The organism is Streptomyces sp. NPDC006430 (genome assembly GCF_040612395.1).
GTDB lineage: Bacteria > Actinomycetota > Actinomycetes > Streptomycetales > Streptomycetaceae > Streptomyces.
The window spans coordinates 1-48,142 of the sequence record NZ_JBEXQA010000039.1 but is presented as its reverse complement, the minus strand read 5'-3'; the positions used below and the strand labels follow the sequence as shown (position 1 = coordinate 48,142).

General features: G+C 71.6%; 39 protein-coding genes and 1 tRNA gene. 14 read left to right on the top strand and 26 right to left on the bottom strand.

All coding sequences use genetic code 11. The annotated features are described in order from the left end of the window. Window positions 1–151: 151 nt before the first annotated feature. Window positions 152–1,177 carry a glycosyltransferase family 2 protein gene (locus ABZZ20_RS32815; protein WP_356875965.1) on the bottom strand — a complete coding sequence of 342 codons (1,026 nt, stop codon included), beginning with the start codon at window positions 1,175–1,177 and terminating at the stop codon, window positions 152–154. A gap of 311 nt (window positions 1,178–1,488) precedes the next feature. Between ABZZ20_RS32815 and ABZZ20_RS32810 the strand changes: the two genes are divergently transcribed. After that, window positions 1,489–2,844: an LCP family protein gene (locus tag ABZZ20_RS32810; protein WP_356875963.1), complete on the top strand. Its 1,356-nt coding sequence runs from the start codon at window positions 1,489–1,491 to the stop codon at window positions 2,842–2,844. Window positions 2,845–2,916: 72 nt separating this feature from the next. Here ABZZ20_RS32810 and ABZZ20_RS32805 read toward each other — a convergent pair whose 3' ends face one another. After that, entirely contained in the window at window positions 2,917–3,468 is a 552-nt protein-coding gene (locus ABZZ20_RS32805; protein ID WP_356875961.1) for an acyl-CoA thioesterase, read from the bottom strand. Between the two features lie 106 nt (window positions 3,469–3,574). Between ABZZ20_RS32805 and ABZZ20_RS32800 the strand changes: the two genes are divergently transcribed. After that, entirely contained in the window at window positions 3,575–4,918 is a 1,344-nt protein-coding gene (locus tag ABZZ20_RS32800; RefSeq protein ID WP_356875959.1) for an LCP family protein, read from the top strand. Window positions 4,919–4,982: 64 nt separating this feature from the next. Here the strand turns inward: ABZZ20_RS32800 and ABZZ20_RS32795 are convergent, their stop codons facing one another. Further along, window positions 4,983–6,065 carry an NDP-sugar synthase gene (locus tag ABZZ20_RS32795; protein WP_356875977.1) on the bottom strand — a complete coding sequence of 361 codons (1,083 nt, stop codon included), beginning with the start codon at window positions 6,063–6,065 and terminating at the stop codon, window positions 4,983–4,985. A gap of 112 nt (window positions 6,066–6,177) precedes the next feature. Beyond that, window positions 6,178–7,335, bottom strand: a complete 1,158-nt coding sequence (locus tag ABZZ20_RS32790; protein ID WP_356875957.1) for an acyl-CoA dehydrogenase — start codon at window positions 7,333–7,335, stop codon at window positions 6,178–6,180. Window positions 7,336–7,576: 241 nt separating this feature from the next. Here ABZZ20_RS32790 and ABZZ20_RS32785 point away from each other — a divergent pair, with 241 nt between their 5' ends. Next, window positions 7,577–8,920 carry a UDP-glucose/GDP-mannose dehydrogenase family protein gene (locus ABZZ20_RS32785; protein WP_356875955.1) on the top strand — a complete coding sequence of 448 codons (1,344 nt, stop codon included), beginning with the start codon at window positions 7,577–7,579 and terminating at the stop codon, window positions 8,918–8,920. A gap of 229 nt (window positions 8,921–9,149) precedes the next feature. On the opposite strand, the gene ABZZ20_RS32780 is transcribed toward ABZZ20_RS32785, so the two are convergent. The 4 genes from ABZZ20_RS32780 to ABZZ20_RS32765 all read right to left on the bottom strand — a co-directional run bounded on the left by ABZZ20_RS32780 (window position 9,150) and on the right by ABZZ20_RS32765 (window position 13,550). Beyond that, on the bottom strand, window positions 9,150–10,262 hold the full coding sequence (locus ABZZ20_RS32780) for a dipeptidase (protein ID WP_356875953.1): 1,113 nt from the start codon (window positions 10,260–10,262) through the stop codon (window positions 9,150–9,152). Window positions 10,263–10,440: 178 nt separating this feature from the next. Then, a complete protein-coding gene (locus tag ABZZ20_RS32775; protein ID WP_356875975.1) occupies window positions 10,441–11,583 on the bottom strand; it encodes a dipeptidase in 1,143 nt (380 codons plus the stop codon). Window positions 11,584–11,642: 59 nt separating this feature from the next. Beyond that, a complete protein-coding gene (gene purE, locus ABZZ20_RS32770) occupies window positions 11,643–12,179 on the bottom strand; it encodes a 5-(carboxyamino)imidazole ribonucleotide mutase (RefSeq protein WP_356875951.1) in 537 nt (178 codons plus the stop codon). A gap of 231 nt (window positions 12,180–12,410) precedes the next feature. Further along, window positions 12,411–13,550: a 5-(carboxyamino)imidazole ribonucleotide synthase gene (locus ABZZ20_RS32765; protein WP_356875949.1), complete on the bottom strand. Its 1,140-nt coding sequence runs from the start codon at window positions 13,548–13,550 to the stop codon at window positions 12,411–12,413. Window positions 13,551–13,772: 222 nt separating this feature from the next. Between ABZZ20_RS32765 and ABZZ20_RS32760 the strand changes: the two genes are divergently transcribed. Beyond that, window positions 13,773–14,321: a GtrA family protein gene (locus ABZZ20_RS32760; RefSeq protein ID WP_356875947.1), complete on the top strand. Its 549-nt coding sequence runs from the start codon at window positions 13,773–13,775 to the stop codon at window positions 14,319–14,321. Window positions 14,322–14,329: 8 nt separating this feature from the next. Here the strand turns inward: ABZZ20_RS32760 and ABZZ20_RS32755 are convergent, their stop codons facing one another. Next, window positions 14,330–15,595, bottom strand: a complete 1,266-nt coding sequence (locus tag ABZZ20_RS32755; protein WP_356875945.1) for an ATP-binding protein — start codon at window positions 15,593–15,595, stop codon at window positions 14,330–14,332. 15 nt (window positions 15,596–15,610) lie between these two features. Beyond that, window positions 15,611–16,288: a response regulator transcription factor gene (locus tag ABZZ20_RS32750; RefSeq protein WP_099891841.1), complete on the bottom strand. Its 678-nt coding sequence runs from the start codon at window positions 16,286–16,288 to the stop codon at window positions 15,611–15,613. A gap of 497 nt (window positions 16,289–16,785) precedes the next feature. Here ABZZ20_RS32750 and ABZZ20_RS32745 point away from each other — a divergent pair, with 497 nt between their 5' ends. Continuing rightward, entirely contained in the window at window positions 16,786–18,279 is a 1,494-nt protein-coding gene (locus ABZZ20_RS32745; RefSeq protein WP_356875943.1) for an oligopeptide:H+ symporter, read from the top strand. Window positions 18,280–18,346: 67 nt separating this feature from the next. Here the strand turns inward: ABZZ20_RS32745 and ABZZ20_RS32740 are convergent, their stop codons facing one another. The 8 genes from ABZZ20_RS32740 to hutU all read right to left on the bottom strand — a co-directional run bounded on the left by ABZZ20_RS32740 (window position 18,347) and on the right by hutU (window position 28,259). Then, a complete protein-coding gene (locus tag ABZZ20_RS32740; protein ID WP_356875941.1) occupies window positions 18,347–19,672 on the bottom strand; it encodes a hypothetical protein in 1,326 nt (441 codons plus the stop codon). Continuing rightward, the gene (locus ABZZ20_RS32735; protein WP_356875973.1) at window positions 19,669–20,757 is read right to left on the bottom strand and encodes a neocarzinostatin apoprotein domain-containing protein; all 1,089 of its coding nucleotides are present in this window, start codon (window positions 20,755–20,757) and stop codon (window positions 19,669–19,671) included. The genes ABZZ20_RS32740 and ABZZ20_RS32735 overlap by 4 nt, the downstream gene beginning before the upstream one ends. Before the next feature lie 56 nt (window positions 20,758–20,813). Continuing rightward, window positions 20,814–21,860 (bottom strand): hypothetical protein, encoded by a 1,047-nt coding sequence (locus ABZZ20_RS32730; protein ID WP_356875939.1) that lies wholly within the window; start codon window positions 21,858–21,860, stop codon window positions 20,814–20,816. A 17-nt stretch (window positions 21,861–21,877) separates the two neighbouring features. Beyond that, complete coding sequence (locus ABZZ20_RS32725) at window positions 21,878–22,561, bottom strand: LPXTG cell wall anchor domain-containing protein (protein ID WP_356875937.1); 684 nt, start codon at window positions 22,559–22,561, stop codon at window positions 21,878–21,880. Between the two features lie 101 nt (window positions 22,562–22,662). Continuing rightward, a complete protein-coding gene (hutI, locus tag ABZZ20_RS32720) occupies window positions 22,663–23,838 on the bottom strand; it encodes an imidazolonepropionase (RefSeq protein WP_356875935.1) in 1,176 nt (391 codons plus the stop codon). Between the two features lie 115 nt (window positions 23,839–23,953). Further along, the gene (locus tag ABZZ20_RS32715) at window positions 23,954–25,309 is read right to left on the bottom strand and encodes a formimidoylglutamate deiminase (RefSeq protein WP_356875933.1); all 1,356 of its coding nucleotides are present in this window, start codon (window positions 25,307–25,309) and stop codon (window positions 23,954–23,956) included. Continuing rightward, on the bottom strand, window positions 25,300–26,490 hold the full coding sequence (locus ABZZ20_RS32710; RefSeq protein ID WP_356875971.1) for an allantoate amidohydrolase: 1,191 nt from the start codon (window positions 26,488–26,490) through the stop codon (window positions 25,300–25,302). Before ABZZ20_RS32710 ends, ABZZ20_RS32715 begins: the two co-directional genes overlap by 10 nt. Window positions 26,491–26,597: 107 nt before the next feature. Beyond that, the gene (gene hutU / locus ABZZ20_RS32705; RefSeq protein WP_356875931.1) at window positions 26,598–28,259 is read right to left on the bottom strand and encodes a urocanate hydratase; all 1,662 of its coding nucleotides are present in this window, start codon (window positions 28,257–28,259) and stop codon (window positions 26,598–26,600) included. Window positions 28,260–28,363: 104 nt separating this feature from the next. Here hutU and ABZZ20_RS32700 point away from each other — a divergent pair, with 104 nt between their 5' ends. Then, on the top strand, window positions 28,364–29,740 hold the full coding sequence (locus ABZZ20_RS32700; protein WP_356875929.1) for a diaminopimelate decarboxylase: 1,377 nt from the start codon (window positions 28,364–28,366) through the stop codon (window positions 29,738–29,740). 151 nt (window positions 29,741–29,891) lie between these two features. Here ABZZ20_RS32700 and ABZZ20_RS32695 read toward each other — a convergent pair whose 3' ends face one another. Then, a complete protein-coding gene (locus ABZZ20_RS32695) occupies window positions 29,892–30,458 on the bottom strand; it encodes a TetR family transcriptional regulator (RefSeq protein WP_356875927.1) in 567 nt (188 codons plus the stop codon). A 105-nt stretch (window positions 30,459–30,563) separates the two neighbouring features. Between ABZZ20_RS32695 and ABZZ20_RS32690 the strand changes: the two genes are divergently transcribed. Beyond that, entirely contained in the window at window positions 30,564–31,772 is a 1,209-nt protein-coding gene (locus ABZZ20_RS32690) for an FAD-dependent monooxygenase (protein WP_356875925.1), read from the top strand. A 35-nt stretch (window positions 31,773–31,807) separates the two neighbouring features. Here the strand turns inward: ABZZ20_RS32690 and ABZZ20_RS32685 are convergent, their stop codons facing one another. Next, entirely contained in the window at window positions 31,808–32,650 is an 843-nt protein-coding gene (locus ABZZ20_RS32685) for a MurR/RpiR family transcriptional regulator (RefSeq protein WP_356875923.1), read from the bottom strand. Between the two features lie 195 nt (window positions 32,651–32,845). On the opposite strand from ABZZ20_RS32685, the gene ABZZ20_RS32680 reads away from it, so the two are divergent. Continuing rightward, entirely contained in the window at window positions 32,846–33,232 is a 387-nt protein-coding gene (locus ABZZ20_RS32680) for a hypothetical protein (RefSeq protein WP_356875921.1), read from the top strand. A gap of 289 nt (window positions 33,233–33,521) precedes the next feature. Here ABZZ20_RS32680 and ABZZ20_RS32675 read toward each other — a convergent pair whose 3' ends face one another. Further along, window positions 33,522–34,907, bottom strand: coding sequence for a cystathionine beta-synthase (locus ABZZ20_RS32675; protein ID WP_356875969.1), 1,386 nt, complete (start codon window positions 34,905–34,907; stop codon window positions 33,522–33,524). Between the two features lie 122 nt (window positions 34,908–35,029). Between ABZZ20_RS32675 and ABZZ20_RS32670 the strand changes: the two genes are divergently transcribed. The 3 genes from ABZZ20_RS32670 (at window position 35,030) to ABZZ20_RS32660 (ending at window position 38,725) form a co-directional block, all read left to right on the top strand. Continuing rightward, window positions 35,030–36,082: an SGNH/GDSL hydrolase family protein gene (locus ABZZ20_RS32670; RefSeq protein ID WP_356875919.1), complete on the top strand. Its 1,053-nt coding sequence runs from the start codon at window positions 35,030–35,032 to the stop codon at window positions 36,080–36,082. Window positions 36,083–36,252: 170 nt separating this feature from the next. Then, window positions 36,253–37,473, top strand: a complete 1,221-nt coding sequence (locus tag ABZZ20_RS32665) for an acetyl-CoA C-acetyltransferase (protein ID WP_356875917.1) — start codon at window positions 36,253–36,255, stop codon at window positions 37,471–37,473. Between the two features lie 442 nt (window positions 37,474–37,915). Further along, entirely contained in the window at window positions 37,916–38,725 is an 810-nt protein-coding gene (locus tag ABZZ20_RS32660; RefSeq protein WP_356875967.1) for a hypothetical protein, read from the top strand. On the opposite strand, the gene ABZZ20_RS32655 is transcribed toward ABZZ20_RS32660, so the two are convergent. Beyond that, a complete protein-coding gene (locus ABZZ20_RS32655) occupies window positions 38,709–39,071 on the bottom strand; it encodes a hypothetical protein (RefSeq protein WP_356875915.1) in 363 nt (120 codons plus the stop codon). The genes ABZZ20_RS32660 and ABZZ20_RS32655 overlap by 17 nt on opposite strands. Before the next feature lie 106 nt (window positions 39,072–39,177). Between ABZZ20_RS32655 and ABZZ20_RS32650 the strand changes: the two genes are divergently transcribed. After that, complete coding sequence (locus ABZZ20_RS32650; RefSeq protein WP_214958001.1) at window positions 39,178–39,408, top strand: DUF4287 domain-containing protein; 231 nt, start codon at window positions 39,178–39,180, stop codon at window positions 39,406–39,408. Window positions 39,409–39,560: 152 nt separating this feature from the next. Here ABZZ20_RS32650 and ABZZ20_RS32645 read toward each other — a convergent pair whose 3' ends face one another. Further along, on the bottom strand, window positions 39,561–40,409 hold the full coding sequence (locus ABZZ20_RS32645; RefSeq protein ID WP_356875913.1) for a Bax inhibitor-1/YccA family protein: 849 nt from the start codon (window positions 40,407–40,409) through the stop codon (window positions 39,561–39,563). Between the two features lie 136 nt (window positions 40,410–40,545). Beyond that, window positions 40,546–40,627, bottom strand: a tRNA-Leu gene (locus ABZZ20_RS32640). 475 nt (window positions 40,628–41,102) lie between these two features. On the opposite strand from ABZZ20_RS32640, the gene ABZZ20_RS32635 reads away from it, so the two are divergent. Further along, window positions 41,103–41,876, top strand: coding sequence for an ABC transporter ATP-binding protein (locus tag ABZZ20_RS32635; RefSeq protein ID WP_356875911.1), 774 nt, complete (start codon window positions 41,103–41,105; stop codon window positions 41,874–41,876). Between the two features lie 155 nt (window positions 41,877–42,031). After that, complete coding sequence (locus ABZZ20_RS32630; protein WP_356875909.1) at window positions 42,032–44,584, top strand: FtsX-like permease family protein; 2,553 nt, start codon at window positions 42,032–42,034, stop codon at window positions 44,582–44,584. A 67-nt stretch (window positions 44,585–44,651) separates the two neighbouring features. Here the strand turns inward: ABZZ20_RS32630 and ABZZ20_RS32625 are convergent, their stop codons facing one another. Continuing rightward, window positions 44,652–46,034: a cyclopropane-fatty-acyl-phospholipid synthase family protein gene (locus ABZZ20_RS32625; protein WP_356875907.1), complete on the bottom strand. Its 1,383-nt coding sequence runs from the start codon at window positions 46,032–46,034 to the stop codon at window positions 44,652–44,654. 149 nt (window positions 46,035–46,183) lie between these two features. Continuing rightward, the gene (locus ABZZ20_RS32620) at window positions 46,184–47,572 is read right to left on the bottom strand and encodes an NAD(P)/FAD-dependent oxidoreductase (protein WP_356875905.1); all 1,389 of its coding nucleotides are present in this window, start codon (window positions 47,570–47,572) and stop codon (window positions 46,184–46,186) included. Window positions 47,573–48,142 lie beyond the last annotated feature (570 nt).

Here is a 48,142-nt window from a genome sequence, read left to right as displayed (position 1 = left end):
CGGCCCGCGCGCTCACCGTCGCGAACGACTTGGAGTGCTGGGCGATCCTGGAGGGCTGCACCTGGTAGCCGCTCCACCTGATCGTGCTAAGGGGCCCGGCGGCGCCGTCGATCGACGGCGCCGCCGGGCCCCTTTCGCGTACCCGGCCGGTTTAGACCTCCGTGGTGTCGCGGTGCACCGCCGGGCGGCGGCTCGCGATCACCTTGTCCGCGAGGGAGCGCGGGCTGGTCAGGAACCCGAAGCCCCAGGACATGTGCATGGTGGCCATGGCGAGCGGGATCTGCGCCCGCGCCGCGAGGGAGAGGCCCTTGCCGGCCGGTATCGAGCCGACCGTGATCGCCGCGAGGTAGCCGGCCGGGAGCGCGAAGGCCCACGGGGTGACCGTCGCCCCCGCCACCACGCCCACCGCGATCGCGCACAGGGCGGTCGGCGAGGCGAGGTAGCGCAGGTTGATGGAGCCCGAGTGGTAGCGGGCCACCACGTGCCGCCAGCGGCCGTAGTCCTTGTACTGCTTGGCGAGCGCCCGTACGGAGGGCCGCGGACGGTACTGGACCTTCAGCTCGGGCGAGAACCAGATGAGCCCGCCGGCCTCACGGATGCGGAAGTTCAGCTCCCAGTCCTGGGCACGGATGAACTCCTCGTTGTAGCCGCCGGCCCGCTCCAGCGCCTCCCGGCGGAAGACGCCGAGGTAGACGGTGTCCGCCGGGCCGGCCTTGCCTCCGGTGTGGAAGGCCGCGTTGCCGACGCCGAGCTTCGAGGTCATCGCGGCGGCGACGGCGTCTTCCCAGGCGTTCTCGCCCTCGGCGTGCATGATGCCGCCGACGTTCTGCGCACCGGTCTCCTCCAGGAGGCGGACCGCGGTGGCGATGTAGTTGGCCGAGAGCATGCCGTGGCCGTCTACGCGTACCACGATCGGGTGACGCGAGGCCTTGATGGCGGCGTTGAGGGCGGCCGGGGTGCGGCCGGAAGGGTTCGGAACGGTGACGACGCGGGGGTCCTCGCGTACGAGCTCGGCGGCGATCTCGTCGGTGCGGTCCTTGGACGGCCCCAGCGCGATCACCACCTCCATCTCACCTGCGTACTCCTGTCCGAGGATGTGACGGACCGAGTCACGCAGGTGGCGCTCCTCGTTGAGCACCGGCATGATCACCGAGACTGCGGGCTGCTGGGCGGGCATGTGGTCCTTCAAGGTCGGGTATCGGTGTCACGTTACCGCGTACGGGGGAAACGGGTGCGCGCCGCATGATCGATGGGGACTGAGGCTGATCGTATGGGCCTACTGTTCTGACTATCTGACCGATATTTCCGGTTCACCCCTTTTAGCCCCTGCTGCCCGCGGAGGTGTCCCCCGTGCCCCAGCCACACCGTCCCACCCGACCCGGCAGGTCCCCGCGGCCACAGCGTGCGCGGCACGGCGGTACTCCGGCCCGGCGCCGGGGCGACCGACCGAGGTGGGGGTTACGGCTGGCTGCCGGACTGACGGTGGTCGTGCTGGGCTCAGGGGCCGTCGGGCACGCGGTGATGACCGGCCTCGACACCGGAATCGAGCGGGTGGACCCGTTCAAGGACATGAAGAACCGGCCGCAGGCCGGGCACGGCCTGAACTTCCTGCTCGTCGGCACCGACGGCCGGGACAAGATCACCCCGGAGGACAAGCGCGCCTACCGCCTCGGCGGCTCCCCCTGCCACTGCACCGACACCGTCATGCTGGTGCACCTCTCGGCCGACCGGGAACGGGCCAGCGTGGTCAGCCTGCCCCGCGACAGCTACGCCGAGCTGCCCGAACACCGGGACGAGTCCAGCGGCGAACAGCACGGACCACATCCGGTGAAGCTGAACGCTGCGTACGCGGAGGGCGGGCCCCAGTTGACCGTACGCACCGTCGAGAACATGACCAAGGTGAAGATCGACCACTACCTGGAAGTCGACTTCACCAGCTTCATGAAGACGGTCGACGCGATGGGCGGCGTGGAGATCTGCACCGCCAAGGCCCTGCGCGACCGGAACACCGGCCTCGACCTGCCGCCGGGCACCCACCGGCTCACCGGCGGACAGGCACTCCAGTACGTGCGCTCGCGCCATGTGGACAAGGCCTCCGACCTCGGACGGATGCAGCGCCAGCAGCGCTTCGTCGCAGCCCTGATCAAACAGGCGACCGGCGGCGGGGTGCTCCTGAACCCGGTCAAGTTCAAGGAGGTGAGCTCCACCCTGCTGGGTTCGGTACGGGCCGACCGCGGCTTCGGGTCGGAACAGATGCTGGCCCTGGGCCAGGCCCTGCGCGATTTCACCCCGTCCTCCTCGGAGTTCGCCTCGGTCCCGATCGGGAACCCCTCGTTCCTCGTCAGGGGCATCGGCTCGACGGTGAAGTGGGACGAGCCGAAGGCCGCGAAGCTCTTCGAGTCGCTGCGCCAGGACCGCCCGCTGACCCCCGCCGCGCCGGGGTCAGCGCGACTCCGGTCGCAGCAGCCGGCGGTGCCGGTGGACGTGCCCCCGCAGCAGATCCGGGTGCAGGTGGAGAACGGAACCCGGATCGACGGGCTGGGTGGGCGGGTGGACTCGGCACTGCGCGCCACCGGCTTCGACACCACCCGGACCCCGGGCAACGGCGCGAGCCGCGACGTCAAGCGCACGGTGATCGCGTACGACCCGCGCTGGGACCGCTCGGCCCGTACGGTCTCGACGGCGCTGCCCGGCAGCGAACTGCGGGCGGTGGCGGGCCAGGGACGTACGGTCCTGGTGATCGCCGGCACCGACTACAAGAGGGTGGTGCCGGTCCGGCCGGAAGACCCGTACCGGGGCCAGTTCGGGGTGGTCACCGGCGACCAGGTCGTCTGCGGGACATAGCCCCGACGCCACCCGTACCCGCTCAGTCCCCAGCCCCGACCCTGACCCCGGCCCCCGGCCCCGGCCCCCGGCTCAGTCGTCGTCGAAGCCCTGGGCCGCCCGCTCCTCGCGCAGCGCCATGATCGCCCGGCGCCGGGCGAGCCGGTGCGTGCGGCGGATCTGGGCCTCCTGGTTGCGGCGGCGGTCCTGGTCGGTCTCCGGAAGGACCGGCGGGACCGTACGGGGCTTGCCGTCGGCGTCCACGGCCGTGAAGACGAGGTAGGCGCTGCCGACCTGGGTGGCGGGGGTGGACTCGTTCCAGCGCTCGGCAAGGACCCGTACGCCGATCTCCATGGAGGAGCGGCCGGTCCAGTTGCACTGGGCCTTCACGTGGACCAGATCACCCACCCGGACCGGTGCCAGGAAGGCCATCTCGTCCATGGACGCGGTGACCGCGGGGCCGCCCGAGTGGCGCCCGGCGACGGCGCCCGCCGCGTCGTCCACCAGTTTCATGATCACACCGCCGTGCACCGTTCCGAGGAGGTTGGTGTCGTTGGCCGTCATGATGTGGCTGAGGGTGGTCCGCGAGGCCGAGATCGGCTTGCCCCGCAGGTCACCCGCCGTCGCGCCCGGTATCTCTGTCATACGGCCACCTTAAAGCCGACGCGCAGGCATCAGCTGTGCAACAGCAGCGGAACGAAGCCCGGCCGGGACTGTCGGGCACCGCATCCGGCCAGGCATCCTAGGCGGCATGAGTGAGTGGCCCGAGGGGCGCAACGACGGCGGGGACGACCGGTACGGACGCGGCAGCGCGCAGGCGCAGCCGGAGGGTGCCCGGCGGATGCCGCACGTCCAGCGCCAGCAGCAGCGGCCGGTGCCGCAGCAGCAGCAACCGCAGCGACCGGTCCGGCCGCCGGCACGGCCGGGACAGCCGCCCGCCTACGGGGTACCGCCGCAGTCCCAGGGCCACGACGCGTACGACGGCTACAACACCGGCCAGGTCTACGGTCGGCCGCAGGTCAGCCCGAACGGACCCGGCGGACCCGGCGGACCCGGCGGACCCGGCGGGCCGGGGCAGCCGCCGTCGGCGCGGCCGGGCCGCCCGGCCGGACCCGCCCCGGACTGGCGCAAGCGGATCAAGATCGGCTCCATCGTGCTGGTCACGGCACTCCTGGCGACCGGCATCGGCACGTACGCCTGGGCCGACTCCAACGTGCGCCGCGAGGTCGACCTCGGCAAGGTCATCGAGCGCCCGAAGGAGGGCGACTGCACGACGTACCTGATCGTGGGCTCCGACAGCCGCGAGGGCATGTCCGACGAGGAGAAGAAGAAGCTCCACACGGGCTCGGCCGAGGGCAAGCGCACCGACTCGATGATGATCCTCGCGGCCTGTTCCAGCGGCAACACGATGATCTCGCTGCCGCGCGACTCGGACGTGGAGATCCCGTCCTTCGTCGGCTCCGAGTCCGGGAAGAAGTTCCCGGCCAAGGGCAAGCGCACCAAGCTCAACGCGGCGTACGCGGAGGACGGGCCGGAGCTGCTGGTGCGCACCGTGGAGTTCAACACGGGCCTGCGCATCGACCACTACGCGGAGATCGGCTTCGCCGGCTTCGCCAACATCGTGGACGCCCTCGGCGGCGTCGACATGAACATCGAGAAGGGCTTCAAGGACGAGAAGTCGGGCGCCGACTTCAAGGCCGGCGAGCAGACCCTCAACGGCGAACAGGCGCTGGCCTTCGTGCGGACCCGGTACGCGTTCGCCGAGTCGGACCTGGCGCGGACGAAGAACCAGCAGAAGTTCCTGGCGACGCTGGCGAACCAGGCGGCCACGCCGGGGACCGTCCTCAACCCGTTCAAGCTCTACCCGGTGCTGGGCGCCGGACTGGACACGCTGATCGTGGACAAGGACATGTCCCTGTGGGACATGGGCGACATGTTCTTCGCGATGAAGGGCATCAGCGGCGGCGAGGGCGTGTCAATGAACATGCCGATCGCGGGCGAGCGGGGCGGCAACCTGCTCTGGGACAAGCCGAAGGTGCAGCAGCTCGTCAAGCAGATCCAGAACGACGAGAAGGTGACCGTCACCGGCAACTAGGCCCGACGCGCGGCGTCGTGACCGTGGAGGTCACGTCGCCGCGCGGTGCGCGGGGCGTGCGCCGTCAGCGGTCCGAGGAGAAGCGGAGGGCTGCGGAGGGGAGTTCCGCCCCGCACCACACCCGAGCGCCCGCACGCAGTTCGTTGTCCGCGCCGACGACGGCCCCGTCACCGACGACCGCGCCGTCCAGTACGGTGCGCGGCCCGACCGAGGCGCCGACGCCGATCAGGCTGGCGCGGACCTGGGTGTCCGGGCCGATGACCGCGCCGTCGAGCACGATGGAACCCCGGACGACCGCGCCCGCCTCGACGCGCGCTCCCGCGCCCACGACGGTGCCTCCGGACAGCTTGGCCCCGGCCGCGACTTCGGCACCCGGGAGCACCAGGGATTCGCCGCGCGGGCCGGGAACGGCCGGGGAGGAGACGACTCCGCGTACGAGGTCGGCGGAGGCCTGGACGAAGGACTCGGGCTTGCCGAGGTCCAGCCAGTACGTGTTCTCGGTGACCCCGTGCAGGACGGCCCCGGCGGCGAGCAGCCCGGGGAAGGTCTCGCGTTCGACGGAGACGGGCCGGTCGGCCGGAATGGAGTCGATCACGCTGCGCCGGAAGACGTAGCAGCCGGCGTTGATCTGGTCGGTGATGATCTCCTCGGGGGTCTGCGGCTTCTCGGTGAAGGCCAGCACCCGCCCCTCGGAGTCGGTGGGGACCAGGCCGAAGGCGCGCGGGTCCTCGACCCGCACCAGGTGCAGGGAGACGTCCGCGGCGGCCTTGCGGTGCGAGTCGACGAGGCCGGCGATGTCCAGGCCGGTGAGGATGTCGCCGTTGAAGACGAGGACGGAGGAGTCCGGGCCGCCGGTCAGGCGGCGGGCGGCGTTGCGGATGGCTCCGCCGGTGCCGAGCGGCTCGTCCTCGACGACGTATTCGAGGGAGACGCCGAAGGCGGAACCGTCGCCGAAGTACGGCTCGAAGACCTCGGCCAGGTAGCAGGTGGCCATCACGATGTGCGTGACACCGGCGGCAGCGGCCCTGGCTATCTGATGGGCGAGGAACGGGACGCCCGCCGCACGCACCATGGGCTTGGGGGTGTTCACCGTGACAGGACGCAGACGCGTCCCCTGCCCCCCGACCAGCAGGATCGCTTCCAAAATTGTTTCTCCCCACCCGGTTCGGGAGTCCGAAGGTCCAAAGTTAGCCCATTCGGGAGACCCCGAAGGCCGGAGGCGGACGAATGCAGCTGCCGCCTCCGACCGATGGTGGTGCTTAAGGCAGGTTCCTCGCCATGACGATCCGCTGGACCTGGTTCGTGCCTTCATAAATCTGAGTGATCTTGGCGTCGCGCATCATGCGCTCGACCGGGTAGTCACGCGTGTAGCCGTAGCCGCCGAGCAGCTGGACGGCGTCCGTGGTGACCTCCATGGCCACGTCGGAGGCGAAGCACTTGGCCGCGGCGCCGAAGAAGGTCAGGTCGCCGTCGACGCGCTCCGACTTCGCGGCCGCCGAGTACGTCAGCTGGCGGGCGGCCTCGATCTTCATGGCCATGTCCGCGAGCATGAACTGCACGCCCTGGAAGTCACCGATCGGCTTGCCGAACTGCTTGCGCTCCTGGACGTAGCCCTTGGCGTAGTCCAGGGCGCCCTGGGCGATGCCCAGCGCCTGGGCGGCGATGGTGATGCGGGTGTGGTCGAGGGTCTTCATCGCGGTGGCGAATCCGGTGCCCTCGGCGCCGATCATGCGGTCGGCGGGGATCCGTACGTTGTCGAGGTAGACCTCGCGGGTCGGGGAGCCCTTGATGCCGAGCTTCTTCTCCGGGGCGCCGAAGGAGACGCCCTCGTCGCCCTTCTCCACGACGAAGGCGGAAATGCCCTTGGAGCGCTTCTCCGGGTCGGTGACGGCCATGACCGTGTAGAACTCGGAGACGCCCGCGTTGGTGATCCAGCGCTTGACGCCGTTGAGGACCCAGAAGTCCCCGTCGCGCACGGCGCGGGTCTTCATGCCGGCGGCGTCGGAGCCCGCATCGGGCTCGGAGAGCGCGTACGAGAACATCGCGTCGCCCTTGGCCAGCGGGCCGAGGTACTTGGCCTTGAGCTCCTCGGAGCCGGAGAGGATCACCGGGAGCGAGCCGAGCTTGTTCACGGCCGGGATGAGGGAGGAGGAGGCGCACACACGGGCCACCTCTTCGATCACGATCACGGTGGCGAGGGCGTCGGCGCCGGCGCCGCCGTAGGTCTCGGGGACGTGGACGGCGTGCAGGTCGTTGGCGACGAGCGCGTCGAGGGCCTCCTGCGGGAAGCGGGACTCCTCGTCGACCGCGGCCGCGAACGGCTGGATCTTCGCCTCGGCGAGCGAGCGGACGGACTCGCGGAGCATGTCGTGCTCCTCGGCCGGGCGGTACAGGTCGAAGTCGGCAGAACCCGCCAAGATCTCTCACTCCCCAAGATGATGCGTGATGCTAACTACCGTTAAGTAACCGAAATCTTAGTGCCGGTGTGCTGAGAGCGATATGTGCGGTGCACGTGAGCTTCCTGACAACCGTGGCGCCTGTGGCGTTCATCCGGTGCGCCTGTGGTGCTGCCGTGTTGCCTGCTCCTGGGGAACGTCCCCCGGGGCCGGCCCGACTATGCTCAGTGGCCGCAAACGGCCCCGCACCTCTGGAGCATCCATGGCCCCCCTCAAGATCACTGTGATCGGCACCGGATACCTCGGCGCCACGCATGCCGCGGCGATGGCGGAGCTGGGCTTCGAGGTGCTCGGACTGGACGTCGTTCCGGAGAAAATCGAGATGCTGGCCGCGGGCCGGGTACCGATGTACGAGCCCGGGCTGGAAGAACTCCTCGCCGCACACGTCGCGGGCCTACCGGGGTCCACGGGGCGGCTGCGCTTCACCCAGTCCTGGGAAGAGGTCGGCGCCTTCGGTGACGTCCACTTCGTCTGCGTGAACACCCCGCAGAAGCACGGCGAGTACGCCTGCGACATGTCGTACGTCGACTCCGCGATGGAATCGCTGGCCCCGCACCTGACGCGGCCGGTGCTGGTGGTCGGCAAGTCCACCGTGCCGGTGGGCTCGGCGGAGCGGCTCGCCGCGAAGCTCGCCGAGCTCTCCCCGGCGGGCACGGACGTCGAACTGGCCTGGAACCCGGAGTTCCTGCGGGAGGGCTTCGCCGTCCAGGACACCCTGCACCCGGACCGGATCGTGATCGGCGTCCAGGGCGACCGCGGCGAGAAGCTGCTGCGCGAGGTGTACGAGACCCCGATGTCGGAGGGCACCCCGCTCGTGGTGACCGACTTCCCGACGGCCGAGCTCGTCAAGACCGCGGCCAACTCCTTCCTCGCCACGAAGATCTCCTTCATCAACGCGATGGCGGAGGTCTGCGAGGCGGCCGGCGGCGACGTGGTCAAGCTGGCCGAGGCCATCGGCTACGACGAGCGGATCGGCGCGAAGTTCCTGCGCGCCGGGATCGGCTTCGGCGGCGGCTGCCTGCCCAAGGACATCCGGGCCTTCATGGCGCGCGCCGGCGAGCTCGGCGCGGACCAGGCCCTGACCTTCCTGCGCGAGGTCGACTCCATCAACATGCGGCGCCGCGGACACATGGTCGAGCTGGCGCGCGAGGCAGTCGGCGGGGCCTTCCTGGGCAAGCGGGTCGCCGTGCTCGGTGCCACCTTCAAGCCGGACTCGGACGACGTCCGCGACTCCCCCGCGCTGAACGTGGCCGGGCAGATCCACCTCCAGGGCGGCCAGGTCACCGTCTACGACCCGAAGGGCATGGACAACGCCCGCCGCGTCTTCCCGACCCTCGGGTACGCGGACTCGGCGCTGGAGGCGGCCCGGGGTGCGGACGTGGTCCTGCACCTCACCGAGTGGCGCGAGTTCCGCGACCTCGACCCGGTGGAGCTGGGCGCGGTCGTCACCGACCGCCTCGTCCTCGACGGCCGCAACGCCCTCAATCCGGCCTGCTGGCGCGCGGCCGGCTGGACGTACCGCGCCATGGGCCGCCCCCGCGCCTGAACCACGCACCGTGCGGCTGGTGCTGTGACCGGAAGGGTTCACCGGCAAACCTTTCCGGCCACAGCACTAAGCGGTCTCAGGGAAGTGGGGTGCGTTTCCGCGTCGTTCGGTGCGTGCTCTCGGCGTGCCGGCTGAAGGCCCTTGTACTGGACGTACTCGGGTCTTCAGCCGGTGCGGCGAGAGTGCATGCCGGGCGGCGTGGGAGCGTGCCTCACTTCCCCGAGCCCGCTTAGGCCGGTCTGCGGTGTTGGGCGGCGCGGGCCGTGAATTCCGCGTCGCGCAGCACCCGTTGGGCGTTGCCCCAGGTCAGCAGGGCCAAGTCGGTTTCGGACCAGCCCCTCTCCAGTAGTTCCGCGATCAGCTGCGGATACCCGGAGGGGTCGGTCAGGCCGGTCGGCCGGGGAGCATCCGGTCCCGCGCCGAAGGTGGCACCGAGACCGACTCCCTGCGGGCCCGCAATGGCCCGTACGTGCTCGACGTGGTCCGCGACCGCGTGCAGGGAGTCGCCCGTCTGGGCGGCGTCGAAGGTGACCATCGCCAGGCCGCTCGCCGCCCGCAGCGCGAGCAGCACCTCGTCGGTGAGGTTCCCCGGATGCGGGTTCAGCGCCGCCGCTGCGGTGTGCGAGACGACCACCGGGGCTTTGGAGGCCCCCGCCAGCCGGCAGGCAATGTCCGGCGTGCAGCCGGTCAGGTCGAGCAGGATCGCCAGCCGGTTCGCCTCCCTGACCACCTCATGGCCGAACGGGGTCAGGTCGTGCTGGGCCCACGGGGCTCCCGCAGGCGCGAGCATCCGTACGCCCAGGGCGTGGAACGCGCGCAGCACCCCCAGCGAATCGACCAGCGTCCGGCCCGGCACGGGTCCCAGGAACGAGGCGATCCTGCCGCGGTTGCGGGCGTCGACCATGTCGTCAGCGGTCAGCGCCAGGCACAGGCCGTCGGGGTAGCGGCGCATCAGGGCGAGCGCCACGTCGATCTGCTCCAGGGTGTCGGAGACGACCTGGTCGGCGGCGACGCCCTCGCACGGCACCATCAGCGACCAGAACTGGGCGCCGACCCCGCCGGCGCGCAGCCGCGGGATGTCGGTGTCGACACCGGTGTCCGGGGTGTCGATGTCGTGGTACGGACTTTGGCGCAGGGTCCACAGAAGGGTGTTGTGCCCGTCCGCGACGGGATGGACGGACAGCAGCGCGACGGCCCGTTCCAGGGCGCCGACCTCTACTGCGACGGGGAGGTCCTCGGCTCCGGTGGACCCGGGGCCCGCGGGGGCCGTCTCCACCGTGTCCGTCGCGTGCGCGGGGTTGCCGGTGTTCAGGGCGGTCTGTTCATCCTGCAGGTCGGCCATGGCGTTCGCTCCGGTCTCGGCGGCAGCAGGGCGGGATGCTGCCACCGTGACACGCCGGACGACCGGATCGCCCGGCGGATGTGGCGTTCGGGTGTAACCCGCAGGTCACCCCCCTCGCCGCATCCGCCGGAGAGCGGACCGGGCGGCCCGTGGTGGGCCAGCAGCGGCCCCGCAGCGGCTACAGCACCGCGTTGGAGGGGCCGCGGGAGGCCGAGAGCTCGCGCGCCACCGCTTCCGCGTCGCGCAGCGCCCGTACGGCGTTGGACCAGGTCAGCTTGGCCAAGTCGGGCCGCGACCAGCCGCGCGTGAGCAGCTCCGCGATCAGGTTCGGGTAGCCGGCGACGTCGTCCAGCCCGGCCGGGGTGAAGGCCGTGCCGTCGTAGTCCCCGCCGATGCCGATGTGGTCGATGCCGGCGACCTCGCGCATGTGGTCGAGGTGGTCGGCCACCGTGGCGGCCGTGGCCACCGGGCGCGGGCGCTGTGCTTCGAAGGCCCGGTGCAGGGCCATGGCCTCGGGCGTGGTGTCCAGGTGGTGGAAGCCGTGCGCCCGGAGGTTCTCGTCCGCGGCCAGGGTCCATTCGACCGCCGCAGGCAGGATGAACTTCGGTACGAAGGTCGCCATCGCGACCCCGCCGTTGGCCGGCAGCTGCGCCAGCACGTCGTCGGGGACGTTGCGCGGATGGTCGCAGACGGCCCGTGCGGAGGAGTGCGAGAAGATCACCGGCGCGGCCGAGACGGCGAGCGCGTCCCGCATAGTCGTCTCGGCGACGTGCGAGAGGTCGACGAGCATGCCGATGCGGTTCATCTCGGCGACGACCTCGCGGCCGAAGTCGTTCAGGCCGCCGTGGCGCGCCTCGTCGGTCGCCGAGTCCGCCCAGTCGATCGTGTCGTTGTGTGTCAGCGTCATGTACCGCACGCCCAGCTGGTGCAGGGCGCGCAGCGTGGCGAGGGAGTTGTTGATGGAGTGACCGCCCTCGGCGCCCATCAGCGAGGCGATCCGGCCGTCCGCGCGGGCCGCCTCCATGTCGTCCGCCGTCAGTGCCCGCACCAGGTCCGTCGGGTAACGGTCGATCAACTGGGTGACGACGTCGATCTGCTCCAGGGTGGCGCTGACCGCCTCGTCTCCCGCGTAGTCGGAGCGCACGTAGACCGACCAGAATTGGGCGCCGACCCCGCCTGCGCGCAGCCGCGGGATGTCGGTGTGCAGGTGGACGGACTGGTCGGCGGCGATGTCGCGCTGCGCGAGGTCGTAGCGCACCTGTTCGCGCAGCGCCCACGGCAGGTCGTTGTGCCCGTCGACCACCGGGTGTTCGGCGAGCAGTTCACGGGCCTCGGCGAGCCGGTTGGCCGCGGACGTCGCCGCGGGCGGGGTCGCCGTGCTCACTGGGCGAACCCGAAGGAATCCGCGCCCGCGACCTTCGTCCGCAGCCGCCTGCCCTTCTCGGTGGCCTGGTCGTTCAGCTCCTGCTGGAAGTCCCGCATCCGGGCCAGCAGCTCCGGGTCGTGGGCGGCCAGCATCCGTACGGCGAGCAGGCCCGCGTTGCGCGCCCCTGCGACGGAGACCGTGGCGACGGGAACCCCGGCGGGCATCTGGACGATCGACATCAGCGAGTCCATGCCGTCGAGGTACTTCAGCGGCACCGGTACGCCGATGACCGGCAGCGGGGTGACCGAGGCGAGCATGCCGGGCAGGTGGGCGGCCCCGCCCGCACCGGCGATGATCGCCTTCAGGCCCCGTTCGGCGGCCTGCTCCCCGTACGCGATCATCTCGCGCGGCATCCGGTGCGCCGAGACCACGTCGACCTCGTAGGGGATCTCGAACTCGTCCAGGGCCTGGGCTGCGGCCTCCATGACGGGCCAGTCCGAGTCCGAACCCATGACGATGCCGACGACGGGGCCTGCGGGGGACGTGCTCATCCCGATCTCCTTGCGTGGGAATCCCCGGCGTCCGCCGGGGGAGGGAACGCATCGACGGCCCGGCGCCGCGCCGCAGCGATGTGCCGCTCCGTGATGCTGTGACCTGTGCTTGTGTGCGGATGATGACCGCCCGTAGCGCCCGTGGCGGCCGGGGTGGCCGTGGCGGTTCGTGCTGGATCAGGTTCCCCCACCCGCGGGGGTGGGCCCCCTCCCGCCGGGGAGGGGAGGCCGTCAGGCGGTGATCGTTCCTCTGAGGTAGCCGGCTGCGTGACGTGCGCGCTCCAGCACATCGTCCAGGTCGTCGCCGTAGGTGTTGACGTGGCCGACCTTGCGGCCGGGTTTCACGTCCTTGCCGTACATGTGGATCTTCAGCTGGGGATCGTGGGCCATGCAGTGCAGGTACGCCGCGTACATGTCCGGATAGTCACCGCCGAGCACGTTCGCCATGACCGTCCAGCGGGCCCGGGGACGCGGGTCGCCCAGGGGAAGGTCCAGGACCGCGCGGACGTGGTTGGCGAACTGGGAGGTGACGGCGCCGTCCTGGGTCCAGTGGCCACTGTTGTGCGGGCGCATCGCCAGCTCGTTGACCAGGATGCGGCCGTCGGTGGTCTCGAACAGCTCCACGGCCAGGTGGCCGGTCACGCCGAGCTCCTTGGCGATGCGCAGGGCGAGGGCCTGGGCCTCGCCCGCCAGGGCCTCGGAGAGGTTCGGGGCGGGGGCGATCACCGTGTCGCACACGCCGTCGACCTGGACGGACTCCACGACCGGGTACGCCACGGCCTGGCCGTGCGGGGAGCGGACGATGTTGGCCGCGAGCTCGCGGACGTAATCGACCTTCTCCTCCGCCAGGACCGGGACGCCCGCCTTGAAGGGGGCCTCGGCGTCCTCGACGGTCCGGACGAACCAGACGCCCTTGCCGTCGTAGCCGCCGCGCACGGTCTTGAGGATGACCGGGAAGCCGCCCACCTCCTGTGCGAAGGCCGCCGCGTCCGCCGGATCGGTCACGATCCGGTGGCGGGGGCTCGGCGCGCCGATCTCGTCGAGCTTGGCGCGCATCACCCCCTTGTCCGCGGCGTGCATCAACGCATCGGGCCCCGGGCGGACGGGGATGCCGTCCGCTTCCAGGGCCCGCAGGTGCGCGATGGGCACGTGCTCGTGGTCGAAAGTGATCACGTCGCAGCCGCGCGCGAAGGCGCGCAACGTCTCCAGGTCGCGATAGTCGCCGATGACGACATCGCTCACGACCTGGGCCGCCGAGTCCTGTGGGGTGTCACTGAGGAGCTTGAATTTGATGCCGAGGGGGATGCCCGCCTCGTGGGTCATGCGGGCGAGCTGTCCGCCGCCGACCATGCCGACTACCGGGAACGTCACCCCTCCAGAGTATCCGCCGGTATTCGGCCATCAGGACCCGCATGGGCACGGGCCCTGGCGAGCACTCGTCGTAACGTCCCGGTGTGCTGTGCGTCGCACGGTGTGCGAAGGCACGGACGGGCCCGTGGGGCGACACTTAGCATGGGAGGGCTGACCACAAGGCACCAGACGCCTCCACGGACGCCCCGCGCGGGGCGGCGACGGACAGGACCGATCCATCACATGAGCACGCCGCAGCAGGGATCCGCCCTCGAACGCGTACGCGGGCTCGCTCGGGAAGTCGCGAAGTTCGGGGCCGTCGGCGGCTTGGGCGTGCTCGTCAACCTCGGTGTGTTCAACCTCATCCGGCACGCGACGGACCTCCAGGTCGTCCGGGCGAGCGTGATAGCCACCGTTGTGGCCATCATCACCAACTACATCGGCTTCCGGTACTTCACCTACCGGGACCGCGCCCACTCCCGCAACGCGCGCGAGCTGCCGCTGTTCGTGGCCTTCAGCGTGATCGGCCTGGTGATCGAGAACGGCGTGCTGTACACGGCCACCTACGGCTTCGACTGGGACGGCCAGCTCGCCACCAACGTGTTCAAGTTCATCGGCATCGGCACGGCCACCGTCTTCCGCTTCTGGTCGTACCGGACCTGGGTGTTCAGGGCCCTGCCGGTCCACGCCCCCGCCCCGGCCGCGGCCGGGGTGGTCACCCTGCCGCGCGGCGGGGCGGAGAGCGGCCCGAGCGCCGCACTCACCCCCGCCCCCGAGCCCGCCGGCAAGTAGCCGCCGGCTCAGCGGACCGTCTGCTCCCGCTCCGGCCGCTCCGGCGCCGTCCGGCTCAGGAACAGCGCGAACACCGGAGGCTGCGCCTGGAGCAGCTCCAGCCGTCCGCCGTCGGCTTCCGCGAGGTCCCGGGCCACCGCCAGGCCGATCCCGGTGGAATTGCGGCCGCTGATGGCCCGCTCGAAGATCCGGTTGCCGAGGTCCGGGGGAACGCCCGGCCCCTCGTCGGTGACCTCCAGTACCGCCTGGTTCCCGATCACCCGGGTACGCAGCGCGACCGTGCCGCCCCCGTGCATCAGCGCGTTCTCCACGAGGGTCGCCAGTACCTGCGAGACGGCCCCCGGGGTGCCGACGGCCCGCACGCCCGTCTTGCCGGAGCGCACGATGGCCCGGCCCGCGCTGCGGTAGGCGGGCCGCCACTCCTCGACCTGCTGCTTGACGACCTCGTCCAGGTCGAAGGGGACCGCCGAGCCCGTGCGCGGGTCCCGCGAGTTCGTCAGCAGCCGCTCGACCACGTCCGTGAGCCGCTCCACCTGGGTGAGGGCGATGCTCGCCTCCTCCCGTACGGTCTCCAGGTCCTCGGTGACCGTGATCTCCTCCAGCCGCATCGACAGGGCCGTGAGGGGGGTGCGCAACTGGTGCGAGGCGTCCGCGGCCAGCCGCCGCTCGGCGGTGAGCATCCGGCCGATCCGCTCGGCACTGGAGTCCAGTACGTCCGCGACCCGGTCCAGCTCGGGGACCCCGTACCGCTTGTGCCGCGGCCGGGGGTCGCCGGAGCCCAGCCGCTCGGCCGTCTCGGCGAGGTCGGTGAGCGGGGAGGCGAGCCGGTTGGCCTGTCGTACGGCGAGCAGGACGGCCGCCACGACGGCGAGCAGCGCCACCGCGCCGACCACGGCCAGGGTCCGTCCGACCTCCCTGGTCACCGTGGAGCGGGACTCCTCGACGACCACGACCTCACCCTGTTCGCCCTTCGCGGTGCCGCGGATGACGCTGTCGGGGATGCGTTCGCCTACCTCCACGGGCGGCTGCCCGGGAACGGTGATCCGGGCGTACCGGCCGGCGTCCAGCTGTTCGGCGAGGGCTCGGGCGTTGACGGGCTTGCGCTCCAGGACGCTCGCCTCGACGGAGCCCACCAGGCGCAGCGCCTCGGACTCGATGCGGTCCTGGGCGCTACTGGTGATCGTCCGGGTCTCCACGATCACCAGGGAGACCCCGAAGACGGCGATCACGACGAGCACCACGGCGAGCGTGGAGTTGATTAGGCGGCGGCGCATGGCTCCGGAGGCCGCTCAGCTCTTCTCGAAGCGGAAGCCGACGCCGCGGACGGTGGCGATGTAGCGGGGGTTCGCGGCGTCGTCACCGAGCTTCTTGCGCAGCCAGGAGATGTGCATGTCGAGGGTCTTGGTGGAGGACCACCAGGTGGTGTCCCACACCTCGCGCATCAGCTGGTCGCGGGTGACGACCCGGCCGGCGTCACGGACGAGGACCCGCAGCAGGTCGAACTCCTTGGCCGTGAGCTGGAGCTCCTCCTCGCCCATCCAGGCGCGGTGCGACTCGACGTCGATCCGCACCCCGTGCGTGGCGGGGGCCTGGGTGGCCTCGTTCGCACCGCGCCGCAGCAGGGCCCGGACCCGGGCCAGCAGCTCGGCGAGGCGGAAGGGCTTGGTCACGTAGTCGTCGGCGCCCGCGTCCAGACCGACGACGGTGTCGACCTCGTCCGCACGGGCGGTGAGCACCAGGATCGGGAAGCCGTGGCCCTCGGCGCGCAGCCGGCGGGCGACTTCGAGGCCGTCCATGCCCGGCAGGCCCAGATCCAGGACGACGAGGTCGACGCCGCCCTGAAGTCCCGCGTCCAGGGCGGTGGGGCCGTCCTCCCGGACCTCGACCTCGTACCCCTCCCGGCGCAGGGCGCGGGCCAGGGGTTCCGAGATGGATGCGTCGTCCTCGGCGAGCAGTACACGCGTCATGTGGGTGATGGTAGTCCGCGGCGGCGATGCGCAGGGGCGTGCCGGCACACCCTTGCCGATCTGGTCTTATGTCTAGGGGGCGCCATGGAATGTGACCAAACGGTTCCCAACTCGCCTGTGATCCATGTCTCAAGTCCGTTCATATGCCGCAGTGTCGTGTCGTATGGTGGCGAGACGCCTTATGCATTACCTCTAAGACCTTTGTGCCGAAAAGCGTGCCAAAGGTCTCTCCTTCTGTCCCGGCCGGTCCAGGCAGTCTTGACGGACTGACCTGTTCGGACGTGAGGACAGTGAATGACCTGTGGGCCGGGCCCCGCGCGCGAAGGATGCGTGACGGGGCGTGGATCCCGGTTGCGGACGTTCCCCCGCCCCTTCCTCACCGGACGGGGCAGACCCCTGGGCGTGGGGTGGGACGTACGCCTCCGGTGCCGGCCACCCCCCACCCGGGCGCTGTTCCGCTCACGAAGCGAAGCGTCCCGAGCAAGCAAGGATCGACGATGGCTCCCAGCCTGACGAAGGACTCCGCCGATACCGGCGAAAAGACCTTCCTCGGCCACCCCACCGGCCTGGCCTTCCTCTTCATGACCGAGATGTGGGAGCGCTACAGCTTCTACGGCATGCGCGCGCTGCTCGTGCTCTACCTGGCCACGAACGTGGCCGACGGTGGTCTCGGGATGAACGACGCGACTGCGGTCGCGATCTACTCCGTCTACAACGCGATGGTCTACCTGCTCGCCCTCCCGGGCGGCTGGCTGGGCGACCGCGTATGGGGTGCCCGCAAGGCCGTGGCCGTCGCGGGTGTTGTCATCATGACGGGCCACTTCCTGCTGGCGGTGCCGGCAACCGTCTCGTTCTTCATCGGCCTGGCGCTCATTGCGGCCGGTTCCGGTGTGCTGAAGGCCAACATCTCCACGATGGTCGGCCAGCTGTACCGGGACGAGAACGACCCGCGCCGCGACGGTGGCTTCACGATCTTCTACATGGGCATCAACCTCGGTGCCTTCGTCGCCCCGCTGACCATCGGCTGGGTCGGCCAGGAGGTCAACTGGCACATCGGCTTCGCCATGGCCGGTGTCGGCATGGCCCTGGGTCTGCTGTTCTACTTCATCGGTTTCCGCCACCTGAACCCGGTCTCGAACCAGGTCCCGAGCCCGCTGAGCGCCGAGGAGAAGTCCTCGGTCGTGAAGAAGGGCCTGATCTGGCTGGGTGTCGCCGCCGGCGCCTACGCGATCATCGGCCTGGCCGGCATCTTCACGATCAACTACGCCCTGTGGCCGCTGACCATCGCCGGTCTCATCCTCCCGGCCTGGGCGATCCTGCGGATCAAGCGCGACAAGGACCTCTCGGTGGTCGAGCGGTCCCGTATGTCGGCGTACGTCTGGTTCTTCGCCGCCGCCGCGATCTTCTGGGCGATCTACGACCAGACCGGCTCCACGCTGGCCCTGTTCGCGAAGGACAGCACGGACAGCACGCTGTTCGGCTTCGCGTTCCCGGAGAGCTGGTTCCAGTCGCTGAACCCGCTGTTCGTGATGGCGCTCGCGCCGGTCTTCGCCTGGCTGTGGGTGGCCCTCGCCCGCCGCTCCAAGGAGCCGACCACCCTCGCGAAGTTCTCCTTCGCACTCGTCATGATCGGCGCCTCCTTCGGCGTCATGATGGTCGCCCAGGGCCTGGCCGGCGGTGACACGAAGGTCAGCCCGATGTGGCTGGTCGGCGTCTACTTCATCCAGACCGTCGGCGAGCTCACCCTCTCCCCCGTCGGCCTGTCGCTGACCACCAAGCTGGCGCCGCAGAAGTACGCCTCCCAGATGATGGGTGTCTTCTTCCTCGCGGTCACCGCCGGTGACTCGACCATCGCGCTGCTCCAGCTGCTCGGCGCCCCGACGGACACCCAGGGCTGGTTCGCCACCCAGGGTGTGCTCGCCGTCCTCGCCGGCATCGCGATCTACATGTACCGCAAGAAGGTCCAGCCCCTCATGGGTGGCGTGCACTGACGCACCCCTCGCTCGCGCGGCGGCCCGGTACACCTCGGAGGTGTACCGGGCCGCCGCGTCGTACGGGTTACCGGGTGCCGCGCAGGCGGCGCCACGGCGTGAAGGTGAAGACCGCGCCGCCGAGCAGGACCACCGTGCCCGCGACCAGGGCGAGGGCCTTGATGCCGCCCCCGTCCTCGGCGCCCGTCTCGGCGAGGTTGCCCGAGCTGGTGGAGGAGCCGGTGGTGGAGCCGGTGGTGCCCGGGGAGCCCGAGCCCCCGGCCTGGGCGGTGGTGTCCAGCTCCAGCGAGACGCCGCTGCTGGTCGCCTTGCACGGCACGTTGATGGGCGTGGACCCGGGGGCCATCGTGACGTCGATCGTCAGCTGGTCCGGGCTGAGCGTGACCTTGCCGGTCTTGCCGGGCTTGTAGGTGCCGGTCATGTCGTTGAGGCTGACCGGCGCCTTGTCCGGGATCGGCTCCGCGTTCGCCGGGCCGGAGACCTTGACCGTGCCGCTGTCGGCGCCGCCGAGCTTGACGTCCATCGAGGGCTTGAGGGCCCCCGCCGGCAGGGCCATCGGGCTGGCCATCGCGCCCTTGGCGGTCTTGACGGTCAGGTCGTAGCTGCCGCCGTTCTTCTTGGCGCTGATCGTGACCGGGGTCTTGATGCCCCCGGGGACGACCGGGCCGCAGTCGAAGGCGACCTCGACGGGCTTGCCCGGGAAGTCGGTCTGGCCGCCACCGCCCCCGGTGGTGGAACCACCGCTCGCCGAACCACCACTCGTCGAACCACCGCTGGTGGAACCGCCGCTCGCCGAACCACCGGTGGTGGTACCGCCGGTCGTGGTACCGCCGGTGGTCGCGCCGCCGCTCGCACCCCCGCCCTCGGTGACCTTGATGGTGGCCCCGACCCCGACCGTCTCCTTCGGCGAGCAGTGCGTGACGAAGCCGCTGAAGTCCACGTCGTACTTGCCCGGCGTGATCGTGACGTCCCCGGCCTTGGTCAGCTTGATCTTGCCCTTCATGTCGGACATGACCATGGGGGCCTTCTTCGGGATGGGCGGGTTCTTGCGCTCGCCCTCCAACTTCACCTCCGCACCGAGCGCTCCACCGAGCTTCACGAAGCCGGTGGGCTTGACGGTGTCCTTGCCCAGGTCCATGAGGTCGGTGTTGTTCGAGGCCGGTTTGACGGTCTTCCAGACCACCTCGACCTCGTCGCCGACCTTGGCGGTGGCGGGCGCGGTGATCGAGACGGTGGTCGTGCCCTGGACCGGCCCGCCACCGCCCGCCGGCGGGATGCACTCCACCTTGTACGAGACGTCGGCCGCCTGGGCGGGGCTCGCCGCCAGCAGGATGCCCGCGCCGCCGAACAGCAGTGCGACCGTGGCCGCACTCACCCTCCGTTGGGTCTTCACGAATGTCCCTTCGTCGTCGGACTGTTCTCAGACGGTGCGGACGCCTGTGGTACGTGTGGTGCTCTCGGCCCCGGCGCAATGTCCGGGGTGGACCGCGGCAGGACCGCCGTGGTGGTCTGGGGGGACGCCGGCGCCCCCTGCGATCCCGCCGCCGACTCGGCCCCGTCGGCTGCCGGGCCCGGCGCGGCCCCCGCCGGCTCCGGGGCCCGCGCTCCCCGGTGCCGGCCGCCGGCCGGCGCGGGGTGCGGCCGGACCTTGTCGACGACGGCCATGCCGATGCGGAACACCGCGGCCGGGATCACCAGCAGGAGCAGGCCCCAGAACAGCAGGACCCCGTACGGACGGTCCACGCCCCAGGGCTGCGTCGCCACGACGGTGTCGCCGTACTTGAGGGAGACCGTGTAGTCCCCGTGGGCCCCCGCCGAGAGGCTGACGTCGAGGCGGACCTCGGCCTTGCCGCCCGGCGGGATGGTGCCCTTCCACCGGGCCTCGTCCCACTGCGGTGCGAACACCCCGTGGGCCGTGCCCAGTTGGAAGACCGGGTCCTTGACGGGGGCGGAGCCGAGGTTGCCGACGGTGACCGTGAAGGTCCGGGTGGGTGGGGCTCCGAACCAGGTCAGCACCCCGTCCTCACCCACCAACCGGACCCCGGTGAGCACGGCCAGGCGGGCCGCCCCGGACTCTGCCGGCAGCTCGGCCACCGGGTGATCGGTGATCTTCAGGGGAACGGCGACCGTGGCCTGGTCCCCGTTGACGGAGGTGACGTTCACGACGCAGGGGCACGGCTTGGGCGGTGCCACCACGGCCAGTTGGGCGGCGAAGCGCCCGTCGTCACCGGCCGAGACCGCGGCTCCGTCGGCGTTGGCGCAGCTGTTGGTGCCACCGATCATGTTCTGCCCGCAGACCAGCAGCATCACCAGGGTCTTGGCGCGCCAGCCGGTGCCGGTGACGGTGATCTCGGTGCCCTTCGCGGCCTCTTGGAGTGAGAGGGCCACGGCGGGCCCGGCCTCGGCGGCGCCGGCCGGGGAGCCTGCCGCGAGCGCCGGGAACAGGGCCAGGAGCAGGACCAGCGCGCCCCCGGCCAGCCGTGCCGCGACACGGGACCAGGCCTTGCCGCCGACCGTGGTGCCGACCTCGCCGCTCACCTGGGTGCTCCCGTCAACTCGTGATCCGGTGCCCGGCTGCCTGCGGGTACGGGCTCCTCGCACGCGGGCGCCTCGTGCCGGGTCCGCCGGCTGCGTACGAGGAACAGCCCGGCCAGGGTGACCAGGCCGAGGCCGAGCAGCCCGACGCCCGCCCGGGCGGCGGTCCCCCCGGGCACCAGCAGGGCCGAAGCGGTGGCGGTGGCCGGAGGCGCGCCGGGTGCCTTGACCGTGAGGGTGAGCTCGACCTGGTCGAGGACGGGGGCGCCGGGCCAGGGTTCGGCCAGCCGGACCCGCTGGCCGGGCAGGAGTTCCACCGGCAGGGCGCGGGGGGCCCGTCCCGGAACCTCGCCGAAGAGGCCCTCGGCACGGATCGCCAGCTCGGGGGCGAGCGCCACGTTCCCCCGGTTGACCAGGGTGTACGCGACCACCGCGCGGGCGCCCCTACCGCGTATCGAGACGTCCTCGACCGTGAGCGCGGCCAGCGTCGGGCCGCTGACCCGCAGCTGGACCCGTACCCCCACCTCGCGACCGCCCTCGGTGGCGACCACGGCGGCCGGATGGTCGCCGGGGAGGGACGCGGGCGGCACGCTGACGGTGAAGGGCACCACCGCGCGGGTGCGGGGCGGGATCCGCACGGTGGAGGCGGCCCCGAAGCTGATCCAGGAACCGGCACCGGGCACCGCGCCCTGCCGGCCGCTTCCGGCCGCGGGCGCGGCGGGGCGCACGGCGAAGGCGCCGTCGGCCGTGTTGTGGGCGTCGGCCCCGCGCAGGGTGACGGTGCGCTCCCGGTCGGAGGTGTTGGACAGGGTCAGCCGGTCCTCCAGCACGGTGCCGGCGGTGCCCGCGAGGTAGAAGTACGGGCGGGCGCCGGTGCCCGCGGCGGCGGAGGAGGCGGGCTCGGCGGTCCAGCCGGGTTCGTCCGCGGCGGCGGCGCCGGGGGCCGCGTACAGCGCGGTAGCGGCGAGCAGCGGGACGCACAGGCGCCTCAGGAATACGAGGGGCGTGGGGGACGTGGGGGATGTGGGGGTGTGGAGCACGGGCATGGCCGGGGGTGCTCCGTTCAGGACCGGGCCCGCTGGCCGCGCCGGGTCAGCCAGAGCACACCGGCGGCGCCGGTCAGCAGCACGGTGCCGCCGAGGGTGCCGAGGGCGAGGGCGGAGTCGGTGGGTCCGGTCTGCGGGAGGGTGTCTCCCGCGGCGGCCTCGGACCGGGGGGCGGCCTCCTGGCTGCCGGCGGCGGCCGTCACCTCCAGCTCCAGGGCGGGCTTGGGGTTGTTGCCGGGGGTGCAGGTGGTGGTGGTCCCCATCGCCTTGATGGTGAGCACGCCGGCGGTGAAGGTGACCTTGCCGCTCTTCTTCGGGGTGTAGGTGCCCGAGAGATCGGTGATCTTGATGGGGGTGTTGGCGGGTACGGCCTCCGGGTTGGGCGGGCCGGAGACCGGGACCGACGCCTTCTCCGCGCCGTCGACCACGATGACCGCGCCGGGGCTCATCGCGCCCCTGCCCAGCTCGATGGGGCTGGATGAGACGCCCTTCTGGAAGGACATCGTCAGCTTGTAGCCGTCGCCCTCCTTGACGGCCTTGATGTCGATCGGGGAGACCGCCGACTTGTCCCCGATGGGGGTCTTGCAGTCGTAGGCGACGTCGACGACATCGGCGTGAGCTACGGGGGCGGCCAGGAGGACCGCCGTTCCGGCCAGCGCGGCGGCCAGCGCGAGCGCGGTGGAGCGTTTCCGGTCGGACACCTTCGTCTTCCCCTCGGGCCACAAGTTACTGACGACACATCAGATTGGTGGCTCAAGGTACGCCCGGTGCCTTGCGGAGGGAAGACAAAGGGCATGCGGGATCAGGCGGCGCGCACACCCCTCTGCCAGACCGCCGAAACCAGCGGCACGCCCGGCCGGTAGGCGAGGTGCACGTGGCTCGGAGCCTCCAGCAGGGCCAGGTCGGCGCGGGCCCCGGGGGTGACGACCCCGACGTCGCTGCGGCGCAGGGCGCGGGCCCCGCCGGCGGTGGCCGACCAGAGTGCCTCGTCGGGGGTCATGCCCATGTCCCGGACAGCGAGCGCGATGCAGAACGGCATGGAACTCGTGTACGAGGAACCTGGGTTGCAGTCGGTGGACAGTGCGACGGTGACGCCCGCATCGAGCAGCCGACGGGCGTCGGGCCACTGGGCGCGGGTGGAGAACTCGGCGCCGGGGAGCAGCGTCGCGACGGTCGTGCCCGCGGCCTGCGCCAGGGCGTCGACGTCGGCGTCGGTGAGGTGGGTGCAGTGGTCCGCGGAGGCGGCCCCCAGCTCGACGGCGAGCTGCACGCCCGGGCCGTGGGAGAGCTGGTTGGCGTGGACGCGCGGAATCAGGCCCGCGGCGGCGCCCGCCGTGAGGATCGTCCGCGCCTGGTCGCCGTCGAAGGCGCCCTTCTCGCAGAAGACGTCCACCCAGCGCGCGTACGGGGCGCAAGCCGCCAGCATCTCGCCGGTGACGAGGTCGACGTACCCGGCCGGGTCCTCGGCGTAGTCCGGGGAGACGATGTGCGCGCCGAGGTAGGTGACCTCCTCGGTGTGCGCGGCGGCGATGCGCAGGGCGCGGGCCTCGTCCTCGACCGTCAGGCCGTAGCCGGACTTGGTCTCGAAGGTGGTGGTGCCCTGCCGGCGGGCCTCGTCGAGGTGGCGCAGCAGGTTGGCTTCCAGTTCGGCGTCGGTGGCGGCGCGGGTGGCGGCGACGGTCGTGCGGATACCACCGGCCGAGTAGCTGCGGCCGGACATGCGGGCGTTGAACTCGGCGGTGCGGTCGCCGGCGAAGACCAGGTGCGAGTGGGAGTCGACGAAGCCGGGGATGACGGCCCGGCCCTGCGCGTCGAACACCGTGTCGGCGGCCGGGGCGTCGGCCGCCCGGCCGACCCAGGCGACCCGGTCCCCGTCGATGACCACGGCGGCGTCCTGGACCAGGCCGAGGGGCCCCTCGCCCAGGGCGGGGTCGTTGGTGACGAGGCTACCGATGTGCGTGATGAGGGTGGTGGTCATGGTTCCTCTTCGTGGAGGGCGGGCGTCCTGGTGCGGGCCGACGGTCGGGGTGCGCCCGCCGTTCCGCCCCCTGAGGGCGGGTGGGCGGGCCGGGTGGGCGCACCCCGACGGGTACTCAGCCCCGGACGGCCGCGATGGACTCGGCCAGAGCTGCGGGCACGTCCGGGACCAGGGTGTGCGCCCCGTCGCGGACGATGTGGCGACCGCCCACGACCGTGTGGCGCACGTCGGCCGCGGAGGCGGCGAACACGGCCGTCTCGGCGCCCAGTCGGGGCGGCGGGCCCGCGGTCCTGACCGAGTCGAGGGCGATCGTGGTGAAGTCCGCGAGCGCGCCCGCCTCCAGGCGTCCCGCGTCGGGCCGGCCCAGTGCCGCATGGCCGTCGGCGGTGGCCGCGGTCAACAGCGCGTTCGCCGTCCAGTGACCCCGGGTGCGGCTGCTCAGGCGCTCGTTGAGCTCCATCGCGCGCGCCTCTTCCAGCAGGTCGATCACGGCGTGGCTGTCGCTGCCGAGGGAGAGCGGGCTACCCGCGTGCTGGAGCCGGCCGGCCGGGCCGATGCCGTCGGCGAGGTCGCGTTCGGTGGTCGGGCACATGCAGGTGCCGGTGGTGGTGGCACCGAGGAGCGCGATGTCCGCGTCGGTGAGGTGCGTGTTGTGGACGCCGGTGGTGCGCGGCCCGAGGACTCCGTGGTCGGCCAGGAGTTGGGTCGGGGTGCGGCCGTGGGCGGCCCGGCAGGCCTCGTTCTCCGCGGTCTGCTCGGAGAGGTGAACGTGCAGGGGAGCCTGTCGTTCCTCGGCCCAGCGGGCGACGGTGGCCAGCTGGCCGGCCGGTACGGCACGCACGGAGTGGATCGCCGCCCCGATCAGGGCGTGCTCGCGGGGCTTGAGGGCCGATGCGCGCTCGGCCCAGGCCTCGGCCGTGCCGTCGGAGAAGCGCAGCTGGTGCGGGTTGGGAGCCTCGCCGAAGCCGGAGGACAGGTAGGCCGTGTCGAGGAGGGTGATGCGGATGCCCGCCGCGGCGGCGGCCTCGATCAGGGCCTCGCCCATGGCGTTCGGGTCGGCGTACGGGACGCCACCGGGGGCGTGGTGGACGTAGTGGAACTCGCCGACGTCGGTGATGCCGGCCAGCGCCATCTCCGCGTAGACGGCGCGGGCGAGCGCGAAGTACGAGTCGGGAGTGAGGTTCTGGGCGACCTGGTACATGAACTCCCGCCAGGTCCAGAAGGTCCCGGAACCCACCTGCACCAGGGAGCGCAGCGCCCGGTGGAAGGCGTGGCTGTGGGCATTGGCCAGACCGGGGACGGTCAGGCCGCGCAGGACCTCGGCCCCGGGGGGCGGGGTCGGGACCCCGGTCCGCAGGGCGGCGATCCGCCCGTCGGCGCCCGCCTCCAGGGCGACGCCCGGCTCGACGGAGGTGCCGAGCCAGGCGTGCTCCAGCCAGTACGTCTTCAGCACGTTCGCCTTCAACGACATGCGAGGCCTTCCAGTACGTCGGCGAGGGCGAGAACGCCGGCCACGCAGTCGTCCTCGGGGGCGAACTCCCGCGGGGAGTGGGAGACGCCGGTGGGATTGCGTACGAACAGCATCGCGGTCGGGACGGCCGCGGAGAGGATTCCGGCGTCGTGTCCCGCGCCGGTGCCGAGGACGGGGACCGAGCCGCCGAGGATCCGGTTCAGCTCGTCGCGCAGGGCGTGCTCGAACTCGATGACCGGGGTGAAGGACTCCCGGACCACGGCGAGGTCGATGCCGTCCCGGTCGGCGTGCTCGCGGGCGGCCTTCTCGATCGCGGTGACCACCGTGTCGAGGGTGGCCTGGTCCGCGGCACGGGAGTCGAGCCATCCGCGGACGAGGGACGGGATGGCGTTGACCCCGTTGGGCTCGACGGCGATCTTCCCGAAGGTGGCGACGGCGCCCGCGAGGGCCGCTTCGCTGCGGGCGGCCAGGACGGTCGCCGCGTAGGTGAGCATGGGGTCGCGGCGGTCCACGAGACGGGTGGTGCCGGCGTGGTTGGCCTCGCCGTGGAAGTCGAACCGCCAGCGGCCGTGCGGCCAGATCGCGGACGCGATGCCGACGGCGTCGCCGGACAGGTCCAGCGCCCGGCCCTGTTCCACGTGGAGTTCGATGAAGGCGCCGATGCGGGCGAGGCGTTCGGGGTCCGCCCCGATGGCGTCGGGGTCGTACCCGGCGGCCTCCATGGCCTGGGGCAGGCTGATCCCGTCGGCGTCGCGGAGCTCGTACGCCCTCTCCTTGGTCAGCTGCCCGGCGGCGAGCCGGGAGCCGACGCAGGCGAGGCCGAACCGGGCCCCTTCCTCGTCACCGAAGTTGGTGATGGCCAGGGGCCTGGAGAACTCCGCGCCCCTCCTGCGGAGTTCGTCCAGAGCCGCGAAGGAGGACACCACCCCGAGGGGGCCGTCGAAGGCACCGCCGTCGGGGACGGAGTCCAGGTGGGAACCCGTGACGACGGCGTCCCCGGCGAGCGGGTCGCCGAGCCAGGCCCACTGGTTGCCGTTGCGGTCGGTCTCGTACGTCAGGCCGCGGGCCTGCGCCTGCGCCTGGAACCAGGTCCGGCAGTCGACGTCGGCACCGGTCCAGGCGAAGCGGCGGTAGCCGCCGGACTCCGCGTGGCGGCCGATGGGGGCCAGGTCGTTCCACATCTCGTGGAAGCCGGTTCCTCCCCGCCCCGCCGCCTCGCCGTCGTTCGGGGCCGTGCCCGGGCCGGACGGGGTGGCCTGGGCAGTGGCCCCGGGGTCGGGGAAGTCGCTCACGCGGAGTGCTCCTGCATGGGGACGCGGACGCCGCGCTCGGCCGCCACGGACTCGGCGATGTCGTAGCCGGCGTCGACGTGGCGGATGACGCCCATGCCGGGGTCGTTGGTCAGGACCCGGCGGATCTTCTCGCCCGCGAGCGGGGTGCCGTCGGCGACCGTGACCTGGCCCGCGTGGATCGAGCGGCCCATGCCGACGCCGCCGCCGTGGTGGATGGAGACCCACGAGGCGCCGGAGGCGACGTTGACCATGGCGTTGAGCAGCGGCCAGTCCGCGATGGCGTCGGAGCCGTCGAGCATGGCCTCGGTCTCGCGGTACGGGGAGGCCACCGAGCCGCAGTCGAGGTGGTCGCGGCCGATGGCCAGCGGGGCGGCCAGCTCGCCGGAGGCGACCATGTCGTTGAAGCGCTCGCCGGCCTTGTCGCGCTCGCCGTAGCCGAGCCAGCAGATGCGCGCGGGCAGGCCCTGGAAGTGGACCCGCTCGCCGGCCATCTTGATCCAGCGGTGCAGGGACTCGTTCTCCGGGAAGAGCTCCAGCATCGCCTTGTCGGTCTTCGCGATGTCGGAGGCCTCGCCGGACAGCGCCGCCCAGCGGAAGGGGCCCTTGCCCTCGCAGAACAGCGGGCGGATGTAGGCCGGGACGAAGCCGGGGAAGGCGAACGCGCGGTCGTAGCCGGCCAGCTGGGCCTCGCCACGGATGGAGTTGCCGTAGTCGAAGACCTCGGCGCCGGCGTCCATGAAGCCGACCATGGCCTCGACGTGCTTCGCCATCGACTCGCGGGCCCGCGTGGTGAAGCCCGCCGGGTCCTTGGCCGCGTACGCCGCCATGTCGTCGAAGTCGACGCCCACGGGCAGGTACGACAGCGGGTCGTGCGCCGAGGTCTGGTCGGTCACGATGTCGATCGGGGCACCCTCCGCGAGCATCTGCGGGAGGAGCTCGGCCGCGTTGCCCAGCAGGCCGATGGACAGCGGCTTGCGGGCGTCGCGCGCCTCGACGGCCAGCTGGAGCGCGTGCCGCAGGTCGTCGGCCTTCACGTCCAGGTAGCGGTGCTCGATGCGGCGCTCGATGGCGCGCGGGTCGACGTCGATGCAGATCGCGACGCCGTCGTTCATCGTCACGGCGAGCGGCTGGGCGCCGCCCATGCCGCCGAGGCCGGCGGTCAGGGTGATGGTGCCCGCGAGGGTGCCGTTGAACTTCTTCGCCGCGACCGCGGCGAAGGTCTCGTACGTGCCCTGGAGGATGCCCTGGGTGCCGATGTAGATCCACGAACCGGCGGTCATCTGCCCGTACATGGTCAGGCCCAGCTGCTCCAGGCGCCGGAACTCCTCCCAGTTGGCCCAGTCGCCCACCAGGTTCGAGTTGGCGAGCAGGACGCGCGGCGCCCACTCGTGGGTCTGCATCACGCCGACCGGGCGGCCGGACTGGACGAGCATCGTCTCGTCCTGCTTGAGGGTCTGCAGGGTGCGGACCATCGCGTCGAAGGAGCGCCAGTCGCGCGCGGCCTTGCCGGTGCCGCCGTAGACGACGAGCTTGTCGGGGTGCTCGGCGACCTCGGGGTCCAGGTTGTTCTGGAGCATCCGCAGGGCGGCCTCCTGCTGCCATCCCAGGGTGCTGAGCTCGGTGCCTCGCGCAGCCCGTACGGGGCGGGGTCCTGACATGGCGGTGCCTCCTCCGATGTTGGTCAATCTATTCACATCCTGACCCGCTGAATAGATTCAGTCAACAGCTGCGGGCCGACGCGCCGAATGATTGGCTGACGGACATGGCTGCCGAGACGCCCACGGGCATGCACGCGAGGACGCACACGCAGGGCGCCGCCGAGCGCCGTGACCTGGCCGTACGGGCCGCGGTCGAGCAAAGAATGGTGGGCGGGGCGGACACGGCGCAGCCCCTGGTGTGCCTGCTGGACGTGACCGGGATTCGCACCTCCGCCGCCGCCCTGACCAGCGCCTTCTCCGCCGCACTGGCGCCCGGCACCCCCGTCCTGCACGCCTTCGCGGTGAAGGCGTGCCCGCTGGTGCCGGTGCTGCGGCTGCTCGGGGACGCCGGCCTCGGCTGCGAGGTGGCCAGCCCCGGCGAGCTGGCCCTGGCCCGCGCCGCAGGCGTGGCCCCGGAGCGGACCGTGCTGGACTCCCCCGCCAAGACGCCGGCCGAACTGCGCGAGGCCCTGGCCCTCGGCATCGCCGTCAACGCCGACAACCGCCAGGAGCTGGAACGGCTCGACGCCCTCGTCGCCTCGGCGCCCACCGCATCGCCGATCGGCGTACGGATCAACCCGCAGACCGGCGCGGGCACGATCGACGCCCTGTCGACCGCCACCGCGACCTCGAAGTTCGGGATCGCGCTGCGCGATCCGGGAGCGCGTGAGTGGCTCGTACGGGCCTTCACGGACCGGCCGTGGCTGACCCGGCTGCACACCCACTCGGGCTCGCAGGGCGTTCCACTGCCACTGATCGCCGAGGGAGTGCGGGAGCTGCACGCCCTGGCCGAAGAAATCAACGCGGCCGTCGGGCGGCGACAGGTGGACACCCTCGACATCGGCGGCGGCCTGCCGGTGAACTTCGCTTCGGACGCCGAAACCCCGAGCTACGCGGACTACGTGGCGGCCCTGCGGGAGGCCGCGCCCGCCCTCTTCCGCGGGCACTACGGGCTGGTGACGGAGTTCGGCCGGTCCCTGCTGGCCAAGCACGGGCTGGTGCTCACCCGGGTCGAGTACACGAAGACCACCGGGGCCCGCCCGATCGCCCTCACCCATGCGGGGGTCCAGCTGGCGACCCGTACGGTGTACGCGCCCGAGGCATGGCCCCTGCGGGTCCTCGCGTACGACGCGAAGGGCGCCCCGAAGACCGGCACCCCGATCGCCCAGGACATCGCGGGCCCGGCCTGCTTCGCGGGAGACCTGCTGGCCACGGCCCGGGAACTGCCGGAACTCGCCCCGGGGGACCTGATCGCGATCCCGGACACGGGCGCGTACTTCTTCACGGCCCACTACGGCTACAACAGCCTCCCCCGCCCGGCGGTCCACGGCTTCACCGTCACACCGTCGGGCGACGTCCGCTTCGCGCAGGCCCGCCCGGCGCAGCCGCTGTCCGCGATCGTGGCGGAGGCGGGCGGCGCCGCGCCCGACGCACTGCTCTGAGCTGCGATGCCGGCTCCGCGGGCGACACGGCCAGCGCGGGCAGCGCGGGCGCCCCGATCGGGCGCGGGGCGGGAACGCGGGGTCCCGGAACGGCGAGAGCGAGAGCGGGGGCGGGACGTGGCGTGGCGTGGCGGCAGCGGGCCGTCCGGTTTCAGGCCGGGTCGCCCAGGGTGGCCGCGAGGGCCGGGGTGAGGGCCTCGACCACGGCGTCCGGGGTCAAGGAAACCACCGCGGGCAGCCGGAGCAGGTAGCGCGCCAGCCCGAGGCCGAGGAGCTGGGCCGCGACCAGGCCCGCCGTGCGGGCCGCCCGCTCGGGACCGAGGGCGGCGGCCAGCGCCGGCGCGACCTGGCTCGCGAAGACCTCCCGCATCCGCTCCGCCGCCCGTTCGTTCGTCACCGCCGACCGCAGCAGCACCAGCAGCGCGTCGTCCGCCGGATCCCCCTCCCACCGCTCCACGAAGTGCCGTACGAGCGCCGCGGGCAGCGCGTCCGCCGGGACCGCGCTCAGGTCCGGCAGCCGCAGGTCCACCGCCAGCGCCGCATCGAAGAGCTTCTCCTTGCTCCCGAAGTAGCGCATCACCATCGACGGGTCGATCCGCGCGTCGGCGGCGACGGCGCGGATCGTCGTCCGCTCGTACCCCTGCGCCGCGAAGCGCTCCCGCGCCGCACGCAGGATCGCCGCCTTGGTCTGCGCGCCCTGTGTCGCGCCGAGTGTCATGCCAACAAATGTAGGCCAACAACCGTTGACATGCCACCGCAGCAGGCGCACGCTTATGTCAACAGCCGTTGGCCAACAACCGTTGGCCCGCCTGAGGAGGCTCTCGTGCCGCTGCCCCTGCCCCTGCCCCCGCTGCCCGCCCGGACCACCGTCGCCGTCGTCGGCGCCGGCCCCACCGGCCTCGCCCTCGCCCTGACCCTCGCCGGAGCCGGCATCGACTTCGTCCTCCTCGACCGCCAGGCCGAGGGCGCCGGAACTTCCCCCGGCTCCGCCGAGGGGACCCCCACCCGCGCCGCCGTCGTCCACGCCCGCACCCTGGAGGTCCTCGACGAGCTCGACCCGTCCGGCGCCCTGTCCGCCGAGCTGGTCGGCCGCGGCATCCCGGTCAGCCGTTTCCGCATCCGCGACGGCGCCCGCCTGCTCGCCACCATCCCCTTCGACGGCCTGCGCACGACCCATCCGTACGCGCTGATGGCCCCCCAGTACGAGACCGAGGCCGTGCTCCTGGCCCGCCTGCGCGCCCTCGGCGGCGACGTCCACCGCCCGTACGAGGTCACCGCCGTCACCCAGGACGCCGACGGGGTCACTCTCACCACCGCCACCGGCGAGACCCTGCGGGCCGACCACGCGGTCGGGGCGGACGGGATGCACAGCACCGTCCGCGGGGCGGCCGGAATCGGGTTCACGGGCGCCGCCTACGAGGAGTCCTTCGTCCTCGCCGACGTGACCATGGACTGGGCCCCCGGCCCCCGTGAGGTGTCGCTCGCCTTCGGCGCCGCCGGCCTCACCGTCATCGCCCCGCTGCCCGATCCGGGGTCCGCGGGAGGGAGCCGGGGCCGGCACTACCGGGTCGTCGCCACCGTGGCCGAAGCCCCGGCCGAGCCGGACCTCGCCTTCGTACGACGCCTGCTGGACGAGCGCGCCCCGGGGGCCACCGTCCACTCGCTCGCCTGGTCGTCGCGGTTCCGGATCCACCACCGGGTCGCCGACCGCTACCGCGCGGGCCGTCTGCTGCTCGCCGGGGACGCCGCCCACGTGCACAGCCCGGCCGGCGGCCAGGGCATGAACACCGGCATCCAGGACGGGTACGCCCTCGGCCGGGCGCTCGCCGACGGCGACATCGACGCCTACGAGACCCGCCGGCGCCCCGTAGCCCTGCGCGTGGTGGCCCTGACCGACCGGATGACCCGGGTCGCAACCACCCGCAGTCCGGTCCTGCGCGCCGTGCGCAACACCGTGCTCCCCCTCCTCGCCCGCGTCCCGGCCCTCCGGGGGCGCCTCGCCACCGAGCTGGCCGAGCTCAACTACCGCTGAGCGCCCCCGCTCCCCGCACCCCGACTCCCAACTCCCTACTCCACGAACAGCCCGCGCGCCGCGGCACGCGCGTCGAAGGCCTCCAGCCTCGCCTGCGCGTCCGGCAGCGCGTCCGCCATCGCCTCCAGCAGCACCCGCCCCAGCAGCATCGGAGCACACGCCGTGTCGAAGGCCAGCCCGGTCCCGACGGGCGCCGGGATCAGCAGGTCCGAGTGCCGGGCCACCGGCGCGAAGGCCGAGTCGGCGACCGTCACCACCGTCAGACCGGCCGACCGTGCGTGCTCCAGGGCCTCCGCCACCTCTCGCGGGTGCCGCGGCAGCGCGAAGCACAGCAGCGCCGAGGCTCCGGCGCCCGCAGCCGCGTCGATCCGGTCGGCGAGCATCGAGCCGCCCTCGTCGAGGAGGCGTACGTCCGGGTGCACCTTGGCGGCGAAGTACGCGAACCCGCGCGCCTGCGAGGACGCCGCCCGCAGCCCCAGTACGGGCAGCGGGCTGGAACCGGCGAGCACCCGGCCGGCCTCCTGGACCGGTGAGGGATCGGCAAGCATGGTTGACAGTCGCTGCAGGTTCTCGATCTCGCCCTGGACTGCCTGCTGGTACTCGTTGTACGCGTCCTCCTGCGCCGCCGCGGCCCGCTCGGCGGGAGCCACCTCGCGCAGGTGCCGGCGCAACGCCGGGTATCCGTCGAAGCCGAGCGCCACCGCGAAGCGGGTCACCGAGGGCTGGCTCACCCCGGCCAGCTCGGCGAGTTCCACGCTCGACAGGAACGGCACATCGGCCGCCCCGCGCACCATGCAGTGGGCGATCCTCCGCTGGGTGGGCGTCAGCCGGTGCCCCTCGAACAGCTTCTGCAGCCGCGCTGCCGGGCTGTCGCTCATCCCGACCCCTCCGTCCCCGTGATTATTCAGTCACGGAGCACTCTGCATGCGGTTATGCAGGACGGCAAGCCGCGGACCGCTCCGCGAGACGGGCGGGGCCGGGCACGGCGGGCCGGGGCAGGCACGGCGGGCCGGGGCGGGGATACGGGGGCTATCCCCCGTGCCCGGGCCGCCGGCCCTTCCTACGCTGGGCCCATGGAGTCCCAGGAGCTCAAGAAGGAACTCGACGCGACGTTGCACGCCCGGCGGGAGCTGGGGCCGGAGTACGAGGCCGCACTCGTGGACTCCTTCGTGGACAAGGTCGACACGCAGGTCCGGCGCAGACTGGCCGAGGAACGACTTGCCGCGGCCCGCGGGGGCCGGGACGCACCGTCGACTCAGGACGGGAACTTCGGGGAACGCTTCGGCTTCGCCATCATCACGCTGGTGCTGGCGATCCCGCTCTCGGCCATCGGCGCCACGCAGGCGGGCATCAAGGGTCTGCTGGTCGCCTGGGCGGGCATCCTCGGCGTGAGCTTCGTCCACGCCGCCAGGTCCTTCCGCCCCCGCGACCCACACCGCGACCACGATCGGGCCGGGTGACGGACGGAGTGGTGCGCGGGGACCGCCGCACCCTCGGGTGCGCGAGGGGCGGGACGACGGCGGTCCCCGCGAAGGACACGGGCCGGGTCAGGGCCGGCCGCGTCCATGGCGTTCACGCGGTCCGGGAGCCGCTCCGGAGGTACGCCAACGCCGTTTGGTGGTGTCGGCCGGGGCTTCTTCGCTCCTGCCGACAACCACCACTGTGCCGGAGCCGTGTTAAGCCGGTGCTGCCGTCACATGACGGGCCCGTACCGTTTGCGCGACGGGCCGATACGCCACCGGCGAACGGCTACTTCGCGTCCTTGGCGAGGAACGCCAGCAGGTCCTGACGGCTCACCACACCGGTCGGCTTGCCCTCGACCAGCACGATCGCCGCGTCCGCCTCGCCCAGCACGGCCATCAGCTCGGAGACCGGCTCGCCCGAGCCGACCTGCGGCAGCGGCGAGCTCATGTGCTTCTCCAGCGGGTCCGTCAGCGCGGCCCGCTGCGCGAACAGCGCCGCCAGCAGCTCCTTCTCCACGACCGAACCGATGACCTCGGCGGCCATCACGTCCGGGTGACCGGCGCCCGGCTTGACGATCGGCATCTGCGACACGCCGTACTCGCGCAGCACCTCGATCGCCTCGCCGACGGTCTCTTCGGGGTGCATGTGGACCAGGGACGGCATGGCGCCCTCCTTGTCCGCGAGCACGTCCCCGATGCGCGCCGCGGGGCCCGCCTCCTCAAGGAATCCGTGACCGGCCATCCACTCGTCGCTGAAGATCTTGCTGAGGTAGCCGCGGCCGCTGTCCGGCAGCAGGACGACGACCACGTCGTCCGGGCCCAGGCCCTCGGCCACCTTCAGCGCGGCCACCACGGCCATGCCGCAGGAACCGCCGACGAGCAGCCCCTCCTCCTTGGCCAGCCGGCGCGTCATCTGGAAGGAGTCCTTGTCGGACACCGCGATGATCTCGTCGGTGACGTTCGGGTCGTAGGCGGTCGGCCAGAAGTCCTCGCCGACGCCCTCGACCAGGTACGGGCGGCCGGAACCGCCGGAGTAGACCGAACCCTCGGGGTCGGCGCCGATGACCTTGACCTTGCCGCCGGACACCTCCTTGAGGTAGTTGCCGGTGCCCGAGATCGTGCCGCCGGTACCGACGCCCGCCACGAAGTGCGTGATCTTCCCGTCGGTCTGCTCCCACAGCTCGGGACCGGTGGTCTCGTAGTGCGAACGCGGGTTGTTCGGGTTGCTGTACTGGTCCGGCTTCCAGGCGCCCGGCGTCTCGCGGACGAGGCGGTCGGACACGTTGTAGTAGGAGTCCGGGTGCTCGGGGTCTACGGCGGTCGGGCAGACCACGACCTCGGCGCCGTAGGCGCGCAGCACGTTGATCTTGTCCAGGGACACCTTGTCAGGGCAGACGAAGATGCACTTGTAGCCCTTCTGCTGGGCCACGATGGCGAGTCCTACGCCGGTATTGCCACTGGTCGGCTCCACGATGGTGCCGCCGGGCTTGAGGGCACCGCTCTGCTCGGCGGCCTCGATCATCCGGACGGCGATCCGGTCCTTCACGGAACCACCGGGATTGAAGTACTCGACCTTGGCAAGGACGGTGGCCTGCAGGCCTTCGGTCACACGGTTGAGCTTCACCAGCGGGGTGTTGCCGACGAGGCTGATCATCGAGTCGTGGAATTGCACCATGTTCTCCAGGGAGGGGACTCCACGGGTTCTCCGGGAGGTCCAGCCAGACTATGCGGAAAGGGATTGACCGACGGGCAGTACGGGGCAGGTACGTCAACGGGGCCAGGTAGGAAAGCGAGGTGGCCGAGGGCGTGTCCAGGGCAAGGACGGCCCGCCGGATCGCGGCGGGCGCGGCGTACGGCGGAGGCGGGCTCGGGCTGGTCGGGGCCGCCGCCGTGGGGCTGGTGCTGGCGGAGGTCCAGTTCGCCAAGCGGACGGTGGGCAACGGCCAGGGCGAGCCGCCGCGGGCGGACGGGCTGTACGGGAGCGAGTTCGGCGGGCCGGAACTGAGCCCCGGGCCGCTGCGGCTGGCCATGCTGGGCGACTCCACGGCCGCCGGGCTCGGCGTGCGGCGGGCCAGACAGACCCCGGCCGCCCTTCTGGCCTCCGGACTGGCGGCGGTGGCCGAGCGCCCGGTGGACCTGCGCAACGTGGCCCTGTCCGGGGCCATGTCCGATGACCTCGAACGCCAGACGGACCTCCTCCTCGACGGCGAGCTGCCGCCCCCGGACGTCTGCGTGATCATGATCGGGGCGAACGACGTGACGCGGCGCATGCCGCCGACGCAGTCGGTCCGCCACCTCACCTCGGCCGTCCGCCGGCTGCGGCTCGCGGGCGCCGAGGTGGTGGTCGGCACCTGCCCCGACCTGGGCACGATCGAGCCGGTCTACCAGCCCCTGCGGTGGCTGGCCCGCCGGGTCTCGCGCCAACTGGCCGCCGCCCAGACCATAGGGGTGGTCGCGCTGGGCGCCCGTACGGTCTCGATGGGGGACCTGCTCGGACCCGAGTTCGCCGCCAATCCGCGCGAGATGTTCGGCCCGGACTCCTACCACCCCTCGGCCGAGGGGTACGCGACCGCCGCCATGGCGGTCCTGCCGACCCTGTGCGCGGCGCTCGCCCTGTGGCCCGAGTCCGACCTGCTGGATGTGGCCCGGCACGAGGACATGCTTCCGGTGGCCAAGGCCGCGTCGGCCGCGGCCGGCCAGGCGGGCACCGAGGTCACGCCCGCCCGCGGCCCGTGGGCCCTCCTCAAGCACCGGCGGCGCCGCCGGGTCCTGGGCGAGGACGTGACCCCGCCCCCGCCACCCCCGACCGAAACCGAAGCCGCACCCCCCCGGTCGACGGACACCTAGCCCCCGCCCGGAACCCCACCATTCCGGCCCGGAACAGCACCGCGGGCGGGACCGTTCCCCCCGCGGAGCGACCGGCATCACATGCCGAATTCGGTGACCTCGACCGTACGGGCCGGTAACTTCGCTTGCGGTCCAGCAACGAGCCGCAACTCACCCCCCTTGGAGCCCCGATGCCCGAAGCCGTCATCGTTTCCACCGCCCGCTCCCCGATCGGGCGCGCCTTCAAGGGGTCCCTCAAGGACGTCCGCCCGGACGACCTGACCGCCACGATCATCCAGGCAGCCCTCGCCAAGATTCCCGAGCTGGACCCGCGCGAGATCGACGACCTGATGCTCGGCTGTGGCCTTCCGGGCGGCGAGCAGGGGCACAACCTCGGCCGCATCGTGGCCATCCAGATGGGCATGGACTACCTGCCGGGCACCACGATCACCCGGTACTGCTCCTCCTCCCTGCAGACCTCCCGCATGGCCCTGCACGCCATCAAGGCGGGCGAGGGCGACGTCTTCATCTCCGCGGGCGTCGAGACGGTCTCCCGTTCGGTCAAGGGCAGCTCTGACGGCCTGCCGGACACCCACAACCCGCTGTTCGCCGACGCGGAGGCCCGTACCGCCGCCGTCGCGCAGAGCGAGGGCTCGTCCTGGCGCGACCCGCGCGAGGACGGCCTGATCCCGGACGCGTACATCACGATGGGCCAGACCGCCGAGAACCTGGCCCGGCTCAAGGGCGTGACCCGCCAGGACATGGACGAGTTCGGCGTGCGTTCGCAGAACCTCGCCGAGGCCGCCATCAAGAACGGCTTCTGGGAGCGGGAGATCACCCCGGTCACCACCCCGGACGGCACCGTCGTCTCCACTGACGACGGTCCGCGCGCCGGCGTCACCCTGGAGGGCGTACAGGGCCTCAAGCCCGTCTTCCGCCCCGACGGCCTGGTGACGGCCGGCAACTGCTGCCCGCTCAACGACGGCGCCGCCGCGCTGGTCATCATGAGCGACACCAAGGCGCGGGAGCTGGGCCTGACCCCGCTGGCCCGGATCGTCTCCACCGGTGTCACCGGACTCTCCCCCGAGATCATGGGTCTCGGGCCGGTCGAGGCATCGAAGCAGGCCCTGAAGCGCGCCGGCCTGACCGTCGGCGACATCGACCTGTTCGAGATCAACGAGGCCTTCGCGGCCCAGGTCATCCCCTCGTACCGGGACCTGGAGATCCCGCTGGAGAAGCTGAACGTCAACGGCGGAGCCATCGCCGTCGGTCACCCGTTCGGGATGACCGGTGCCCGCATCACCGGCACTCTGATCAACAGCCTCCAGTTCCACGACAAGCAGTTCGGCCTGGAGACCATGTGCGTGGGCGGCGGCCAGGGCATGGCCATGGTCATCGAGCGGCTGAGCTGAGCCGGAGCGGAGGGTAGGGGTCGCCACGAGGAACGAGCGGCGGCACCTGCCCGCAGCGGTGGCGAAGCCCAGCGCGACCACGAGATCGAGCGGCTGAGCTGAGCCGGAGCGGAGGGTAGGGGTCGCCACGAGGAACGAGCGGCGGCACCTGCCCGCAGCGGTGGCGGCCAGATGTCGCAAGGGATCTGCTTGATCCCTTGCGGCCTACTGACACCGTTTCCAACCCCGTCGCGGCCGACCTGTGACCGAATCTCCCCCAGGATGTGACCTTTATCCTGGGGGTTTGGCGTTTCCCCAGGTCAGGCCGCATCAGAGGAGCTCCGGTGTGACCAAAGCCCTGTCCAATTCGTGACGTAATGCACTGCACGCCATTCCCAGGTCGGGACACTCTGATGTAGGAAGTCGGGGGATCGAATCAATCAGGAGTTAGTCAGTGAGCGCCATGTCTCTTGCCCTGCTGCTGACCACGGCCGCCGCCGCGGCCGTGGGCGCTGCTGCGCTGCACGCTGTCCACGGCCTGCGCAAGCAGGTGACGGCCCTGCGCGGTGAGCTGGCCGCACCGGCCCACGCGCGCGGTACGACCGTCCCGCACGCCCGTGGCACCGTGGAGTCCCCCGCCGCCGAGATACGAGCCGCCGTGGCCGAGGCCCTGGCCGAGGAGCGCGAGCGCGAGCTGGCCGAGGCGCGGGCCTTCTGGGCCGCGCAGGAGGCCCGCGACGCCGCCGATGCGCCGTCGCTGCTGGGTGGCCTGCCCGGTCTCGGTGAGGACGGTCCCGGCCTCTTCCTGCCCCGGCAGGCGGATCTGGTGGGTCTGGAGCCGGTGCTCGGCGACGACTTCGTCGACGAGTACCCGGAGGACTCGGCCGAGCTGGCCGCCGCCCGCCGGCGTCATCCCTCGCACCCCGACTTCGTACCGGTCCAGGCTTCGGCCCCCGGCGCCGACCACGAGCGCACCGTCAGCCGCCTGGAGGAGCTCGCGGAGGCCCGTACGGCCCTGGCGGACGTCCGTCCGGGTCCGCTGGGCACCCTCGACGTGTACGTGTTCACGGACGGCACCACGCTGTGCATGACCCCCGGACACCGGGAGACGGCGGAGCGCCTCGCCGAGGCCCTGCGGTCGGGCACCGCGCCGGTCCTGCTGGGCGGCTCCGGGATCTCGGGCGCCTACGCGCTGACCTTCTCCTGCGGTGATGCGCAGGACCCGGACGACAACGTCTACATCCTCGCGGACCGCGTCATCGCATCGCTCTGACTTCCGCCTGCTCCACCAGCAGCACGGCCTCGTCCAGCATTTCGGACGGGGCCTTCGCTGTTTCCCGGGGCCGATCGCCCGCGGCGCGCAGCGCCTCGGCGAGGTCCAGTCCGGCTACCGCCACCTGGTCCCCGACGACGAAGACCCCCGCGTCGGGCATGACCCGCACCGGAGCCACCCCCTCCGCCTGCCCGTGCCCTTCGAGCCGCTGGGCCCGTACGGAGAGCTCCCGGGCCAGCTCCAGCGCTTCGGCGGCGGCGACCTGCTGGAGGCGGCTCTGCGGCATGGCCCGCAGACGTTCGGCGAAACGTTCCACGGCGACGGTCAGGGGCGAAGTATCGAGCACCCGGCCGACCTTACGCGCCGCCCGGGCACCATTGCCAACGGGCGAACTCTCCGGCACGGTGGCGTGAAGAGAACAGCACAGCACGGCGATACCTCCGGAGGCGCCCATGTCCGTAGAGTTCTCCGAGCAGACCCACCGGAACATGATCGACAGAATCCCCCTGACCACCGGTCGTGAACTCTCCGACTGGCTCCGCACCGTGGACGACGGCCCCTCCCTCGTCCGGTTCGAGGAGAAGGTCAGCTGGCTGCGCGGGGCGCACGAGCTCTCGTACGGCCAGGCCAAGGCGATCATCCACGAGTACGACCTGCGCAGGGCGGCCCGCAAGTTCGGCTGAGCCCGCCCCTCCTGACCCCGACCCCCGACAGCCGCCCCCGACTCCTGCCCCCGACCCCGGACCCCTCGGACCCCCTCCACAACGCGGGAAGGCCCCGCGAGCGGCGCTTGCTCGCGGGGCCTTCCTCATGCCGCTGGGCGGCTCCGGGACGATTAGTCGTCGCCGGAGAGGATCTGGAACAGGCGGAGCAGCTCCAGGTAGATCCACACCAGGGTCATGGTGAGACCGAAGGCCGCCAGCCAGGCCTCCTCGCGGGGGGCGCCGTAGGTGACGCCGTCCTCGACCTGCTTGAAGTCGAGGGCGAGGAAGCAGGCGCCGAGGACGACGCCGACGATGCCGAAGACGATGCCGAGACCGCCGCTGCGGAAGCCGAGGCCGTCGCCGCCCGCGAAGAGCGAGAACAGCAGGTTCGCGACCATGAGCAGCATGAAGCCCATGGCGGCGGCCATCACGAAGCCGAAGAAGCGGCGGGTGACGCGGATCCAGCGCATCTTGTACGCGAACAGCACCGAGGCGAAGACGCACATCGTGCCGAGCACGGCCTGGATGACCACGCCCGCGCCGAGGTAGGTGCTGGTGGCCGCGCTGATGACGCCGAGGAAGAAGCCCTCGAAGGCCGCGTAGCCCAGGATGATCGCCGGGGAGGCCTTGCGCTTGAAGGTCTGGACGAGCGCCAGGACCATCGCGACGAGCGCGGCGCCGACGGCGATGCCGTACGACTTGTTGAGGTTCGCCGGATCGACGGGCAGCGCGATCCAGGCGAGGGTCGCCGTGAGGACGACCGTGCCGAGCGTCATGGCCGTACGGCTCACGACGTCGTCCATGGTCATCGCCTGGGCGCGGGCCGGTGCCTGCGGCATGCCCGTCGTCACGTCGGTGGCGTAAGGATTCGTCGCGTACGGGTTGGTCCCGGCCTGCTGGTGCTGCGCGTCAAAGCCCGCGTAGCCACCGTTGTCGCGGCTGAACCCCCGTCGCGAGAAGACCGGGTTACTGCTCCTCATCTCACTCCTCCATGGCCACCGTGCGCAGCCTTGCGTCAAGAGTAATGTGCTCGCAAAGAAAGCACCCTACTGCTGGAGGAGGATCTTAGGAGAAGGCGCGGCGAAGCGCAGGGGATAACGAGTGGGGCTGCGGGAGTGCCCGGAGCCGGACTTGAACCGGCACGACCCAAAGGCCAGCGAGGTTTAAGCTCGCCGTGTCTGCATTCCACCATCCGGGCAAGGCGTAGCGGCGCCTGGAAAATCGACTGGACGCTGTGCCGAGCCTATCGGGAACGCCCAGGTCGGCAGCGGGCCCTCCATCCGATGTTGTCTTATTTTATTGGCGCTTGAGGGGTCGTCAGGCCCGAGAACGCACGGTGGGCCCCTTCTGGGCAGTGATCACCCCCTATATCGGAATGACGGGATTTCGATGGCTCGCGCGCCCACCCCGCCACCCCGTGCCACCCCAGGTCCCCCGGGCCGCCCGAGCTGGTACGGAGCACTGCGCCGCCGTACGGCGCGGCGCGCGGCGACCCTCACGCCGGCCGGGCCGGCCGTCATACCAGAGGAGGAGAAGCCCGGCCCCGCGGTCAGACTCCAGTGGGCCTGGGAACGGGCACCGCGGCTGATCCCCGGCGCGGCGGGCGCGGCGACGATGGGAAGGTCCCACCGATCCGCAGACCGCAGCATGGTCAAGCCCGAGGAGTCGCTTCCGTGACCACCACCAACTACGCCCCGCGCACCGCCCAGGCCGTGGCCGCCCGGGCCACCGACCTCTCCAAGGTGTACGGCCAGGGCGAGACCCAGGTGGTCGCCCTGGACAACGTCTCCGTGGACTTCGGCCAGGGCCAGTTCACCGCGATCATGGGGCCCTCGGGGTCCGGCAAGTCCACCCTGATGCACTGCGTCGCCGGCCTGGACACCTTCTCCAGCGGCTCCGTCCGCATCGGCGAGACCGAACTCGGCACCCTCAAGGACAAGCAGCTGACCCAGCTGCGCCGGGACAAGATCGGCTTCATCTTCCAGGCGTTCAACCTGCTGCCGACCCTGACGGCGCTGGAGAACATCACGCTGCCGATGGACATCGCCGGCCGCAAGCCGGACCGGCAGTGGCTGGACAACGTGATCAGCATGGTGGGCCTCGCCGACCGGCTCGGCCACCGCCCCACCCAGCTCTCCGGAGGCCAGCAGCAGCGCGTGGCCGTGGCCCGCGCCCTGGCCTCCCGCCCCGAGATCATCTTCGGCGACGAGCCCACCGGAAACCTGGACTCCCGCTCCGGCGCCGAGGTCCTCGGCTTCCTGCGCAACTCCGTCCGCGAGCTCGGCCAGACCGTCGTCATGGTCACCCACGACCCGGTGGCCGCCTCCTACGCGGACCGCGTCATCTTCCTCGCCGACGGCCGCATCGTCGACGAGATGCTCCACCCCACCGCCGACGGGGTGCTCGACCGCATGAAGGCCTTCGACGCCAAGGGCCGCACCAGCTGAGGAACCGCCCTTCCCCCCAGGCCTCCGCCGATCCTCGGGTCGCGCTGGTCTTCGCCACCGCTGCGGGTAGTGCCGCGCTCGCGCCTCGCGCGACCCCTACCTCCGCTACGGCTCGGCCCAGCCGTTCGATCCCCCGACATCTGGACTCCTCCACCATGTTCCGTACCGCGCTGCGCAACGTCCTCGCGCACAAGGCCAGACTGCTGATGACGGTGCTCGCCGTCACGCTCGGCGTCGCCTTCGTCTCCGGCACCCTCGTCTTCACCGACACCCTCGGCAAGGCCCTCTCCGGCCAGTCCGCCAAGAGCTACGACGGCGTCGCCGTCTCCGTGACCTCGTACGGCCAGTCCCGCAGCGACGACGGTCAGAAGGAGGGTGAGCCCGGCATCAGCCAGCAGACCCTCGACAAGGTCAAGGCCGTCAAGGGCGTCGGCACCGTCTCCGGCCGGCTCTCCGGCTTCGCCGGCGTCGGCGACGAGAACGGCAAGCTGATCGGCAGCGGCTGGGCCAACCGAGGCTCCAACTTCGCCCCCGCGGGCGACGGCAAGGACCCCAACTACCGGTTCGGCGAGGGCAACGGCCCGGCCACCGCCGACCAGATCGCGCTCGACAAGGAGACCGCGAGCAAGGGCAAGTACCAGGTCGGCGACAAGGTCCGCGTCGCCACCAACGGCCCGGTGAAGGAGTACACCCTGACCGGTGTCTTCACCACCGACGACGGCCAGGTCAACGCCGGCGGCAGCCTCGTCCTCTTCGACACCGCCACCACCCAGAAGCTGTACCTCAAGCCCGGCTTCTACAACGAGCTCTCCATCAGCGCCAAGGCCGGAACCTCGGCCGACCAACTGCTGGCCGACGTCAAGCCGCTGCTCGACGGCAAGAACACCAAGGCCCAGACGGGCGCCCAGCTCGCTAAGGAGCAGGCCGACGCCATCAAGAAGGAAATGAGCGGCATGAGCACCATGCTGCTCGTGTTCGCCGGCATCGCACTCTTCGTCGGCATCTTCCTCATCTACAACACCTTCACCATGCTGGTCGCCCAGCGCACCAAGGAGCTGGCCCTGCTGCGCGCCGTCGGCGCCAAGCGCGGCCAGGTCATGCGTTCGGTCATGAGCGAGGCCCTCGTCGTCGGCCTGATCTCCTCCGCCATCGGTCTGGTCACGGGTATCGGCCTGGCGGTCGCCATGCGCTCCCTGATGGGCTCCGTCGGCGCCAAGATCCCGGCCGGCGACCTGATCGTCACCCCGGCGACGATCGTCACCGCCGTCGTCATCGGTGTACTCGTCACGATGGTCGCCGCGGTGTTCCCGGCCTGGCGCACCGGTCGGATACCCCCGGTCGCCGCCATGGGCAGCGCCCACCTGCCGGCCTCCACGAAGTCCCTGCTCCTGCGCAACGTCATCGGCAGCGTCTTCGAGCTGCTCGGTCTCGCGCTGGTCCTGGGCGGGGTGTCCAAGGGTGGCGAAACGGGCCGCTACCTCATCGGGGCCGGCGCGTTCTTCCTGATCATCGGACTGATCGTGCTGCTCCCGCTGTTGTCCCGGCCGCTCATCGCCGCCATCCGGCCGCTGCTGGAGAAGGTCTTCGGGGTGCCGGGCAAGCTGGCCGCGCAGAACGCCGTGCGCAACCCGCGCCGCACCGCCGTCACCGCCGCCTCCCTCACCATCGGCCTCACCCTGGTCACCACCCTGTCCGTGCTCGGCATCACCATGGGCAAAGCCGTGGACCGGATGAGCACCGACAAGATCAAGGCCGACTACAAGGTCTCCATGGCCATGGGCGGCGGCAGCCTCGACAAGTCCGTCGCCGAAACCCTCGCCAAGGCCAAGGGCATCAAGGCGGTCTCCCCGCAGACGGCCGGCTCGCTGAAGATCGGCGACGAGTTCAAGTCCACCTCGGGCGTCAACCCGGCCGCCCTCGGCGAGATGCTCAACGTCGAGGTCCTCAGCGGCTCGCTGGACAGCCTCGGCCGGGGCGAGGTCGCGGTCGCGGAGAAGACCGCGACGAAGCAGAAGCTGTCGGTCGGCTCGACCCTCCAGGTCATGTACGAGGACGGCCAGAAGGGCTCGCTCAAGGTCGGCGCGGTCTACAAGGACCTCGACGGCCTGCTGTCCCCGTACGTCATCGACGACAAGATCCTCAGCGCGCACTCCGAGGAGCCCTACATCCCCGAGGTGTACGTCAACACCACCGGCGGCGAGTCGAAGGCGGGCGAGAAGGCGGTCCTCGACGCCCTCGGCAACAACCCGGCACTCTCCATCGCCACCCAGCAGGACATGCGCAACGAGATGGGCGGCATGATCAACACGGCGCTGAACATCATGTACGGCCTGCTCGGCATGGCGCTGATCATCTCGGTTCTCGGCGTGGTCAACACCCTTGCGATGTCCGTCTTCGAACGGACGCAGGAGATCGGCATGCTGCGGGCGATCGGCCTCGACCGGAGCCGGGTCAAGAACATGATCCGCCTGGAGGCCGTGGTGATCTCGCTCTTCGGCGCGGTCCTCGGCATCGTCGTCGGCGTCTTCCTCGCCTGGGCGGTCGGCTCCACCCTCACCAAGTCGGTGCCGGGTTACGAGCTCGTCGTCCCGTACGACCGGATCGGCGTCTTCCTGCTGCTCGCCGGTGTGGTGGGCGTCCTGGCGGCCATGTGGCCCGCCCGCAGCGCCGCCCGGCTGAACATGCTCACGGCCATCAAGACCGAGTAGCCGCAGCGGCAGGGACACGAGGACGCGGAAGGGCTCCGGGGCACACCCCGGGGCCCTTCCGTCCGCATCAGGCGCCCCAGGTGCGCAGCCGCAGCGGCAGCCCCGACTGCCCGGCCGTTCCGGGCTTCACGGCGAGGACCTGGTTGACCCCGAGCCGCCCGTGTTCGAAGCCCAGCGCCGAGGCCGCCATGTACAGCAGCCAGACCCGGGCCCGCCCGGGCGAGGTCAGCCGAACGGCCACCTCCCAATGCTCCTCCAGCCGGGCCACCCAGGCCCTCAGGGTGAGCCCGTAGTGCTCGCGCAGCGCCTCCACGTCGCGGACCTCGAACCCGGCCCGCTCCAACTCGCCCACCGTCGTCCCCACCGGGGAGAGTTCACCGTCGGGGAAGACGTAGGCGTCGATGAACGGGTCGACCCGGTACGCCGCTTCGTCCGGCTCCGGCGGGCGCGCGATCTGGTGGTTCAGCAGCCGGCCGCCGGGGACGAGCAGGGCGTGCAGGGTGCGGGCGTATTCGCGGTAGCGGTCGGCGCCGACGTGCTCGGCCATGCCGATGGAGGAAATGGCGTCGTACGGGCCGTCCTTGACGTCCCGGTAGTCCTGGATCCGGATGTCGATCCGGTCGGCCAGGCCCTCCTCCGCGGCCCGCTTGCGCGCGTACACGGCCTGCTCGCGCGAGAGCGTGACGCCGGTGACGTGGACCCCGTACTCCCGGGCGGCGTGCAGTGCCATGGAGCCCCAGCCGCAGCCGACGTCCAGGAGGCGCTGCCCGGGCTCCAGGCCCAGCTTCCGGCAGACCAGGTCGAGTTTGTCCCGCTGTGCCTCCTCCAGCGTGGAGCCGGGGCTCCAGTAGGCGCAGGAGTACACCATCGAGGGGCCGAGGACCTTCTCGTAGAACTCGTTGCCGACGTCGTAGTGGTGACTGATCGCCTGTCGGTCCCGACTCCTGCTGTGCGTCGGCCCGCCGCGGCGGGGAGCCTCCTCGGGCGGCGGCGCGGGCGCCGGCCACGGCCGGGCCAGGGCGATCAGATCGCGTACGGCGGCCCGGGCCTCCGGGTCGCGCAGCAGTCCGGCGGCCCTGGCGGGGCCGTCCGGCAGCCGGGGCAGGAGCGGGCGCAGGGTGGCGAGCTTGCCCGGACCGGAGCGTCGGTCTCCCGGCGGGGCGTCGGCGACGGCTGCGGGCTTCCGCTCCCAGAGCAGGCCGGCCACCCGGTCCAGCAGGGCGAACAGGTCGCCCTCGACGGTCAGGTCCCCGGCGACCCAGGCGCGGGCCAGCCCCAGTTCACCGGGCCGCCACAGCATGCGGCGCAGGGCGCGCCGGTTGGCCAGCACCAGGGTGGGGCCGGACGGCGGTCCGGCCTCGCTGCCGTCCCAGGCCCGGATCCGGACGGGCAGGGGGGCACCCAGCAGAGTCTCGGCAAGGGCGGCCAGCCGCGGCGCGGCGTCGGTCATCGAAGGCACCTCCAGAACGATCCGACCGAACGACCTACCCGTTTCGGGCCCGCGTCAATCGGAAGGGAACGCCGAAGGGGCCGCCCGCACCACGGATGGCGGACAGCCCCTTCGGGGACGTGCTGGAGGAGGTGCCGGTCAGGCCCTGGTCAGGAGGCCTTGGCCTTCTGGGCCGGGGCGGCGGCCGAGGCGGCCGGAGCCGGCGCCGGCTTGGCGGCCTCGTAGAACTCCTCGCGCGGGGTCTCCAGCGCACCGAGGGAAACGACCTCGCGCTTGAGGAACATGGCGAGCGTCCAGTCGGCGAAGACACGGATCTTGCGGTTCCAGGTCGGCATGGCCATGCCGTGGTAGCCACGGTGCATGTACCAGGCGAGCCGGCCCTTGAGCTTGATCTTCATCTTGCCCATGACGATCATCGCGACGCCCTTGTGGAGGCCGAGGCCCGCCACCGCACCCTTGTTGGAGTGCGCGTACTCGTGCTGCGGGAAGCCCCGCATGCCCGAGATGACGTTGTCGCCGAGGACCTTGGCCTGGCGCAGCGCGTGCTGGGCGTTCGGCGGGCACCAGGCGTTCTCGACGCCGGCCTTGCGGGCGGCGATGTCCGGGACCTGGGCGTTGTCGCCGGCGGCCCAGATGTAGTCGGTGCCCTGGACCTGGAGGGTGGGGGCGGTGTCGACGTGGCCGCGCGGGCCCAGCGGCAGGCCGTAGCGGGCCAGGACCGGGTTGGGCTTCACGCCGGCGGTCCACACGAGGGTGTCGGAGTCGACCTCAAGGCCGTTCTTCAGCACCACGTGGCCGTCCACGCAGGAGTCCATGGAGGTGTTGAGGTAGATCTCGATGCCGCGGGACTCGAGGTGCTCCTTGCCCCAGGTGCCGAGCTTGGGCCCGACCTCGGGGAGGATCTTGTCGGCCGCGTCCACCAGGATGAAGCGCATGTCCTCGCGCTTGACGTTGGTGTAGTACTTCGCGGCGTCGCGGGCCATGTCCTCGACCTCACCGATGGTCTCCGCGCCGGCGAAGCCGCCGCCCACGAAGACGAAGGTGAGGGCCTTGCGGCGGACGTTCTCGTCCGTCGTGGACTCGGCCTTGTCGAGCTGCTCGAGGACGTGGTTGCGCAGGCCGATGCCCTCTTCGACGCCCTTCATACCGATGCCCTGTTCGGCCAGGCCGGGGATCGGGAAGGTGCGGGAGACGGCACCGAGGGCGATCACCAGGTAGTCGAAGGGCAGCTCGTACGCCTCGCCGACGAGCGGCGTGACGACGGCGACCTTGCGGTCCTGGTCGATGCTGGTGACCCGGCCGGTGAGAACCTCTGCCTTGGGCAGCACGCGTCGCAGCGGGACGACGACGTGCCGCGGCGAGATGCTGCCTGCGGCCACTTCAGGGAGGAAGGGCTGGTAGGTCATGTACGAGCGCGGGTCGACGACCGTGACGGTCGCCTCGCCGTAACGCATCTTCTTCATGATGCGCTTGGCTGCGTACAGGCCTACGTACCCACCTCCTACAACGAGGATCCTGGGACGCTCCGTGGTGCTCATGGAACGAGTATCCAGCACCCAAAGGGGTGCTGCTCGTGAGCCCCTTCACAAGGTACGGAAGACCCTCTGCTACACTGCGCGACCCGCGTGACGGAGGTCATGGCGCGCATCGGGAACCAGCCTGTAACGGGAGTCGTTGTTTACCCGTCCTGAACTGGCCTCCAGGCTCTCAAGCGGAGTAGACCACCGGGTTGGTACGTACCTATCGACCGGGTCGGACCGCGCCCCCGCATCGCGCGAACAGGCCCGAGAAAGAGGCCTACGGGGCCCCGAGGGACCCGGAAGGACCCCTCCCGTGACCCAGCGGACCCATTTTCCTTGTGAAGAACTTCACGAAGTTTCTGTGGACGAGGGGACCTAAGACCCCCGTAAAGACCTCCGGAGGGCCCTGGAGGACCTTGGAAACCTCCGCGGCGACTCCGTGACCGCCCTCGTTCCGAGTCGTCAAGGTCGGCGACCGCCGCGACGTCTACCGCGGCATCTGAGTACGAAGGCGGGGGAGCGGGGAGGGGGACCGGGCGGCCCCCGCGGCTGTTTTGCCACTAGCGTAGCCGAGGCCGGGGGGGCACA

Bases quoted from the DNA above. Each gene is read 5' to 3' on its own strand.
- ABZZ20_RS32815 (WP_356875965.1), bottom strand. From the start codon at position 1,177: ATGCCCGCCCAGCAGCCCGCAGTCTCGGTGATCATGCCGGTGCTCAAC.
- ABZZ20_RS32805 (WP_356875961.1), bottom strand. From the start codon at position 3,468: ATGACAGAGATACCGGGCGCGACGGCGGGTGACCTGCGGGGCAAGCCG.
- ABZZ20_RS32800 (WP_356875959.1), top strand. From the start codon at position 3,575: ATGAGTGAGTGGCCCGAGGGGCGCAACGACGGCGGGGACGACCGGTAC.
- ABZZ20_RS32785 (WP_356875955.1), top strand. From the start codon at position 7,577: ATGGCCCCCCTCAAGATCACTGTGATCGGCACCGGATACCTCGGCGCC.
- ABZZ20_RS32780 (WP_356875953.1), bottom strand. From the start codon at position 10,262: ATGGCCGACCTGCAGGATGAACAGACCGCCCTGAACACCGGCAACCCC.
- purE (WP_356875951.1), bottom strand. From the start codon at position 12,179: ATGAGCACGTCCCCCGCAGGCCCCGTCGTCGGCATCGTCATGGGTTCG.
- ABZZ20_RS32760 (WP_356875947.1), top strand. From the start codon at position 13,773: ATGAGCACGCCGCAGCAGGGATCCGCCCTCGAACGCGTACGCGGGCTC.
- ABZZ20_RS32755 (WP_356875945.1), bottom strand. From the start codon at position 15,595: ATGCGCCGCCGCCTAATCAACTCCACGCTCGCCGTGGTGCTCGTCGTG.
- ABZZ20_RS32750 (WP_099891841.1), bottom strand. From the start codon at position 16,288: ATGACGCGTGTACTGCTCGCCGAGGACGACGCATCCATCTCGGAACCC.
- ABZZ20_RS32745 (WP_356875943.1), top strand. From the start codon at position 16,786: ATGGCTCCCAGCCTGACGAAGGACTCCGCCGATACCGGCGAAAAGACC.
- ABZZ20_RS32730 (WP_356875939.1), bottom strand. From the start codon at position 21,860: ATGCCCGTGCTCCACACCCCCACATCCCCCACGTCCCCCACGCCCCTC.
- hutI (WP_356875935.1), bottom strand. From the start codon at position 23,838: ATGACCACCACCCTCATCACGCACATCGGTAGCCTCGTCACCAACGAC.
- ABZZ20_RS32715 (WP_356875933.1), bottom strand. From the start codon at position 25,309: ATGTCGTTGAAGGCGAACGTGCTGAAGACGTACTGGCTGGAGCACGCC.
- ABZZ20_RS32710 (WP_356875971.1), bottom strand. From the start codon at position 26,490: ATGTGGAACGACCTGGCCCCCATCGGCCGCCACGCGGAGTCCGGCGGC.
- hutU (WP_356875931.1), bottom strand. From the start codon at position 28,259: ATGTCAGGACCCCGCCCCGTACGGGCTGCGCGAGGCACCGAGCTCAGC.
- ABZZ20_RS32700 (WP_356875929.1), top strand. From the start codon at position 28,364: ATGGCTGCCGAGACGCCCACGGGCATGCACGCGAGGACGCACACGCAG.
- ABZZ20_RS32695 (WP_356875927.1), bottom strand. From the start codon at position 30,458: ATGACACTCGGCGCGACACAGGGCGCGCAGACCAAGGCGGCGATCCTG.
- ABZZ20_RS32685 (WP_356875923.1), bottom strand. From the start codon at position 32,650: ATGAGCGACAGCCCGGCAGCGCGGCTGCAGAAGCTGTTCGAGGGGCAC.
- ABZZ20_RS32680 (WP_356875921.1), top strand. From the start codon at position 32,846: ATGGAGTCCCAGGAGCTCAAGAAGGAACTCGACGCGACGTTGCACGCC.
- ABZZ20_RS32665 (WP_356875917.1), top strand. From the start codon at position 36,253: ATGCCCGAAGCCGTCATCGTTTCCACCGCCCGCTCCCCGATCGGGCGC.
- ABZZ20_RS32660 (WP_356875967.1), top strand. From the start codon at position 37,916: ATGTCTCTTGCCCTGCTGCTGACCACGGCCGCCGCCGCGGCCGTGGGC.
- ABZZ20_RS32650 (WP_214958001.1), top strand. From the start codon at position 39,178: ATGTCCGTAGAGTTCTCCGAGCAGACCCACCGGAACATGATCGACAGA.
- ABZZ20_RS32645 (WP_356875913.1), bottom strand. From the start codon at position 40,409: ATGAGGAGCAGTAACCCGGTCTTCTCGCGACGGGGGTTCAGCCGCGAC.
- ABZZ20_RS32630 (WP_356875909.1), top strand. From the start codon at position 42,032: ATGTTCCGTACCGCGCTGCGCAACGTCCTCGCGCACAAGGCCAGACTG.
- ABZZ20_RS32625 (WP_356875907.1), bottom strand. From the start codon at position 46,034: ATGACCGACGCCGCGCCGCGGCTGGCCGCCCTTGCCGAGACTCTGCTG.
- ABZZ20_RS32620 (WP_356875905.1), bottom strand. From the start codon at position 47,572: ATGAGCACCACGGAGCGTCCCAGGATCCTCGTTGTAGGAGGTGGGTAC.